Below are 56,457 nucleotides of genomic sequence, written 5' to 3' on the forward strand. Positions count from 1 at the left end.
CGCAGCAACGGGGCCAGAGCGGCGGCACGGGCCCGGCGTTCCTCCGCCGGCAACGGGTCGTGCAGCTTCGCGCCGAACGGGTCCGGCCTGCCGCGCGCGGCCAGGAACTCGGTGGCCCGCCGGATGATCTCCTGCGACCGCTCCTGGCACTGCGCCGAGGTCACGCCCCACGCGGTGATGCCGTGCCCGCCGAGGATCACGCCGATCGCCTGCGGGTTCTCCCGGGCGATCGCGGCGATGTCCAGGCCGAGCTGGAAACCGGGACGCCGCCACGGCACCCACAGCACCCGGTCGCCGAACACCTCCTTGGTCAACGCCTCACCGTCCGCCGCCGCCGCGATCGCGATGCCCGCGTCGGGGTGCAGGTGGTCGACGTGCGCGGCGTCCACCAGGCCGTGCATGGCGGTGTCGATCGACGGCGCCGCGCCGCCGCGACCGTGCAGGCAGTAGTCGAACGCGGCCACCATCTCGTCCTCGCGCTCCACACCCGGGTACACGTCCACCAGAGCGCGCAGCCGGTCCAGCCGCAGCACGGCCAGGCCGCGTTCGGTCAACGTGCCCAGGTCGCCGCCGGAGCCCTTGACCCACATCAGCTCCACCGGCGCGCCGGTGACCGGGTCGGTCTCCACGCCCTTGGCCGAGGTGTTGCCGCCCGCGTAGTTCGTGGTCGCCGGGTCCGAGCCCAGCTCGTGCGATCGCGCCAGAAGTGCGCTCACCTGGTCGTTCACGCGCCCCACCCCGCCTGCTCGCCGCCGACCCGCTCCGCCACGATCCGCTCGCCGTAGCCGGACCCCGCGTACGCCGCCATCGGGTCCGGGTCCAGCCCCATGCCCTCGCGCACGGACGCCACCAGCGGCCGCACGTCGGTGTTGAAGGCGTCCATCAGCACGGCGTTCGCGCCCAGCACGTCACCGACCCGCTGTGCCGCCGCCAACGCGTCCCGGTCGACCAGCAGCGCCTTGGCCGTGGCCTCCTGCACGTTCATCACCGACCGGATCTGGCCGGGGATCTTCGGCTCGATGTTGTGGCACTGGTCGAGCATGAACGCCACCCCCGAGGAAGCGTCGAGAGCGCCGCCCTGCACCACCTCGAACATGATCCGGAACAGCTGGAACGGGTCCGCCGCACCGACCATCAGGTCGTCGTCGGCGTAGAAGCGGGAGTTGAAGTCGAACCCGCCGAGCTTGCCCGCGCGCAGCAGCACCGCGACGATGAACTCGATGTTGGTGCCCGGCGCGTGATGACCCGTGTCGACCACGACCTGCGCCCGCTCGCCCAGCTCCAGGCAGTGCGCGTACGCCGTGCCCCAGTCCGGCACGTCGGTGGTGTAGAACGCGGGCTCGAACAGCTTGTACTCCAGCAGGACGCGCTGGTTGTCCCCCAGCCGCTGGTACGTCTCCTGCAAGGCCTCGGCGAGCCGGTCCTGGCGGGCCCGGATGTTGTCCTGGCCGGGGTAGTTGGTGCCGTCGGCGAACCACAGCTTCAGGTCGCGGGACCCGGTGGCGTCCATGATGTCGACGCACTGCAACAAGTGGTCGACCGCCTTGCGGCGCACCGCCGGATCGGGCGAGCACACGCTGCCGAGCACGTACGCGTCGTCCTGGAAGACGTTGGCGTTGATCGTGCCGATCGACACGCCCAGGTCTTCGGCGAACTTGGCCAGCTCCGCGTAGTCGGACACGCGGTCCCACGGGATGTGCAGCGCCACCGACGGCGCGACGCCCGTGAACCGGTGCACGGTGGCGGCGTCCGCGACCTTCTCGTGCGGGGTGCGCGGCACACCGCGTTGCGCGAACACCTTGAACCGGGTGCCGGAGTTGCCGAACGCCCAGGACGGCAGCTCGATCCGCTGCCCCGCCAAGGCCTCCCTCACGTCACTGGCACTGGCACTGGCACTGGGTGATCCTGCGCCGGCTAATCCTGTCTGGGCAGATCCTGTCTGGGCAGATCCTGTCTGGGCGACCACTTCGGACTCCTTCACTGCTCAGTCGAGGTGGAAGACCTCGGTCAGCGGCCTCATGGCCTCGTCGGGCTGCCTGCCGTCCAGCGCGGTGAAGAACTCGGCCATCTCGGCCTGCCACCGGTCGTTCACCTCGCGCTCGCGCATGCCCCGCTGAGCGGCGTCCCAGTCCGGGGTCTCCAGATAGCCGACGAGCAGCCCGTCGTCGGCCAGGAAGAGGCTGTAGTTGCCCCATCCGGTCTCGCGCAGTGCCTCCCGCATCTCCGGCCACACCTCGCGGTGCCGCTCCCGGTACTCCTCCAACCGCTCCGGTCGCACCCGGAGCAGGAAGCAGACACGTCGCACGACGACCTCCGAAAAATGAAACGTTTCACAAAGACGCTATGGTTGCGGCACAAGGGTTGTCAATGGTCTGGACTACTTGTCTGCGTCACGGCGTGTGCACGCCGTCGTAGAACGCCACCCGGACCGCGATCTCCCGCTCCTCGCCCGGCTTGAGCACCACCGGCGCGTCCCACGCGAGAGCGGAGCCGATGCCCTGGTACTGGCCCACCCGCACGAACCACGGGTCGGTCGGCCCGGACACCACGGCCGTCCACGCCGGCTTGTCCGGGGCTCGCACCGGGTCGCCGACGACCACCGCCAGCCACGGCGCGGTCCGGCCGTTGACCTCGTTCTCGCCCACGCCGTTCGGGCTGTGGACGTGCACGGACAGCGGGTCGAGCTCGGGCAGCCGCCAGAACCAGCCGCCGTAGCCCGCGCCCGCCCGGCCCTTGCTGCCGGGGCTGTGCAGCACCACGTCGTCCTCGGCGGTGAGCACGCTGGTCCACTCCAGCTCCCAGCCGCCGGTCACCATCCGGCGGCGGATGCGGCGGCGTTCGCGCAGCAGCACCGCGCCCGCCGAGTCGCACCACGCCAGTTCACCGGGACCGGACTCCTGGACCTGGCCCAGCTCGCCCGGCACGTACCCCTCGCCGGGCACGTAGTTCCGGCCGCCCCACAGGTTGACCCCGTTGACGTCGGGCAGCGCCAGTCCGATGCCCCGGTGCCACTGGTGGTCGTCCGGGTGCTCGCCGGTGACCACGACCCCGCCGAGCGTGCGCACCGGGTGCAGGGCCGGCCTCGGCACGACCAGCGGCAGCTGCACGCTGTCCCAGCCGTACCGGGCCACGCCGCCCAGCGGCGACCACGGCACCTCCAGCTCGGCGAACGTGCGCAGGTGTTCGGCGGCCTTGGCCACCACGTGGTCCACGCCGTCCACGTCGACCCGCTTGCCGTTGCGGCGCAACCACGCCGGGTCGATCGGCACCGGGTCGGGCGCGGTGCGCACGGCCTCCAGGACCCGCATGAACGCACCGGTCTCGGCCAGCGGCGCGCACAGCGGCACGCCCGGGTCCTTCAGGTGGTCCAGCAGGTTCCGCAGCGGTGAGACGTTCCGGTACCGCTCCTCGATACCGTCGATCACCAGCCGGTGCTCGGTGTAGTGCAGCTCGGCGCGTTTGCGGCTGCCGTGCACGACGAGCACCGGTTCCCGCGCGACCTCGGCGCACAGCGTCACCGCGACCACGATCACCGTGCCGTTGCGGGTGCGCAGCCGCAGGCACGAGGTGTCGTCGGCCTCGATGTCGCGGGAGCGCAGTAGCTCCAGCTCGATATCGTCCACGTCGTCCACACCCGTGCTGCCGTCCAGCGCCAACGCGGTGGCGATGCCGTGCGCGAACGGGTTGGTCAACGCGCCGTCCACCACCGGCACGCCGTCGAGCGTGCGGCGGCCCGCCCACGGCGCGCGGGTGTAGTAGCTGTCGTCGCGCGACCACGTGCCGCGCACGCCGATGCCCCGGATCTCGCCCAACGCGCCGGACCGCATCAACTCGCCGAGCCGGCGCACCGCGAGCGAGCCCAGGCTCTGGAAGCCGACCTGGACCAGCCTGCCCTCGGACCGGTCGACCAGGTCCTGCCAGTCGGCCAACGTCGGCGTGGGCGGTTTCTCCAGCACGAGGTGCGCGCCGGCGTCCAAGACCTTGTGCGCCAACGGCACGTGCGTGTGCATGGGCGTGGACACGATCCCGATGTCCGCGCCGCGCGTCAACGCCGACAGGTCGGCATCCACCGGCCGGTCGCCGATGATCCTGCGCGCCTCGCCGTCCAGCGGGTTGACCTCGCACACGCCCGCCAACCGCACCAGCCCGTCGGCCTCCAGCGCCGCGATCTCCCGCAGGTACAGCCGCCCGTACCCGGCCGCCCCGGCGAGCACCACGCGCGGTGTCACCGTCGCTCCACCGCGACCGCGGCGAACACCAGCAGACCCGGCACCACGACGACGAACGCCGGTGCCTGCCCGATCACCAGCGCCGCCACCACCAGCGCGACGACCAGGTACGCGTACCCGACCCAGTCGCGCGACGGCTCGGCCAGCAGCACGGCCCACCGGTCACCCGGGTTCCACCGCGCCGCCGTCCGCAGCAGCACCAGCACCACCCCGGCCAGCGCCAGCCCGATCACCGGACCGAGCACGGACGCGCCCGGCAGCCCGCCCAGCAACGCCAGCACGTCCAGCACGCCGACCGCCAGCACCACCACCGGGACCGCGACCGCTACGGGGTCACGTACCGCTTGGCCCAGCAGCACGACGAACCGCCGCACGGTGGGCGTGCGGCCGTCGTCCACCAGCTCCCGCAGCAGCACCGCACCCGCCGCAGCGGCGGGCAACGCGGTCAGCACCGGCAGCGCCGCGACGCACACCAGCACGCCGATCAGCAGCACCTCGGCCAGCAGCGCCAACGGCCGCACCCACGGACTCATCTCCCGCGCGCTCATCCCTTGATCCCGCTGGTCGCCACACCGTCCACCAGGAACCGCTGGAAAGCCAGGAAGAACAGGCCGATGGGCAGCAGCGCGAGCACCGACATGGCGAACATCGGCCCGAACGCCGACTGCGTCGCCTGGTCGATGAACAGCTGCAACGCCAGCGGCAGGGTGAACTTCTCCGGGTCGTTGAGGTAGATCAGCTGGCTGAAGAAGTCGTTCCAGGTCCAGATGAAGGTGAAGATCGCGGTGGTGATCAGGGCCGGCCGCAGCAGCGGCAGGATCACGTGCCGGAACACCCCGACCGGTCCGCAACCGTCCAGCGTGGCCGCCTCGTCCAGCTCACGCGGCAGCGTGCGGATGAACTGCACCATCAGGAAGATGAAGAACGCGTCCGTGGCCAGGAACTTCGGCAGGATCAGCGGCCAGAACGTGTTCACCATGTCCATCTGCTGGAAGATGACGTACTGCGGGATCAGCACCACGTGCTGCGGCAGCATGATCGTGATCATCATGAACCCGAACATCGGGCCCCGGCCCCGGAAGTGCAGCCGGCCGAACGCGTAGGCCGCGAGCGAGCACGACACCACGTTGCCGACCACCGCGCCCGCCGAGATCATCAGCGAGTTCCAGAAGTAGTGCAGCACGCCGAACTCGCCGACGCCGTCGAACACCTCGGCGTAGTTGTTCCCGGTGGGCTCCCTCGGCAGCAGCGCGAGCGTGGAGATCACCTCCGTCGCGGGCTTGAACGACGTGGAGATCAGCCAGATCACCGGGTACAGCAGCACCAGCAGCACGCCCAGGACCAGGACGTGCCACACCAGCTTCTTCGGCAGGGCCGACTTCTCGGACGAAGCTGACGATGCCGACGATGTCAACGTGCTCAACGGTTCTCCCCCGCGTAGAACACCCAGCGCCGGGCGCTGCGGAACACCAGTGCGGTCAGGATCGCGACCACGGCGAGCAGCACCCAGGCCATCGCCGAGGCGTAGCCCATCCGGAAGTCGGTGAAGCCGCGCTGGTAGAGGTAGAGCGGGTAGAGCAGGGTCGAGTCGCTGGGACCGCCGCGCCCGCTGCTCACCACGAACGCGCCGGTGAACGCCTGGAACGCGTGGATGGTCTCCAGCACCAGGTTGAACAGGATCACCGGGGACAGCATGGGCAGCGTGACGCTGAGGAACCGGCGGGCCGGGCCCGCGCCGTCGATCGCCGCCGCCTCGTACAACTCGCGCGGCACCTGCTTCAGCCCGGCCAGGAAGATCACCATCGGCGCGCCGAACTGCCACGCGGCCAGCGCCACCAGCGTGAGCAGCGCGTACTGCGGCTGGTCGACCCAGCCGCCGGTGTCCACGCCGACCGAGGCGAGCACCCGGTCCACCGTGCCGTCGGTGGAGAACAGCGCCCGCCACGCCAGCGCGACGCTCACACTCGCGCCGAGCAGCGACGGCGCGTAGAACGCCGACCGGTACAGGCCGACGCCCGTGCGCTGCCGGTTGAGCAGCAGGGCCACCGCGAGCGCCAGTCCGAGCTTGAGCGGCACCGAGATGAACACGTACTTGGTGGTGACCCAGGCGGCGTGCCAGAAGCGCTCGTCGCCGGTGAACATGGTCACGTAGTTCTCGGCGCCGATCCAGTTCGGGGACGAGAACAGGTCGTAGTCGGTGAACGACAGGTACAGCGACGCCGCCATCGGGCCGATGGTCAGCAGCGCCGCGCCGATGATCCACGGCGACAGGAACAGGTACGCCACACCCTGGCCCCGCCGCCTGCGACCGCGGGCAGCGGTCGCGGGCGGCGGCGAGTCGGCGACCTCCGGCCGGCTCAGAACGGACTGGGTCATCCTCAGGACCCCAGCGACTGCTCGGCGTCCTGGACCACGCGCTTGGCCGCGTCGGCGACGCTGACCCGGTTGAAGATCACGTCGTCGTAGGTGCGCTGGAAGTCGCGCTTGATGGCCGAGGAGCCGGTGGGCCAGGCGCCGAACGCCGGGCCGATCTTGTCCTTCTGCGCCACCTCGTAGTCGCACACGGCCTTGCTGCCGGCCTCCGCCGTCGCGCACACCTGGGCGCGGATCTCCTCGTTCGGCGGCACGCCGCGCGAGGCGCCGAGCAGCTTGCCCGCCTCGGGGTCGTTGAGCAGGAAGTCCAGCAGCTTGACCGCCGCGTCCCGGTTCTTGGACCGTTGCGACACCGCGAACGACACCGGCGGCATCGCGGCCATGCCGCTCTCCGCCACGTCACTGGGCAGCGGCGCGACCTTGAGGTTCGGGCCGAACGCGCCGAAGTAGCCGGTGACGCCGGAGTCGTAGCCGATCTCCGAGGCGGACTGCTTGGTCACGATGCCGGAGTTCTGCACCGAGCCGTCCATCTTGGTGGTCACCTCGGCGGGCGAGACGCCCTTGCCGGGGCGCATCGTGCCGATCATCTCCCAGTACTCGGCCAGCTCGTCGGCGGTGAAGCCGAGCTTGCCCTCCGGGGTGTAGAGCGACTTGTCGTGCTGGTGCAGCCACACCTCGAACCAGTCGATGGCCCAGCCGAAGTCGGTGGTGCCGGCCACCTGGCCCGCCGCGCCGACCTTGTTCATCGCCGCGGCGAACTCCGCCCAGGTCCACTTCTCGCCGGGCGCAGTGGGCACCTTGACGCCCGCGGCGTCGAAGTGCGTCGGGTCGAAGATCAGCATCTGGGTGGTGGCGCCGCCCGCGACGGCGTACTGCTTGCCGTCGACCTTGCCGCCCTCCAGCAGGTTCGGCGGGATCTTGTCGATCTTCAGGTCCTTGCCGACGTACTCCCCCAGGTCGGCCAGCACGTTGCGGCCGGCGTACTCGCCGACCGTGGCCCGGTCCAGCTGGAGCAGGTCCGGTCCGGCGCCGCCGGCGACCTGGGTGGAGAGCTTCTGGAAGTACGCGTCGTAGCCGCTGTACTCCGTCTCCACCTTGATGTCCGGGTTGCGCTTCTGGAACTCGTCGACCGCGGCCCTGGTGACCTTGGCCCGGTCCTCGTTGCCCCACCAGACGAACCGCAACGTCACCGAGCCGTCGGCCGAATCACCGCTACCGCAGCCGGACAGCGCCGCGGACAGCGACAACAGCCCGACCAGCATGCCTGCCGCGCCGCGGCGAGACACTCGTCCCATCACCGTCACCCCTTGATTGAATCGGTTCAAACAACGTAGGTGACCCCCATCACGGCGTCAAGAGAGCCATTCCCCCACTGAGACGCTGGACTGATCCGGTCTTGCCAACCGGGTTGAAACGGTTCATCGTGTGGCCTCGTCACGCACCTCGCGCATCGTCGCGCTCCCTGGAGGCCGCAGATGACCCGCGTCCGACCGCTGCTCGCCGTCCTGACGGCGCTGGCGTTAGTCCTGAGCACGTCTCCGGCCCTGGCCTCACCGGGTGGTCCGCGGCTGGAGCGGCTCGACCGCGGCCTGGTCGCGGCGCGCACCGACGGCGGGGTGTTCCTGAGCTGGCGGCTGCTGCGCCACGAGGTCACCGGCCACACCGACACCGGGCTGGCCGGTCCGGCGTTCGCCGTCTACCGCGACGGGCGCAGGATCGCCACGGTCACCGACAGCACCAACTACCTCGACGCGACCGGCGGCTCGGAGTACCGGGTGGCGCCGGTCGTCCGGGGTCGGCAGGGCGGGCTGAGCGAGCCCGTGTCGCCGTGGGCGGGCGGGTCCTACGACCTGCCGCTGCGCAAGCCCGCCGACGGTGTGACGCCGGCCGGTGAGGCGTACACGTACTCGGCCAACGACGTGAGCGTCGGTGACGTGGACGGTGACGGCAGCTACGAGTACGTGGTCAAGTGGGAGCCGTCCAACTCCAAGGACGTCTCGCAGATCGGCTACACCGGCCCGACCTACGTGGACACGTACCGGTTCGACGGCACCCTGCTGCACCGCGTGGACCTGGGCGTGAACATCCGCTCCGGCGCGCACTACACGCAGTTCCCGGTCTACGACTTCGACGGCGACGGCCGTTCGGAGATGATGATGAAGACCGCGCCGGGGACCAAGGTGACGTCGTACGACCGGCGTGGGAACGCGGTGTCGGAGCGGTACGTGACCATGCCGCGCGAGGACGTGCGGGCGGGTTTCTCTCACCGTGACGACTACCGGCTCAGCGCGGCGGGTTACTACGAGCACGTGGTGGAGATGTTCCGGGGCTGGGACCGGCATCCCGAGGTGGTGGCCGGGCGGTGGCCGGCGACGTTGGAGCAGGCGTTCGGCATCGAGCCGCGGTACGGCTACCCCTTGTCCGATGTGGACGCCCGTGCGTTGGCGGACCACTTCATGGACGTGTACGCGCCGAGTCGTAGTGCCCGCAACAACCTTCGGGCGTTCGCCGGGTTCATCGTGGACGGTCCGGAGTACCTGACGGTGTTCGACGGGGCGTCCGGCCGTGAGTTGGAGACGGTGCGGTACGAGCCGGGTCGGCACGACGACGGGCTGATGTGGGGCGACTACGCGTTGGGCCGCATCGAGCCGGGCAACCGGGTGGACCGGTTCCTGGCCGGTGTGGCGTACCTGGACGGCAAGCACCCGTCGGCGGTGTTCGCCCGTGGTTACTACACGCGCACGACGGTGGCGACGTACCGGTGGAACGGGCGGCGGCTGGTCAAGGGCTGGTTCGTGGACAGCGGTTGGGTGCCGATGAGCAACCCGTTCAACTACCCGGTGCACAACCGCGACGGCTCGTCGCCGGAGTACGGGTCACTGGCCACGCAGGGCGCGCACTCGTTGAGCGCGGCGGACGTGGACGGCGACGGCAAGCAGGAGATCGTGTACGGGTCGTCGACCATCGACCACGACGGGAAGCTGTTGTACAGCTCGTCGGGCGTGCTGCCGCCGGGCAGCGCGAACCCCGGTGCGGTGGAACGGCTCGGGCACGGCGACGCGTTGCACGTGACCGATATCGACCCGACCCGGCCGGGTCTGGAGATCTACATGGTGCACGAGGGCGCGCGTTCGGCGCCCTACGGTTACGCGTTGCGTGACGCGGCCACCGGTCAGGTGATCTACGGCGCTTACACCGGTGTGGACACCGGGCGCGGCATGGTCGGTGACGTGCTGCCATCCGAGCCGGGACTGGAGACGTGGGCGTCGGTGCCGGGCGGTTCGGGCGCGGTGGGGTTGTGGTCGGCGGACGGGCGTCCGCTGTCGACGGCGATCCCGGGGACGAACGCGAGCATCCGGTGGGCGGCCGACCTGACCACGCAGGTCGTGGACGGCGCACTGGAGGTGACACCGTCGATCAAGGACTGGCGGCGCGGGACTCTGCTGACCGCCGAGGGCACGCGCACGAACAACCACACCAAGGGCAACCCGTCGCTGGTGGCCGACGTGCTGGGTGACTGGCGCGAGGAGTTGGTGGTGCGCACGGCGGACAGCTCGGCGTTGCGGATCTACCTGAGCACCGAGGTGACCGGCCACAAGCTCTACACGCTGATGCACGACCCGCAGTACCGGGTGGACATCGCGCGGCAGCAGACCACGTACAACCAGCCCGCGTACACCGGTTTCTACCTGGCTTCGGACACGGATTGGTCGAAAGTGCCGCGTTAGCGCTCCTGACCCAGGGCGACACGATCACCAAGTGCGGCTGGAGTATCAACACTCCGGCCGCACTTGGTGATTCGTCTATGCGCGGACCACGTCGGGGCTCGTCGCGGCTCGTCGCGGCTCGTCCGGGCTCGTCCGGGCTCGTCGCGGCCGGCGTGCGACCCCTTTCCGAGATCTTCCTGTGATCACGGGTGAACCCGTTCGCACGACCGGCCGTATGAATCCCTGCAAGCCTTTCCAGTCGAGCCGAGGGGCTGGTGGTCCGATGCCCGACGGAAAAGCAGGTGTGACCATTAGCACATATCGGGTCGTGCCGGGCGGGATGGAGAGTTTCTCGGCATCGGTGAAAGGCCTGCTGGCAGCCGCGTCCAGATCACCGGGTTATCTCGAAGGCAGAATGGAGAAAGCATCGGGCGATTCGGTGACATGGCTGGTCATCTGCTGGTTCGACAGCGCGGAGAACGTCGCCGCTTGGGGGCGGTCACCGACGCACGAGGCCTGGCGCGAATACATCGAGCGCTTCGCGACTCAGGGCGGCGTGGGTGTGTCCACGACCGCGCCCCCGGTGGATGCGCCGACCCGATCCGCGCCGGCGCCGAGCCCCCCGCCAGGCCCTCCACCGGGCCCTCCGCCGAAGTGGAAGATGGCGCTGATGACGCTGACCGGCGTGTTCCCGGCCGTGCTGCTGGTCAACATCACCGTCATCCCGCGGGTCGCGGGTCTGCCGCTCGTCGCACGCACGTTCGTGCTGTGCGTGTGCGTGACGGTGCTGATGACCTGGGTGCTCATGCCTCAGGTGCAGAAGCTGCTCGGCCCCTGGTCACGCCGAGGTATCACCCCTGTAGCCGCACCCCCGGCGGACAGCCCGCCCGACGCCGGCACCGCGCCCATTTCAACCTCACACCGACTCCCACCCGTCGCGGTGCCGGCCGACAACGGCGCCCGAACGGGTTCACGACCACCCAGAGCCGCGCGGGCACGGCACGCCGCCCCCGCGACCTCCCCTGGCGGACAACAGTCCCGTTCGCGTCGCCGTTGACGCGATGCCCGGACGACCCGCCGCCACGAACACCGGAGTGTGATCTGTGCGGACCCTCCTGATCGACAACCACGACTCGTACACGTACAACCTGTTCCACCTCGTCGCGGAAGTGAACGGGGAAGACCCCCTCGTGCTGCGCAACGACGACCCGGAGCTGGCCAGGCTGTCGTTCAACGAGGTGGACAACGTGGTGATCTCCCCAGGGCCCGGTCGACCGGGTCGGGACCGGGATCTCGCCGGGGCGAGCCGCTTCCTGGACCAGGATCTGTTACCGGTACTCGGGGTGTGCCTCGGCCACCAGGGGTTGGGCTTCCAGGCCGGCGCGCAGGTCGCGTTCGCGCCACAGGCCCGACACGGTCATCCGACCACCGTCGCGCACGACGGGCGCGGCCTGTTCGCGGGAATCCCCCAAGGGTTCACCGCGGTCCGCTACCACTCGTTGTGCGTGCGCGAACCGTTGCCACCGGGACTGGAGGCCACCGCCTGGGCGGAGGACGGCGTGCTGATGGGGCTGCGCCACCGGTCCCGCCCTCAGTGGGGAGTGCAGTTCCACCCGGAGTCGATCCTCACCGAGTGGGGAACCCGGCTGGTGGCCAATTTCCGTGCGCTCTCCGAGGTGGCGAGACCGTCCATCACGGTGTCCGGTTCCAGCCCCGCACCTGCGGAAACGGCGCCCGAGACGCCCGCCCGGCACACCGGCCACCGGCTGCACACCGCGGTGCACCGCGGAGCCGTCGACCCGGAGCAGGTGTTCGCGGAACTCCACTCGGCATCACCACGCGCGTTCTGGCTGGACGGCGCCGGCGCGGACGACCGGGGGTCGCGCTTCTCCTACCTCGGTGACGACACCGGTCCGCTCGCCGAGTACCTCAGCTACGACGTGCAAGACGGCGTGCTGACGGTGGAACGCGCGGGCCGACCACCGACCAGGCTGCACGACGACGTGTTCGCCTACCTGCGGCGCGGTCTCGACCAACGCGCACACCCCCGGCCGGACCTCCCGTTCGACTTCACGTGCGGCTGGGTCGGGTACTTCGGGTACGAGCTCAAGGCGGTCCTCGGTGGCCGGGCCGCCCACCGCAGCAGCACCCCCGACGCCGCCTGGTTGTTCGCCGACCGGGTCGTCGTCATCGACCACCACGAGCACACGGCGTACCTGCTCTGCCTGGCCGAGGACACGCCGACCGCCGCTGAGGAGGCCGCCGCCTGGCTCGACGCGGCACTCCTCACCCTGTCCTCCCTGTCGTCGCACAAGACACCTCCGGCCAGAGCCTGGCTGTATCCGACGACTCGGCACGACGACGACGCCGTGGAGATCACCGAACGTTGGCTGCTGCGCGACGCCGAGGGCTACCGCGCCGATGTCGTCTCCTCCCAGGAACGGCTGCACGCGGGCGAGAGCTACGAGGTCTGCCTGACCACGGCGGTGGAACTGCCCGCGACGTCCACCTCGGCCGACTACTACCGGGTGCTGCGCCGGGTCAACCCGGCGCCGTTCTCCGCCTACCTGCGCTTCGGCGAGGTCGACGTGGCCAGTTCGTCACCGGAGCGGTTCCTCCGGGTCGGCGCCGACGGCGTCGTGCAGGCCGAACCGATCAAAGGCACGTCCGCCCGCGGCGCGACCCCCGAAGAGGACGCCGCACTGCGTGACGGTCTGATCGAGGACCCGAAGACGCGCGCCGAGAACCTGATGATCGTGGACCTGCTGCGCAACGACCTGGGGCGGGTGTGCCGGGTGGGCACGGTGGGAGTGCCGGAGCTGATGGCGACCCGGAGCTACCAGACCGTGCACCAGCTCGTCTCGACGGTGCGCGGCGAGCTGAGACCAGGGCTGGACGCGCTGGACTGCGTACGGGCCTGTTTCCCCGGCGGGTCCATGACCGGGGCGCCCAAGGAACGCACGATGGAGATCATCGACGAGCTGGAGTCCGGTGCCCGCGGCGTGTACTCCGGCGCGCTGGGCTTCCTGAGCTGCAACGGCTCCGCCGACCTGAGCATCGTCATCCGCACCGCGGTCTTCGCCTCCGGACGGGTGCGGATCGGAGCCGGCGGGGCGGTCGTGCTGGGCTCCGATCCCGAGGCGGAATACCGGGAGATGCTGCTCAAGCTGGCCGCGCCGATGCGGGCCTACTGGGGTTCCGGCGTGCACCAACCGGCCGCGGTGCTGCCCGCCGAGCCGCGCGTGTCCCGGGGCAGGCACGCACGCCGCCGCCGCGCCACCGCACGGCGCACCGAGGTGGAGGCCGGCTGATGACGGGAGTCGACAACGCGGCGGGTGCGCTGGCCGCACGCGCCGAGCGGTCCGGCTGGTCGTCCCGGCCCGCCTATCTGGTGGGCGACGACGTGTGGACGCACGGTCAGGTGCACGACCGCGCCGCGCGCGCCACAGGCGTGCTGCGCGACCACGGTATCGGCCGGGGCGACCACGTGCTGCTGGCCGCGCCGGACGGTGTCGCGTGGGTGGTCGCGTTCCTGGCGATAGCCCGGCTGGGTGCGGTGGCGGTGCTGGTGAATCCGGAACTCCCCGCAGCCGATCACGAACTGCTGCTGGCGGACTGCGGCGCACGCGCCTGCGTGACGGAGGCGGCGTTGGCGGACCGCTTCTCCGGATGCACGTGGATCGACGTCGACCGGCTGTTCGACCGGGCCTCGACGGCCGCGGTCGTGCCCGCGGTCGACGTCACCGCGACGAGCCCGCTCTACGTGCAGTACACCTCCGGGACCACCGGTCGACCGAAGGGCGTCGTGCACGCCCACAAAGACCTCTACTGGTACGGCACCTCGGTGGGACGTCACGTGCTGCGCATCGAGCCCGACGACATCGCGCTGTCGGTCTCGAAGATGTTCTGGGCGTACGGCTTCGGCAACGCGCTGGTGTTCCCACTGCACTCGGGTTCGGCCGCGGTGCTCGCACCGCACCGCCCCGCGGCGGAGGAGATCATCGACATGGTGGCCCGGCACAGGGTGAGCGTCCTGTACTCCGTGCCGTCCTCCTACGGGGCGCTGGCGTCCGCCGACACCCGCGGCGCGCTGAAGTCCCTGCGTGTCGCGGTGTCCGCCGGCGAGCCGCTGCCCGACTCGCTCGGCACCCGACTGATCCACGAGCTGGGGATCGAGGTGTTGGAGCAGATCGGCTCCACCGAGGCCGGGCACGCGTTCTGCGCCAACCGGATAGACGACAACACCCCGGGCACGCTGGGCCCGCCGGTGCCCGGATGGGAGGTGCAGGTGCGTGATCGGCACGGCCGACCGGTCGCCACCGGCACCGAGGGTGAACTGTGGGTGCGCGGTCCGACGCTGTTCTCCCACTACCTCAACCAGCCGGAACTCACTGGGAAAACACTCGTCGACGGCTGGCTGGCCACCCACGACCGGGCCCGCCGCAACGCCGACGGCACGGTGAGCCACCTCGGCCGCACCGACGACATGGAGATGGTCGGCGGGATCTCCCTGTCGCCACTGGAGGTCGAGCGGGTCCTGGCCGCGCACCCCATGGTCCGCGAGGCCGCGGTGGCCGCCGTGCTCGACCACCAGCACGCCTCACGGCTGCGGGCGTTCGTGGTTCCCGAAGGCGGAACCGGACACGCACCGGGTCTGGAGGTCGAGCTGATCGCCTGGACCCGGTCCCGGCTCCCCGCGTTCAAGGTGCCTCGCACGGTGCGGCTCGTGCACCGGTTGCCGAGGACCGCCACCGGCAAGTTGCGTCGGCACGTCGTGCGCACGGGTTCCTGGTGACCTGTCCGCCCACCATCCACAGAGGAGTTACCGTGCAGCAGAAGATCTTCTCCGGCAGTGGTTTCTACATCGGGCGGATGTTCCGCGAGGCGGCGTCCCGCCACGGCGACGTGCCGGTCGTCCTGGACCGTCCGCTCGACGTGGCCCCCGAGGAAGGCCTCCAGCACACCTACCGGTCACTGGCCGATCTGGTGGACCGGCTGGCGGACAAGCTGTGGGCGGCCGGGGCCAGGCCCGCGAGCCCCGTCGCGGTCCACAAGAGCGACAACGCCGACATCGCGTTGCTCGCCTGTGCCGCGTCCCGCATCGGTGCGGTGCCCGTCCTCTTGTCACCCGGTCTGGACGCCGTCACGGTCGGCATCCTGCTCGGCAGGCTCGACCGGCCGTTGCTGGTCACCGACGAGACGACGTTGTCACGGCTCATGGCGCACACCGACATCTCCGGGCTGACCAGCAGGCGCCTCCTGGTGAGCGGGTCGGCCCGCGACGCCGTGGCACTCTCCGACGTCCTGGTGACCAGACCGGCCAAGCCGGTTCGGCTCTACCCCGACGAGCCCGCGCTGATCACGCACAGCTCGGGCACGACCGACGTGCCCAAACTCGCCGTGCACTGCCCCCGAGCGCTGTGGAACAGGTTGGTGCCGCAGAAGGTCATGGCGCTTCCGGTGCGCGGGGAGACGGCCGCCTTCTGCATGTCGTTCGTCCACTCCCGCTTCTACCACGCGCTCGGCACGTTCCTGTCCGGTGGCAGCCCGTTGCTCTTGCTGGTGGACCACGACCCCGCCTCGGTCGGCCCGCTGTTGACCCGGTGGCGGCCGGGTGTGGTGGAAACGCACCCCAACACGTTCGTGCTGTGGGAAGACCTGGTGGATGCTCCGGGAGCACCGCTGCGTGATGTCCGCTGTTTCAGCAGCACGTTCGACGCCATCCACCCGCGCACCGTGCAACGGCTGCTCGGCGCGTCCCAGCGTCGCGGCAAGTACCTCATGCAGCTCTACGGTCAGAGCGAGACCGGGCCGGTGGCCGTGCGCGTGTTCACCGAACGGGGCGCGACGCGCGGCGACGGACGACTGGTGGGCATGGGCATCCCCGGCTTCACCAAGGTCCGGATCACCGACGATTCCGGCGCTCCGGTGCCGCGCGGAACGGTAGGGCACATCGAGGCGCGCACCCGTGGCCGGATTCTCACCTACCAGGGAGCGCAGGACAGGTTCGACGCGCAGCTCAACGGGAGCTGGTGGCGCATGGGCGACATGGGCACGCGCAGCTGGTGGGGCGGACTGCACCTGGTCGACCGCGAGATCGACCGGATCGACGACGTGGACAGCAACCTGCGGATCGAGGACGTGCTGATGTCCCGGCTGGACGAGTTGCGCGAGGTGGTCGTGGTTCCCGGCGCGGGCGGGGTGCCGGTGCCGGTGGTGTGCACCCGCACCGGGGCGCCGCTGGTGCGGGCGCGGTGGCGGCGGGCGACGGCCGACCTGCCGAACCTGGGCGCACCGCAGCAGTGGGCGTTCGACGACCTGCCCAGAACGTCGACGTGGAAGATCAAACGCGTGGCGCTCGCCCGGTTGATCGGCGCCGGCGACAGCGTGGTGGCCCGTGGCTGAGGCGGCCGGACCGGTGATCGTCGTGGGCGCGGGTCCGGTCGGGCTCTTCGCGGCGCTGGCCCTGCGCGCCCGGCGGATTCCGGTGCTCCTGCTCGAAGCCGACCCCGCCGACCGGGTCAGCACCGGCAGTCGCGCTCTCTACGTGCACGGCGAGTCGTTGAGGCTGCTGGAATCCACCAGCCCGCGGCTGGGAGCGGAACTCGCGGCGCACGGCGTGCTCTGGAACGTCCGCCGCACCCTGTACCGGGGGCGGCAGGTGTACGCACGGGAGTACCCGGCGCACGACGCGTCCCGCGGCCTGCCACCGTTCACCAGCCTGCGGCAGAGCGAGACCGAGCGGATTCTGCGCGACGCCTGTCAACGGGCGGGTGTGGACATGCTGTGGAACCACCCCGTCACCGAGGTGGCCGCCGACTCCGACGGCGTCATCGTCACCACCGCCGGCGGCGAGACCTGTTGGGGCAGCCACGTCGTGGGAGCGGACGGAGCCAGGTCGACGGTGCGCAAGAGCGCGGGCGTCTCGTTGGCCGGCTCGGCCGCCCAGGACGGGTTCCACGTTGTCGTCGACGTCGCCGACGAGCCCTGCCGCGCACCGAGCCTGGAACGGGTGATGCACTACGAACACCCCGCCGCGGACGGTCGTGGCGTGCTGATCGTGCCCTACGCGTCGGGTTTCCAGGTCGACGTGCAGAGCCGTGCCGGTGACGATCCGGACGTCATCGCCTCGCCCGCGGAGGTGCGGCGGTGGCTGCCCGAGCTGATCGGGCCGACGCCGACCGCGCGCATCACGGCGATCTCGGTGTACCGGTTCCTCCAGCTGATCGCCGACGACTTCACCGACCCGCACCGACGGGTACTGCTCGTCGGGGAGGCCGCCCACCTGTTTCCCCCCTTCGGCGCGCGCGGCATGAACAGCGGCTTCGTCGACGCCCAGGCGGCAGCGGAGGCCATCGCGACCGGGCGCCGCTCCCCCGCGGCGAACGCCGACGCCGTCACCGGGTTCGTCACCGCCAGGCGTGCGGCGGCGCAGGTCAACAGCGCCGCCGCAGGTGCGGCCCTGCGGCACCTGCGTCCGCGCGGCGCGGCGGCCCGGCTGCGACGGACCGCGGCGGCACGTCTCGCACCGGTGGTGCCGAGGTTCGGCGAGTGGCTTGAGCACGCACCCTACGGCCCCAGACCAAGGACTTCGACGAGCAGAACGGGTCGCTGAATGAGAATCGACGACAGCTCTCTGTTGGTGGCCGATTCCTGGCTGGTGCTGAACGGGGCGGTGCGGTCACTGGATCGGCACGTCGTCCGGTTCACCCGGGCCTGTCTGGAGGTCGGTGTCGTCACACCGCAGGAGCTGCACAAGTTCTGGCGCGATGCGATCGCCGCGCTGCCCCGCTCGGGCGCGTGGTTCCCGAGGGTGGAACTCGTCGGCGACCCGCCGGAGTTGCGCCTGCGAATCCGCCGGGCGCCCGCGCGCGGCGAGGACGTGCGGGTGTGGGTGCCGGACGCGGTCGATCACCGGTGTAATCCGACCCGCAAGGGACCGGACCTCCTCGCGCTGAGCCGCCTGCGGGCCGAGGCGGCGATCCACCGGGCCGAGGAAGCGCTGTTGCGGACGGTGGACGGCACCGTGGTCGAAGCGGCGACGTCGTCGATCCTGTGGTGGGAGGACGACGTGCTGTGCTCGCCGCCCGAGGAGATCCCGGCGCTGGCCGGCACCACCGCCGGGCTGGTGAAGGACCTGGCCAGGGCGAGCGGGATTCGGACGGCTCATCGTGCCCGCCGGGTCGAGGAGTTGGCCGGCCGGGAGGTGTGGTTGCTCAACGCCCTGCACGGCATCCGCTTGGTGACCGGGTGGGTCGGGTGCGATGTCGACGCCGGCCGGGGCACGCACTTCCGGCAGTGGCGGGAGCAGGTCGAGCGGCTGCGCACGCCGCTGGACCCGCCCGCCGCCACGCTGCCGTATCAGCCGTTGCTCGTCGTGGAGGGCTGAGCGGCGGGGACCATGCGGGTGCTGATCGCGATGCGGTTGTAGGAGTTGATCACGGTGCTGACCCAGATGAGCGCGGCGAGCGCGGGCTCGTCGAACTCGGCGGCGGCGGCCCGGTACACCCCGTCCGGCACCCGACCGTCGTGCACGAGGGTGATCGCCTCGGCCAGCGCGAGAGCGGCCTTCTCCCGCGCGTCGAACAGCGGCGACTCCGGCCAGCCGGCCAGGGCGGCGAGGCGCTGCTCCGACTCGCCGCCGGTCCTGGCATCGCGGTCGTGCAGGTCGATGCAGAACTCGCACCCGTTGATCTGCGAGACGCGCAAGCGCACCAGCTCCAGCAGCGCGGTGGGCACCCCGGCGCGCGCCGCGGCGTCCGCGGCCGAGAGGTGCAGCGCCCGCATGGCGGCGGACACGTCGGAGGTGACCGCCTTCAGGTTCACCCTCGGCTCACTCGTAGTGGTTGACATTCTTCGATACTAGCAACAGTCTCTGGACATATCCCTTCTGCCACAACGGAAATCACACTAAGTCCACAATGGACTTAGTGCTTCGAGCGCTGTCCTTCGCGGCTGAAGCCGGCTAGGGTTGACCGGTGTTCACTCTCGCTGTCGCCCAGCCGCGCTGTACCCCCTACGACGTGGCCGCCAACGTGGCGGCTCATGCATCGGCCGTGCGTGCGGCGGGTGCGCGGGTGGTGGTGTTCCCGGAGCTGTCGTTGACGGGGTACCACTTCGACGCGCCGGTGGTGCCGTTCGACCTGGTGGAGCCGTTGGTGCAGGCCTGCGCCGAGACGGGGACCGTGGCGTTCGCGGGCGCGCCGGTGCAGGGGCCGCACATCGGTGTGCTGGAGGTTTCCGGCGCGGGTGTGCGGGTGGCGTACCGGAAGATGTGGCTCGGCGGCGGGGAGCCGGTGCGCTTCCGCCCCGGTGACGCGCCCGCGGTGGTCGAGGTGGACGGGGTGCGGCTCGGGTTGGCCGTGTGCAAGGACACCGGCGTGCCGCAGCACGCGGCGGACACGGCGGCGTTGGGCATCGACGTGTACGTGGCCGGCGTGTTGGAGCACGCGTGGGACTCGGCTGTGGTTGACGAGCGGGCGCGGCGGATCGCGGTCGAGCACGGTGTGTGGGTCGCGGTGGCGAGTTTCGCCGGCTCGACCGGTGAAGGGTATGCGTCTGCCGCGGGCCGTTCGGCGGTATGGGACTCGTCCGGTCGGATGGTCGTATCCGCTGACACCTCGGTCGACTCCGTGGTGCGGGCGGTGATCCCCGCGCGCGCCACGCGGTGAGGGGCCAGGACCGGTGGCGTCTAGGGTGGCCGGCGTGGAGATCGCGGTGGTCACCGGGGCGGCGCGGGGTTTCGGGCTGGAGATCGCCCGGAGGTTGCGCGCTCGTGGGTACGAGGTCGTGCTGGCGGATGTCGATGCGGCGGTGGAGGACGCCGCGCGGGCGATCGGTGGGCATGGGGCGGTCGCCGACGTGCGTGATCCGGAGGCGCATCGGTCGGTCGCGGCGCGGGCGGCGGCGCTCGGGCGGGTGTCGGTGTGGGTGAACAACGCGGGTGTGGTGCTGACCGGGCAGCCGTGGGAGCACGGTGACGACGTGGTGCGGCGGACGGTCGAGGTGAACCTGCTCGGGGTGGTGTTCGGCTGTCAGGCGGCGGTCGACGTGATGCGGGCGGGCGGTGGGCGGATTCTGAACATCGCCTCGATGTCGGCGTTCGGCCCGGTGCCGGGACTCGCGGTGTACGCGGCGACCAAGGCCGCCGTGCTGACCTTCGGGCTGAGCCTCCACGGTGACCTGGAGCGGGCGGGTGTGCCGGTGCGGGTGCTCACGTGCTGCCCGGACGCGGCGGACACGAAGCTGCTGCGCGACGTCCAGGACGACCCGGCGTCGGCGATCCTGTTCTCCGGTGGCGGGCTGCTGTCGGCGGCGGAGGTGGCGGACCGGGCGGTGGCGATGCTGGACGGTCGGCGGCTGGTCCGGGCACTCCCGGCGTACCGGGCGGGCATGGCGCGGGCCGGCGCCGTCGTGCCTTCGCTGGGGTTGAAGGTCCTGGATCTCCTCCGCCGCTTCGGCGATCGGCGGCGGACCGGCGCCTGATCGCCACCCGCTGGAGCGGGGCGGGGTCAGCCGGTCAACGGTCCGACGACCCGTGCCCGGCTCTCGGCGAACAGCTCCCCCACCCGGTCCAACGCGATGTCCTCCGTGGCCAGCACCACCGCGATCCGCTCGAACGCCAGCAGGAACGCCCCGATCTCCTCTCGCGCCAACACCGCCGTGTCCGCCATCAACGCCAACTGCATCCGGTCGGTGGTGCCGCGGGTGTCCAGGTACAGCACCATGTCCTCGGCGTCGGAGGTCGCGGGCCACGACAGCTCGGACGCGGTGGTGTCCACTTCGGACGCGGTGCGGCGCGGTGTGCGGATCGTGGACCACATGTCGTTGAACTGGGTCCCCGGTTCGAGCACCCCGCCCCACGTGCGGACCACCTCCTGGGCCGCACGGGTGTCGTAACGGGAGTGGGCGCGGGCATCGGACATCGTGCGCTCGACGCGGCGCAGGAGTTCTTCGAAGGAGTCCGCACGCAGGTCGATCACGGTGCGGACGGCCTGGTTGAGGGTGGTGACGCTGCCCATCAGCTCGGGTGTGACCCGGTTGCCCTGCATGACGTCCAAGCGGTGCAGCGGGCCTGGGCAGAAGCAGCGGACCAGCGCGGTGGCGATGGCCAGCAGCACCACCGACGTCGTCGTGCGGTAGCGGCGTGCCGCCCGGCGCACGGCCACCGGCAGCGCCGAGGAGTCCAGGTCGGCCCCGACGAAGCGCGGTGACGCGGGTTCGGCGCGGGCCGGGGTGGCCGGTGGCATCCGGTCCAGCTCGGCCCGCAGCCGGCGCATCGCCTCGACGTTGAGCAGCTGTCCGTCCGGTGACCGTTCGGACAGCGCGAGGTCGACCGGTTGCAGCGCCCGCCGCGGCGGCGGTGGTGCCGTGCCGTCGACGCGGGCCTTGAACATGGCCGCCATCTCGGTCACCAGCAGCTCGGCGCCGGTGTAGTCGGCGGCCAGGTGAGAGAGGGCGAACACGACGACCACCGGGATGCCCTCGTGCAGCGCGACGGACAGCCGAATCGGCAGCTCGCGGGCGTGGTCGAACGGCTCCGCCGTGCCGCGCTGCCAGCAGGTGGTCACGATGTCGCTGAACTCGACCGGGTCGTCGGCGGGCCGGTCGTACACGTCGACCAGCAACGTCCCGGACGCCGACACGTCCTGCGTCACGTCACCGCTCGGGCTCACGTGGAAGTGCGTGCGCAGGGACTCGTGCCGCCGCAGCAGCTCACCCACGACCTCCAGCACGTTCCCCAGCTCCAGCAGCAACGGCACCGGCAGCCACCGGGTGAGGAAGAAGAACGGCTTGATCTCCGGCAGCCAGTGCTGGATGCCGTCCCAGGTGCCCTGCTGGCCCCACGACAGCGGCCCGGTGCGGGCCCTGCCGCCGTGGAACTCGACTTCGGCACTGCTCTCGGTGATCACGACACCACTTCCGCGGGTTGGGCGAACAGGACCCGGCGCAGGCACCACACCGAGTAGGTCAGGCCGGCCGTCCAGCCCGCGACCACCGCCCACATCACCGCCTCGATGCCGAACACGCCGTGCAGCAGGTACGCGAACGGGATCTGCACCAGCACGAACGCGATCACCGTGCAGATCAGCGGCGCGGTGGTGCGGCGGGCGCCGTTGAGGTGGCCGTGCAGCACCACCATCACCGTGTAGAGCGCGAAGAACGGGTAGATGATCAGGATGTACCGCTCGGTCAGCTCCCGCGTGGCCGGGTCGTCGGTGAACAGCGCGGCGATCGGGCCGCGCGCGAGCAGCACCACGCCCGCCAGCGCCACGGTCAGGCCCACCGTCAGCCCGAGGGTCTGCCACAGGCCGCGCCGGGTCCGTTCCGCGTTGCCCGCGCCGAGGTTCTGCGCGGTGAACGCGGTGACCGCGCCGGAGAAGTCCAGGAACAGGATCGCGGTGAACTGCTCGATCCGGGACACGATGGTGAACGCCGCGAGCACCACCGGGCCGAACGCCTGGATGATCCAGACCAGCACCATGATGCCCACGGCCAGGATGATGTGCTGACTGGCCAACGGGAAGCCCAGCCGCACGGCGTCGACGAGCTCCCGCCGCACGGCGGGCCGCTCCCCCACCCTGGGCACCGGGTAGATCCGCGCCGAGTGCACCAGACCGGCGACCAGCGCGGCGGTCGCCGCCACCGCCGTGGCCAGCGCCGCACCGGCGATGCCCAGGTCCAGCACGGCCACGAACAGCAGCACCAGCACCACGTTCACGATGCTGCCGAACCCCTGCACCCACATCGCCGCCCGCGAGTCGCCCAGGCCGCGCAGGTACGCGCTCACCGCCGCCGACCCGAAGATGCCGGGGAACCCGAGGGACAGCGCCCCGATGAACCGCGCGCAGTCCTCGGCCAGCCGCCCCTCGATGCCCATCAGCGTCAACGTCGGCCCGGCCAGCACCGTGACCAGCAGGATGCAGCCGACCGACCACACCACCGTCAGCAGGCCCAACGACAGCACCACGCCACGGCGTTCACCGTCCTGCCGGGCGCCGCGCAAGTGCGCCAGCCGGATGGTGAACGCCGTGCCCAACCCGATGAACATCGCGTTCAGCAGGTAGAACAGCGGCCCGCTGGCGCCCACGGCGGCCAGTCCCTCGACGCCGACGTAGTGGCCGACGACGATGCCGTCGACCAGCAGGTAGCCCTGTTGCAGCAGGTTCGCGGCGGTCAGCGGCAACGCGAAGCCGACGATGCGCCGCAGCGCCGGCCCCGCGGTCATGTCCGACACGGTCATCAGGCGACTTCCGCGGCGAAGTCCGCCAGGTCCTCGACGTGGTAGGCGATCTCGGCGATGGTGCGGTCGGCGAGCAGGTCCGCCACGTCGTAGCCCACCCCGTGGCAGACCGCGATCGTGCCCGCCACGCCGGCGGCCATGATGGAATCACCGCCCAGGTCGAAGAAGTCGGCCTCGACGTCGAGCACGTCGTAGCCGAACGCCAGGGCCAGGCACTGGGCGACGGACCGCTCCACCTCGCTGTACTGGCCGTCCGGGCGGCCCTCCAGTGCCACCGACACCGCGGCGACACCGGCCCGCGTCTTCTCCGCGGCCTCGACCAGCCGCTGTTCCAGTGCCTTCATCTCCAGCTCCACCTTCGCCTCGATGTCGGCGGACAGCGGCACGTCGTAGGAGCGCAGCAGGTGGATCAGCTCACCGCGGTAGTTCAGCTCGCCCGCGAACAGCCGCGACCGCTTCGACCGCAGGCCCGCGTCCAGCACGCCGAGACCGACCGACGTCGGCAGCGCCTTGAACATGGTGTCGCCGTTGGTGCCGAAGTCCACCGCCATGCCGATCTCCTTCCACGCGACCCAGTCCAGCGCGATCACGTGGCACGGCCCACCGGCCTGGGCGCGGGCGAGGTTGTCGAGGTAGTAGTTCGCCGCCGCGTAGTCGGCCTGGCCGGGTGCGGGGAACACCGAGGCCACCGAGGAGAAGTGGGCGATGAAGTCCGGCCGGTCGTCGCGGGTCAGTTGGTCGAGCACGAACGCCGCGTGCAGCTTCGCCCGCACCACCGCGTCGAAGTCGGCCGACTGCCGGAACATGACCGTGCTGCCGCCGGGCAGTCCCGCCGCGTGCACGATGCCGTCGATGCGCCCGTGGTCGCGCCGGACCGTGGTGACCGCCTCGGCCAACGCCTCCGGGTCGCCCGCGTCGGCCGCGACGACGACCACCGTGGCGCCCGAGGCCTCCAACGCCCGCACGGCGTCGACCCGCTTGGCGGCGGCCGAGCCGGCGGGCACCGCGATCGGGTCGTCCCACTGCGCGCGGGGCGGCACGCCGGACCGGCTCAGCAGCACCAGCGTGAGGTCGGGTTGCGCGGCGGCGAAGTTCCCGGCCACGGCGAGGCCCAACGCGCCGGTGCCGCCGGTGATCAGGTAGGTGCCGCCGGGCTTGAGGTAGTCCGGCCCGTCCGGTCCGCCGGCCTCGACCTCCGGCACCTCCACGAACACCTCGCGCAGCCGTCGTTCGCCGCGCAGCAGGAACAGGCCGTGCTCGGCGGCGAACACCTCCGCCCGCAGCGCGGCCGGCGGCACGGCCGGGTCCACGTCCACGTGCTTGACCTTGATGTAGGGGTATTCGCGGCCGATCACCTTGCCGAACCCGACCAGCGCGGCGTTCTCCGCCACCACCGCCTCGCCTTCCTCGGCGCACACGGCGGTGCGCGTGACGACGGCGAGATCGACCTTCACCCCGGCCGCCATCAACGCCTTGGACAGCAGGAACAGGCTGTGCAGGTTCTTGCCGGTCCGCCGTTCGACCTCGGCCACGTCGGACGCCGGGGTGTCCTCGAACGCCAGCGCGTGCACCAGGTGCGTCACGCCGTCGCCCACCAGCCGCGCGATCTGCTCGTAGGCGGCGGTGTCCCCGGCGTGGAACACCGAACCGCCCTCGATCGGCTCGCCGAGGCGCAGGAACCGCACGTCTCCCAGGGCGGCGAGGACCTTCTCGGCGTCGGTGTCCGGGTCCACCAGGGCGAGCACCTTGGCGTTCGGCGCGGACACCGCCCGTGCCGCCGGGGTCTCCTGGAACTCCACGTCGTGCGTCACGGGGTGGCGCTCGTCGGTCGTGACCAGGTTCATCGTCTCGCGCCACGTGTCGGGGAAACTCACCCACGCCGTCGACTCGTCGAACGCGTACGCGGGCAGCCGGACCACACGGGGCGCCCGGTCGCCGTGCAGGGAACGCCAATCCACCTGGCCGCCGCGCGTGAACGCCCGACCTTGGTCGCCCAACGGGCCTTCCGGCAGCGGCACTGGCCGGTCGGCCAGCAGTTCGGCGAGCTTGTGGCGCAGGTCGGCGGCATCGGTGACGACGACCGCGACGCGGTGCCGGTGCCCGCCGCGCGAGACCTGGCTGGTGTAGCAGACGTCGGCGATGTCCACACCGGCGAGCCCGCCGCCGTCGATGAACCGGATGTGCCGCTCCACGATCCGCGTCAACGACTTGATCGTGGCCGCGCTGAGCGTGAACAGGTGCTCGCCGGAGGACGCCGGGCGCTCGTCGGCGGCGGTGAACTCCTCCAGCACCGCGTGCGCGTTGGTGCCGCCGAGCCCGAACGCGCTGACGCCGCAGCGGCGCGGGCCGTCGGACTCCCACGGCTCCAGGCTGGTCGGCACGTACAGCGGCCCGGAGGCGAAGTCGAGCTTCGGGTTGGGGTTGGCGAAGTTGGCCTGCGGCGGGATCATCCCGTTGCGCAGCACCGCGATCGCCTTGATCAGGCCGATCACGCCGGAGCCCTCGAACAGGTGGCCCACGTTGGCCTTCACCGTGCCGACCGCGCAGAAACCGCGATCGGCGGTGTGCTTGGCGAAGGCCCGTCTCATGCCCTCGTGCTCGATCGGGTCGCCGACGCGCGTCGCGGTGCCGTGCGCCTCGAAGTAGCCGATGGTGCGCGGGTCCACGTCGGCGTTGCGCCACGCCGACAGCAGCAGGTCGGCCTGCGAGTCGGAGTCGGGGTTGGTGATGCCCTCGGTGTTGCCGTCGTGGTTGACCGCGCTGCCCTTGATCACCGCGTACACCTGGTCGCCGTCGGCGAGCGCCCGGTCCAGCCGCTTGAGCACGACCGCGCCGGAGCCCTCGCCGAAGCCGGTGCCGTCGGCGGCCTCGTCGAAGGTGCGGGTCACGCCGTCGGAGGACTCGATGCCGATGTTGGAGTGCCGGTGCTTGACGGGCGCGAACACGATCCGCGCGCCGCCGACCACGGCCATGTCGCAGTCGTCGAGGAGCAGGGCGTTCTTCGCCAGGTGCACCGCGACCAGGGTGGCCGAGCAGGCGGTGTCCACCACCATGCTGGGTCCGCGCAGGTCCAGGAAGTGCGACAGCCGGTTGGCCAGCATCGCCGGGATGTTGCCGGTGATGGCCTGCTGGCCGACCGACGGGTCGACCCGGCTGATGTAGTCCAGGTAGGTCGAGCCGGGGTTGACCGCGAACCCGACGTAGACGCCGGTGCGGCTGCCGCGCAACCGGTCCAGCGAGTAGCCCGCGTCCTCGAACGCCAGGTACATCGCGCGCAGCACCATCCGGTGGTGCGGGTCGGTCAGCGTCGCCTGCCGGGGGTTCATCCCGAACGCGGCGTGGTCGAAGCTGTCGACGGTGTCGAGGAAGTAGCCGTTGTGGAAGTCGATGTCCGGCTCGGGCACCGGGTCGATGCTGGTCGCGCGCAAGTAGCGGATGTACTCGGCCAGCTTCTCCCGGCGGTCGGCCGGGAACGGCCTGCTGGTGCTCGTGCCGGTGCTGACCAGTTGCCAGAAGGCGTCCAGGTCGCGCGCACCGGGCACGTCCACCGAGAGGCCGACTACTGCGATGTCCGTGTTCATGACGATGCCCCTCAGCGGATCTTGTTGACGAGTGAGGTCAGGGTCCGGCCGTTGACCTCGTCGAACTCGGTGACGCCCGCGGCGCGCAGGGTCTGGACCGCGCGCACCCACTCCACCGGCGCGGACAGCTGGCGGGCGAGCAGGTCCGGGCCGGTGAACGGCTCGCCGGTGACGCTGGAGACCACGGGCGTGGTCGCGGGCGCGAACTCGAAGCCCTCCAGCACCTCCCGGAACGCCGCTTCGGCGGGCTCCATCAGCGGGGTGTGGAACGGGCCGCTGACGTTGATCGGCACCACCCGCGCGCCGGGCAGCGCGCCGATCGCCTTGCCCGCCACCGCGACCTCCGCGCGGTCGCCCGCGATCGTGGTCTGGGTGTCGGCGTTGAGGTTGGCCAGGAATACCTTCGACAGGCCGGTCTCGACCAACGCGCGCCGCACGAACGCCGCGGGCACGCCCTGCACCGCGGACATGCCGCCGCCGCTGATCGTCGACATCAGCTCGGCCCGCCGTTTCACCAGCCGCAGCCCGGCCGCGAGGTCGAGCACACCGCCCGCGACCAGCGCGTTGTACTCGCCGAGGCTGTGCCCGGCGAAGTAGGCGTACCGGCCCGGGTGCTCGGCGAGCCGGTCGCGCCCGAGCAGCGCGTTGACGAAGAACACGGCGGGCTGGGCGTAGCGGGTATCGCGCAGCCGCCGCTCCGGGTCCCGGACGCACAGTTCCTCGATCGAGTAGCCGAGGATCTCGTCGGCGAGCGCGGTGGCGTCGGGGTGCCGGGCGAACAGCTCGGCGCCCATCCCCTTGCGCTGGACGCCCTGACCGGGGAAGAGAAGACAGAACACGGCGGTTCTCCTATCCAGCTCGGCGGGTTTGTCGGAACGACTCGAAGCGCACGACCCTGTCGTCGGTGCGCAGGCACTCGCGGGTGAACCGGCGGGCTCCGGCGCCGGGGCCGCAGTCCAGGACGCGGTCCACGGCCGCGTCGGTGACGGCGTGCCGTGCGGCCGGCTCCCAGTCGATGGGCCGCACGAACACCTGCCGGAGGTACTCGTCCACCAGGTCGTCGGCGTGCTGGAGGTTGCGCGGGCCGTCGGTGGCGTAGACCGGCAGTTCCAGTCGGTCGGGTGCGGGCACCGGGCCGACGAAGTCGAGGTCCGCGCGGACCCGTTCCGGCACGGAAGCCAGGGCGGGGCTGTGGAAGGGGATCGTGTGGGGCAGGAATGCCCAGCCGACCCCCGGTCGTTCGAACGCCGACGCGTGCGTGGCGCGCAGGGCGAGCAGGTCGGACGTCGTGCCGCTGAGGACGTGCGCGGTGGGCGCGTTGACCAGGCCGAGCGACACGGAACCCGTCAGCAGGCCCACCAGTTCGTCGCGCCGCATCCCGGTCACCGACGCCATCGGTCCGGGCGCGCCACCCCGGACGGCCCGGTACCCGGCGGCCAGGCCGGGTGCCACGCCGAGGTCCGGCGCGATCCGGTGCGCCCGGACCAGGCTCACCACGACCAGTTTCAACGAGGTGGCGGCCAGCGCCAGGAACTCGTCCGGCCGGCGCGGGCGCAGACCCGCCACCACCGCGGCCTGGAGACCGATGCTGTGCCCGAGCGCGGCCACCACGCCATCGGCGGTGTCGCGGACGGTCGGCTGGAGTTGGCAGAGCTGGTGGACGTGCACGCACACGCCCGCCGCCGTGGAGTCCAGGGCCGGCGGTTCGACACCGTCGAGCCACTTTTCCAACGGCAGCCCTCCGGGCACCGCGTCGGGACCCAGGTAATCGACCGCGTCGTCCAGCGCCCGGTACACCGCGTGGAAGAAGGCGGCGTTCTCCGGCCGCCCGCGCAGCACGCGCAGGGCGGTTATGAGGTGATCATTGTTCCCACCGAGACCGTCGAACAACAAAAGAGCGCGCATTACACCTCGACCTGTTTCGGGCAGCACGGGTCCGGACCGGGGGTGGCACCGGGTCACGATGCCGTTCACCTGGCCTGATGTGTTACAGGAAGTCGCCGAGAATTTACTTGGCAGCGACATCGGCGACGACCCGATAGGCCACCCCTATGGGGCCGGACAGGTATTCGCATTCTTTATGACGGGCATTGTCTGACCGTGTGCGGTGTGCTCCTTGATCGGTCGTCGTGTTCTCTCGAACGCGGCGTCACGCTAATCGCGGATTCCGTTCCCGACAATTGACCGATCGCACCACGGAGGTCGCGACAGAAGGCACAGAACAGGTCTGCTCACGGACGTGAAAGTCCCCCACCTGGGCAATCTGACTGTCCGTCACACCCGTTAACGCGCCCGAGACGTGCCGCGTGGATACGGGAGCACGTAGTCCAGGAGGCCGGGCGGCCCGCACGACGGGCCCGCGCGGACACAGGTAGCCGAGCGGCCCTCACATCGTCCGGTGTGGACTGCATTCGGGATCTTCTACGTCACCCGACCGATGTTTCCGCATCAGTGCGGCCTCATCGTTGGTGCATCGCACCGATGCCCGCACAACGACGTGTGCGGCCTCACCGGAAGGTGCACCCCGATGATCCATTCAGCTCACGCCGCTCACGCGGACGAAGCAGGCGCCCGTGCCGACACCATGGCCCGGTTCCTGCGCGACGTACCCGTCCCCTTCACCCGCGTGTTGTCCCTATGGGTGGGCTACCGCCTGCGCCGCGACCCCCGGCAACCCGACACCCCACACCGCCTCACCCCGCGCCAGGGCCACCTGCTCGGCTTACCGCCGGGCACCGAGGTGACCCGGCGCGAGGGCTACCTGGTCCCGTACCTGGGCGACAACGGCCCCCGCCTCGCCACCATCACCGCCCTGGTGCACCAGCGGGCCCTCGAACTCGACGAGCCGAGACGCGAAGACCTGGCCCGCGGCTACACCCCGCTCGGCGTGCTGCTCACCGAAGCGCGCCGGGCCACCCACTACGCCACCACCACCCCGGTGCCCGACGACCCCGACTTCGCCGACCCGTTGCCGGACGACCCCGAGGACGTGCCCGCGCTGTGGTGCCAGGCCACGCTGCTCAGCGCCGGCCGACCTGTCGCGCTGGTCCGGGAAAGCGTTTACCAAACGGTGTTCACCGGCCGCCGCCCACCCGACCTGTCCGCCTACCTGACCCCGGCACCACCCCGTCTGGTGTCCTGATGCGCGCCCGGACCTCCGCGCTCGCCGCGACCACCGTGGCGGCGGGGTCCAGCGGGTACGTGGTCGCGGCGGTGCTCACCGAGGTCGCCGCCGACCACGGCGTCACCACCGCCGCGGCGGGCCAGACGATCACCGCGTTCGCCCTGGCCTACGCGATCGGCTCGCCGCTGCTGGCGATCCTGACCGCGCGCGTCGAACGACGTGCCCTGCTGGTGGCCGCACTGCTGGTCGCCGCGCTGGGCAACGTCGGCGCGGCGTTCGCACCGACGTTGGACCTGCTGCTGGTCGCCCGCGTGCTCACGGCGTGCGGCGCGGCGCTGGCCACCCCGGCGGCCACCGCGGTCGCCGCCCAACTCGACCCCGACCACAAGGCCAGGGCGATGGCCGTGGTGACCGGCGGGCTGACCGCCGCCACCCTGCTCGGTGTGCCCGCCGGGCGGTTCGTCGCCGACCAGTACGGCTACCGGGCGGCGTTTGTGCTGGTCGCGGTGTTGTGCGTGGCCGCGGCGCTGATCGTGCGGGCCGCCGTGCCGCGGGTGCACCCCGGCCCGGCGATCGGGTTCCGGCAACGGCTGGCGCCGCTGGCCGACCCGCCCGTGCAACGGCTGCTCGCCGTGTCGCTGCTGGCGTGCCTGGCCACGTTCAGCGTCTACAGCTACCTCGGCCCGATCACCGGCCAGGCGCCGGACGGCGGTCAGCTGCTCGCCTACGGGGTCGGCGGGGTGCTGGGCAACGTGGTCGGCGGCCTGGCCGCGGACCGCCACGGGCCCCGCACACCGCTGCTGATCGCCCTGGGCGGCTGTGCCGCGGTGCTCGTGCTGCTGCCGGCCGCGTTGACCGGGCCGACGGCGTTCGTCGTGATGGCGGCGTGGGGCGCGTTGTTCTGGGCGTTCAACCCGCCCCTGTTCGCGACCCTGGTGGCGTTGGACCCGGACCGGGCGAACCTCCTGCTCGCCCTGAACGCCTCCGCCATCTACGCGGGCATCGCCGGCGCCGGTGTGCTCGGCGGCGCGGTCGACGCCCCGATCGTCCCTCTCGTGGGCGCCGCCGTCGCCGTGGCGGCCACTGCCATCGCCGCCACGTCCCGGGAAAGGAGGCTGGTGTCGCGCTGATCGGCGCGATCCGGGTTAGGTTGCCCGCATGGTCGGAAAGGTGCCTTCGGTGGAGCTGGAGGTCGGGGACCGAACCGTGCGGATCTCCAACCCGGATCGCGTCTACTTCCCCGCGCGCGGGGAGACCAAGCTCGACCTCGCCCGCTACTACCTGGCGGTCGGTGACGGGATCGTGCGCGCGCTGCGGGAGCGACCGTGCATGATGCACCGCTTCCCGTCCGGGGTGGCCGGCCAGAAGGTGCACCAGAAGCGGCTGCCGCAGGGCGCGCCGCCGTGGGTGCGGACCGTGCGGGTGCACTTCCCCCGGTACGACCGGCACGCCGACGAGCTGTGCGTGACGGACGTGGCGGACGTGGTGTGGGCGGTGCAGATGTCCACCGTGGAGTTCCACCCGTGGAACTCGCGTGCCGCCGATACCGAGAAACCGGACGAGTGGCGCATCGATCTGGATCCCATGCCCGACTGCCCGTTCTCTCGGGTGCGGCGGGTCGCGCACGTGGCACACGAGGTGCTGGACGAACTGGGCGCGGTGGGCTGGCCGAAGACCTCGGGCGGGGCCGGGCTGCACATCTACGTGCGGGTCAAGCCGGAGTGGGGTTTCGCCGACGTGCGGCGGGCGGCGTTGGCGTTCGCCCGCGAGGTGGAGCGGCGCGCGCCCGACGACGTGACCACGGCGTGGTGGCGGCGCGACCGTGACCCGCACAGCCTTTTCGTTGACTACAACCAGAATGCGCGCGACCACACGATCGCCAGCGCGTACTCGGCGCGGGGCGTGCCGGAGGCGACCGTGTCCACGCCCGTGCGGTGGGACGAGATCGATTCACTGGACCCGCGTGACTTCACCATCGCATCGGTGCCCGCCCGGTTCGCGGAGCTGGGCGACCTGCACGCGGGGATCGACGACGCGGTGTTCTCGCTGGAGCCGTTGCTGGAGTGGGCGGACCGGGACGGCATCGAACCGCCCGAGTGACCTTGGGGGTCACCGCAGCACGCGGGGTTGCCGCCGGCCCAACGCGATGCCGTTCTCGATGTGGTGCAGCGCCTCCCGCTCGGTCCACCCCTCGATGCCGTTGTGCGTGGAGGCGGCGGCCAGCAGGAGCGACACCGCGGTGGCCTCGTCCAGCCAACCCGCGCCGACCAGTTCGCCGAGCCGGCAGGCGGCGGTGAACACGATGTGCGCGCGTCCGCCCGGCCGGGCTTCACGCACCCGCTCCACTTCGCCGTCGACCGCGGCGGCGCGGTAGGCGTCGATCCGACGCGGCGAGGGCCGTTGAGCGGGGATCGGCAAGTGCTCCGGCGGCGGCGGGGTCAGCACCGCGACCAGCCACTCCGGTGCTTCGGCTACCGGTGCGTCCCGCACCACGCGGTACCTGTCGTGGCCGACCAGCGACCCGGCGGCCACCACATATCCACCGACGCCCCTCGTGTCGACGTGCGGCGCGATCCTGCCGACGGTGTTGCCCAGTGGCACGTCCGGCGCCTGGAAGTACCGGTGCTCTCCCCCGCTCGGCGTGGCCACGGTGTACGTGTCGCGCGGGTCCTCGTCGCCGTGCTGCCAGGCGCGGCGGGCGAACGCCTCGCGGCCGTGCGGCACGTCGATGTCCACCACCAACAACCCGGCCGCGCCGCACGAGATGCCGACGTTGTAGGCCCGCCGCGACCACCAGTGCCTGATCCGGTCCCGGTCGAGCGTCGCCTCGTCGTCCCAGCCGCGCAGCGCGGGCACCTTCCCGTGCGGGCGCAACGGCATCACGGGCCAGCCTCGTGCGGCGGCGGCCAGCGCCGCCCGGTACCTGGACATGCTCGTTCCCCCTGGCGTTCGGGCAACGGGGGAAGCGCAGCCGGTTCCAGTGTGCCGGGGTCGGGACTGCCGGTACAGGGCCATCAGGATGCCGTGCACGGCTTCATCATCACTCGACGCCGGCACTCTGGGTTACCCGCCGCTGTTCTCCGGCAACCGCGTCGAACGCCGAGGGATCAGGAGCGGCTCACCGTCGGTCACCGAGGTGCGCGCCGCCCGCGACAGCTGAGGTCAGTACCGCAGGCATCCTACCGGCCTGTGAGCAGGCACCCCGCCCGTGCGGGGAGGCAGGTGTACCGGCGGAGGACGTGGGTAGGCCCCTAGTTCGGACGATCGGAAGGGAGCCGACCATGCCCGATCCCAGGAGCCACACCGCAGCCGGTCCGGCCGGCGGCGGGGGTGGAGTCGAGGAGGACGGCGGCCTGCACGCGCGCAGCGCCGCGTTCAGCGGTCACACGATGATCCCCGACCGGTACTCGTACGACGGCGGCAACACCTCGCCGCCGCTGGAGTGGTCGGACGTGCCGGCGGGCACGGCGGAACTGGCGCTGCTGTGCGAGGACCCCGACGCGCCGGGTGGGACGTTCGTGCACTGGGTGGTCGCGGGCATCCCCGCCGATGTGACCGCGATCGAAGAGGGTTCCGTGCCGCCGGGCGCGGTCGTCGGCCGCAACGGCTTCGGCGGACAGGGCTGGGGTGGACCGCGGCCACCGATCGGCGACGAACCCCACCGCTACTTCTTCCGGCTGTACGCCGTGGACCGACCGCTCGGCCTCGGTGAGGACGTCACCGCGAACGACCTGCGCAGCGCGATCGAGGGACACGTGCTGGCCCACGGCACGCTGGTCGGCCTGTTCGGCCGCTGACCGCCTGGTGCCGGGTGGCCCGACCACCCGGCACCACTCACCGTGGCGGCATCAGGACTGCGCCCACTGTTCGAGTCCCCGTTGCAGGTCGTCGACGTTCATCACCGGGATGAACTCCACGGTGCAGTTCAGGCTCCGGAAGAGCGGCTCGGCGATCACCGGGATCTGGGCCGGGTCGGCGAGGTCGAAGCCCTGCGCGACCAGTTCGGCGACCTCGCTCTCCCAGGGCGTCAGCGTCCTGTACGAGTCGTGGTCGAGTTGTCCGACCAGCCGGGCGGCCGTGGCGACGATGGGCGACATGCCCAGCGCCGTGGCCCGCCTGACGCAGTCGGCGGCGAGTGAGCGGGCCTGTGGAGGGTGTGGCGCAGCACTCCTTCACGAACGAGTGACCTCCGGTTAGCATAGCCTCGCCTAAGCCAATCGGAGGAACGCCGTGTACGTCTGCATCTGCGCCGCGGTCAGCGACACCCAAGTGCGGGCGTGCATCCGCAACGGCGCCCGCACCGTCGAGGAGATCGGCGAACGCTGCCAGGCGGGCACCGGTTGCGGCACGTGCCTCGACCACCTCGACGGCATGCTCGAACAGGACCTCGCCCCCAGTAACGCCGCTTAAGAGTGGTGCGCCGCGCTTAAGGTGGCAGCCCGCCCCATCCGGGTTTACGGTCGCTGAACCCGCTGTCCGGAGGTGGCCCGTGCGTGGCGACGACGAAGTCATCGCGTTGCTGAACGAACAGTTGACCAGCGAGCTCACCGCGATCAACCAGTACTTCCTGCACGCCAAGATGCAGGCGAACTGGGGCCTCACCAAACTCGCCGAGCACACCCGCGCCGAGTCGTTCGAGGAGATGACGCACGCGGAACTGCTCACCGACCGCATCCTGTTCCTCGAAGGCCTGCCGAACTACCAACGGCTCTTCCCGGTGCGCATCGGGCAGACGGTCCGGGAGCAGTTCGGCTCCGACCTGGCCATCGAGGTGGAAGTCGTGCAGCGGCTGCGCACCGGTATCCCGATGTGCCGGGAGAAGGGCGACATCACCACCGCGCTGCTGTTCGAGAAGATCCTGGCCGACGAGGAACACCACATCGACTACCTCGAAACGCAGCTCGAACTGATCGACCGGCTAGGCGAACAGCTCTACCTCTCCCAGCTCGTCGACCGACCACCCACCGTCGGCTAGCCGGCCCGCCGGGCGAGGACGTCGAGGGCGAACTCGCACCAGCGGATGTTCTCCTGCTCGAAGGCGATGCCGCGCGCCAGGGTGAGATAGGGGCCGACGGGATCAGCGGCGGCGAGGAACTCCGCCTCGGTCCGGCCGACGAGCATGTTGTCCCGCAGGCGCTCGTACCGCTTGAGCTTGGTCTCGGCAGCTTCCAGCTTGTCCCGCACCGCGTCGCGCACCGCCTCCGGATCACCGGCCTCCAGCGCCTGGACCTGCACCATCAACTCGTCACGGACGGCGGTCGGCTTGGGGCGTCGAGTGGTGTAGGCGTGCAGTTCGGCGCGCCCGGCCTCGGTCAGCGAGAACAGCCGCTTGTTGGGCCGCCGCTGCTGTTCGACGATCCGCGCCGACACCAGCCCCTGGCTCTCGATCTTCTCCAGTTCGCGGTAGAGCTGCTGTGCGGTGGCGGCCCAGAAGTTGGCCACCGACGCGTCGAAGCCCTTGGCGAGGTCGTAGCCGGAGGCCTCCCCGTCGAGGAGGGCAGCCAGGATCGCGTGGCGTAGCGCCATGACTTCAGCCTAGGCGCAATGCGAATACTCGCGGAGTTGACGTTCTCCTGACCGACCGGACACGCCCTCGGATAGTCAACTAATTGAGTACAATGACGACGTCAGCCTGACGCCAGGCGGTGATGACTACCAACGGACGGAAGGCGCACACGATGCCCGTCACGACGTACCGGCGCTATGTCGCCCTGGGTGACAGCCAGACCGAAGGAATGGGCGACGGCGACGACGTCTCGGGGCTGCGCGGCTGGGCGGACAGACTGGCCGTGCAACTCGCGGCGTCGAGTCCCGGTCTGAGCTACGCCAACCTGGCCGTGCGCGGACGGCTGGCCGGCCAGATCCGTGCCGAACAGCTGGAACCCGCCCTGGCGCTGCGCCCTGATCTGGCCACCGTGGTCGCCGGGATGAACGACCTGCTCCGGCCCCGGTTCGACGCCGACGAGGTCGCCGCGCACCTGGAGGAGATGTTCGCCGCGCTGACCGCCGCAGGTGCGCAGGTCGCCACGCTCACCTTTCCGAACCTCGCCCGCCTGATCCCGGTAGCCCGTCCGCTCAGTCCGCGCGTCACGGCGCTCAACAGCCGCATCCGCGCGGCGGCGCTGCGCCACGGGGTGATCGTCGCCGAGACCGCGTACCACCCGGTGGTCACCGACCCACGCCTGTGGAGCAGCGACCGGTTGCACGCCGGTCCGGTGGGACACGCGCGCATCGCCGCCGCGATCGCCCACGCACTCGCGGTACCCGGCAGCGACGATTCCTGGACGCGACCACTCCCCGAGCTCGCCTCCGGTGGGCGCCGGAGCGTCGTCGCCGGAGAACTGCGGTGGGTCGCCACGTTCCTCGGGCCGTGGATCGGCAGGCGCCTGCGTGGCCGCTCGTCCGGTGACGGCCGCACCGCCAAGCGCCCCGGCCTGCTGCCCGTCCCGGCGAGCGCGGAGACCGACTGACGCCACCGAAACGGTCGACGAGCGTGCCGACCGGGAGATATTCCAGCTCCGGATCGCCTTCGAAACCGTCATCGGGCGGGTAGATCCGCCCCTTCCCGTCCTCCCAGTGCTCCTCCAGGAACTCCTTGGAGGTGAGCTCGCGGCCTGAATCAGGCCGGCCGGAGCCGAGGGGTGGTCAGAGCGCGGGCTTGGTACCGATCACCACGGTGCAGTACAGCTCATCGGAAGTGACCACGCGCGGCAGGAGTCCGTGGTCGGCCATGGCGGCGACGGTCAGCGGGGCCTGGTGCTCGCTCGTCTCGATCAACAGGTGGCCGCCCGGCGCGAGCCACAGCGGTGCGCCGGAAGCGACCCTGCGGTGCACGTCGACCCCGTCCGGCCCGCCGTCGAGCGCCACCAAGGGCTCGTGGTCGCGGGCCTCGGGCGGCATCATCGCGATCTCGTCGGTCGGCACGTAAGGCGCGTTGGCGACCAGGATGTCGACGCGACCGCGCAGCGAGAGGGGCAGCGGGTCGTAGAGGTCTCCCTCGTACACCCGGCCACCCACCGCGTCGAGGTTGCGCCGGGCGCAGCGGACCGCGGCGGGTTCGATGTCGGAGGCGTGCAGTCGCACCCCGCCGACCGCGGCGGCGATCGCGGCGCCGAGTGCGCCCGCGCCGCAGCAGAGGTCGACGACGACGGCTCCCGGCCGCGCGCGCTCGACGGCCTGGCGCACCACGAACGTCGATCGCTGGCGGGGTACGAACACCCCCGCGTCCACGGCGATCCGCCGGCCGCAGAACTCGACCCAGCCGACGATGACCTCCAGCGGCGTGCCCTCGACCCGGCGGCGCACGATTTCTTCCAGGTGCGCCGGCGACCGAGCGGCGTCGATGAGCAACCGCGCCTCGTCTTCGGCGAAGACGCACCCCGCCGCCCGCAGCCTGGCCACGATATCGGACACCGGCGCTGACGCGGGGAAGGCCGACATGGCCACCTTTCACGGAAAACGTTGACGCCGATGATCGATCATACCAGCAGGACAACGGGCCGAGAAATGGTTTGCAGTGCGCCGGCGGATGCAAGTGACAGCGGGTGGCACGCCCGCTGTTCACAAGTATGACCAAGACGCGCCGATTTTGTTCACAAGTATGACCGGCCCACATTTTCCACCGAACGCCCGAGGCGCGTCGGTGATCAGGTTCGGCGGTGATGACCTGGGCATTCGATGGGTTCGACACTCGACGACCGGGTACTACCCCAGAATTCGCCGTTGACCCCGCGTTGCGGACCTCATAGCATCCGACGGGAAACCGGTTTCCTGTCCAATGGCGCAAGGAAGCACCCCAGGGGGTACCGTGTTCGCCATCTTCCTGTCGGTCGGGTCGATATCGGCCGGATGCGACATAGTTGCGCCTCGATCGATTCCGTCGCCTGCAAATGGAAAGCACCTTTCCAAGACGAACTGATCCCACGGAGACGTACTATGCGCGTGAGACCCATGATTGCGTGTGTCGGTCTGTTAGCCGCCGCACTGGTCGCGGTGGCATCGTCCACCGCACAGGCCGCGCCCACGCGGTACGAGGCGGAGACCTCGCCGGCGGTGTGTTCCGGCACGATCGATTCCAACTGGTCCGGTTACACCGGCAGCGGGTTCTGCAACGGCGCCAACGCCACGAGCGGCTACGCCCAGTTCACGGTGAACGCGTCGGCCGCGGGCACGGCGACGTTGGGGGTCCGGTTCGCCAACGGGGCCACCACGGCCCGACCGGCCAACCTGGTCGTGAACGGGTCCACGGTTCAGACGCCCTCGTTCGAGGGCACGGGGGCCTGGTCGACTTGGGTGACCAAGACGTTGAGCGTGTCGGTGAACGCGGGTAGCAACACCATCCGGCTGAACCCGACCACCGCCGCCGGCCTGCCCAACATCGACTACCTCGACTTCGAAGTCGGTGGCACCCCGCAGCCGCAGCCGCCCGGCGGGATCGTCGGCTGGGCCACGCAGGCCGGCGGCACCACCGGTGGCGCGGGCGGTCCTACCGTCACCGTGAGCAGTTTCGCCGATTTCCGGACCCAGGCGCAGGCCTCGGGCGCCCGGACCATCCTGATCAACGGCATGCTCAGCGGTTCGGGCACCGTCGAGATCAGTGCCAACAAGACGATCCGGGGCGTCGGCGCCAACTCGGGCATCTCGGGAACCACCCTCAACATCGAGGACATGAGCCCCGCCAACGTGATCATCCAGAACCTGAACATCCGCGGGGTGCCCGGGAGCGACGCGATCCAGATCGAGAGCGCCACTCACGTCTGGATCGACCACAACACCATGTCCAGCACCATCGAGGACAACCCCGACTTCTACGACGGCATGCTGGACATCACCCACGCCGCCGACTACGTCACGGTGTCGTGGAACGTCATCCGCAACCACTGGAAGACCTCGCTGGTCGGCCACTCCGACGGCAACGGCGGTGAGGACCGCGGTCACCTGCGGGTCACGTACCACCACAACTGGTTCGACCGCACGTTCGAGCGCAGCCCGCGGGTGCGCTTCGGCGAGACGGTCCACGTGTTCAACAACTACTACTCCAACGTCAACAACAACTCCTCCTCGTACGCCATCGCCTCCCTCATGGACGCCGGACTGCTCGTGGAGGGCAACGTCTTCGAGAACGTGCAGCAGGCGTGCTGGTCGGCGAGCGGGTACGCGGACTCCGATCCCGGACGGTTGGTGGCGCGCAACAACTCCCTCACCAACTCCGGGCCGTGCGAAACCAACGGCACGGTGGCCGCTGTCCCGTACGGCTACACCGCGGACAACGTCGGCACCGTCAAGGCGTCCGTCACGACGGGTGCGGGCACGGGCAAGCTCTGACTCTTCCGGGATCAGCACAACGGGGACGGCGACCGGCACTGGCCGGTCGCCGTCCCCACAACCTCGCGCGCCACTCCGCAAGAATGCGGATTCGAAGGTCAACCTAATCCCCTATAAGGGTGATTCTGCGCCGAGCCCATCCTTGATCAGTTGTCACGTCTGCTGTGATAACCGATCACGCCGCCGCTGATGTGAGGGCGCGGCACTGGGGATTCGACGACGGTCCCGGCAGCGGCTCATCAGTGTGGTGCCCGGTGGTGCCCGGTCGTACCCATGAGCCCTGGACGGGTGGACAGGCGGTGCGAGTGGTGCACGGACGGGACGCGATCCTGGAGATCGCGACGAACCTGATCGTGCGCGGTTCGCCCATGTCGGCCGCCGCGGAACGCGATGAGCGCCGCATCCCGCCGGTCCTCATCCTGACCGGCCCCGGCGGCTCGGGGAAGACCGCGGTGCTCGCCGAGCTGGATCGCAGGCTCGGCGATCAACCGCACGTCCGGCTCGACGCCGTGCGGCCCGGGCAGGCCGACCCGCCCTCGCTGGTCGACCTGCTCACCACCGTGATCTTCGAGTTCATCCGGCACGGCGCTTACCGCAAGAAGTTCTCCCGGTTCCTCGTCGGTCGCCTGATCACCGAGATGACGCTGGACGACGACTTGACCGTGGCGTACGAGCAGGCGAAGGACAAGCTGGGTCGGTTCGACCCGACCACGCTCGGCGGCCAGATCGCCGCCATGTTCGCCCTGCTGCCGGATGAGACCGGTGGGCCGGCCGCCGCGGACGCCGTGGGGCAGTTCGTGCCGTCGATCGTCGAGGGGCTCACCCGGACGTCTTGGGGCCGACGCGTGACCCTGCTGACCGGGCACAAGTGGTACGGCCATCGCGACCGGAACCTCAAGAAGGACGCGATCGCCGAGTTGGTCGACCTCAACCGGCAGCGCCACCACGGCGGCGACGAGGGCAAGGCGGCAGTCAACCGCACGCTCATGGCCGCGTTCCTGGCGGACGTGCGGCACGCCGCGCGGCGCGGATCGACGGTCGACCCGGTGGTGTTGTTGGACAACGCCGACAACGACTCCGGCCTGGAATTCCTCCGCGCGCTGGAGAAGACCCGGTTCGAGCCGGGCGTCGACTACGAGCACGATCACCTCACGGTGATCACCACGAGCAACGGGTCCCTGGTGGAGTGGTTGAAGATCACGGACGACGAGGTGCCCAGGGGCGACCCCACCGTGGTGGAACGGGTGCGCACCGGCCGCCTGGACGTCAGGGGCCCGTGGCTGCCGCTGCCGCTGCGCGACCTCACCGGGGAGGAGATGCTGCCGCTGGCCGAGGACGTCGGCATCCCGGCCCGGCACCGCTACCGGATCGTGCGGATGCTGCGCGACCTGACCGCGGGCCACCCCGGCGGCACGGCTCTGCTCATGCGGGCCGCGGTGCTCGCCGGACCGGACATCGCCTACCCGGAGGACATGCTGGCGTTACCCATGCCCGGATCACCGCGCCCGGGCAACGACAGGCACCCGCCCGACACCAGGTCCGCCGCCGACCTCATCCTCGACATGTTCCTCGCGGACCTGCCGGGCACCCTCCACTTCGACCTGACCACCTGCGCCGCGGCGCGTGACCGGGACGAAGCGGGCGTGATCGCCGGTTCACCGATGATCGGCACCGCCTTCGGCGACCAGCAGCCGTTGCTGTCCGCGGCCTACTGGGCCCCGCGCGAGCCGGGCGGCAAGCCGGTGATGCACCCGCTGTTGCGCCTGCTCCTGCTGCGCAAACTCGCCCAGCGGCCCGCCGCGCCCCGGACCGCGTGGCGCGGGGTGTTCGGCCTGTTGGCGGAGAAGGCCGAGAACGAGGACGACCGCATGCACCACCAGTTCGCCCGCGGTGACGTCACCGCGGTCGTCGAGCGGCTGGTCACCCTGCTGGGCGAACGCAGCGGCAGGCAGTGGCTCGCCCTGGTGCGGTCGCTGGCGTCCTGTCCGGCGCACCCGGACGCCGCACACGCGGAGTTCGAGCGGACCGGGGACGAGCTGACCGACGCAGTCACGGCCGTGCTCACCGCCTGGCGCGGCAGCGCCGACCCGACCCTCATCGGCAGGCGGGCACACCTGCACGGCGTGGTCTACACCGAAATGCCGATCGTGGCACGCAAGGCGCGCGGCGACCGCGGCGACTTCGTCTCGGTCGCGGCCCACCACCAAGCCATGGCCAAGCGCTGGCTGGACGTGCAACGCCGCGACCCGGCTGACCCCGATCCCGACGAGTTGGGAAGCACACGATGACCCCGTTGGTGATCTCGGCTCTGCTGCTGCTGGGCTGGGCGGCCTTGTTCGTGTACCTGCGACGCCGTCGTGCGCTGTTCCAGGGCGACATCACACCGACCGACCCGATGCCGAAGAGCGTGCGCGTCCTGCTGGCGGTGGCGGTGTTCGTGCTCCCGTTGGCCTCGGTGGCAGTCGCCGCGCCGAAGGTGCTCTGCTTCGGCGGTGGCATCGACACCGGCATCACGCTGCGCGGCTGGTTCTCGTCGTCGGAGCTGGAGTGCGTCGGCGTCAGCGACGGCGGCTACGACTTCTCCGGCGGGTTCGCCGACGAGGAAGTCGACGACACCACCCGCAAGCGCTACGACGAAGTGCTGGGCAAGATCGAGAAGCAGAACAGCGCGCTGTCCGGCGACTACGTCAAGGTCGCCTTCCTCGCGCCCCTCACGTCACCGCTGTCCGGACCGCGGGTGGTGCACGAGGTGGCCGGGCTCGCCGCGGCGCAGGAACGGCTCAACACCGAAAACCGCAGTCCGAAGGTCGAAGTGCTGCTCGCGCACATGGGCGCGACGTCGGCCCAGTGGGAGTCCGCGGTCGACGAGCTGATCGCGATGAAGGACGACTCGGCGCCGCTGCTGGCCGTCGTCGGGCTCGGGCTGAGCCAGGACGAGACGAAGTTCGCGGCCAAGAAGCTCTCCGACGCCGACGTCCTGATGGTCGCCGACCTCGTCACCGCGACGCAGCTCGACCCGGACGGACCAATCGAGCACTTCCACCGGACGTCGTTCGCCAACTCCCGGCAGTTCGAGGCCACCACCAGGGCGCTCGGCGCGGCGGGGGTCGACAGCACGCGCGCCATCGTGGTCAAGAGCAACGACACCGGTGACACCTACTCCGGCACGTCCGCCGAGGCCATCGCCGCCCAGCTGGGCGGGCAGGAGTCGCCGTACCGGTTCGGCAGCGACGACAAGGGCGTGCTGGGCAACCAGTTCCAGATCATCAGCGACAAGATGTGCAGCAAGGTCGACCCGAGCCGGCCGGACACACCGGTGGTGCTGTACTACGCCGGACGGGCCCGCTACCTGAGCGATCTGATGGTCAAGCTCGACGCGGAGAGCTGCCTGCGCAAGGTGATCGTGGTCAGCGCCTCCGACGCGGCCGTGCTGCGCATGGGCGAGCAGGACGCCAAGGCTGCCGCGACGTGGAAGATCTCCGACGCCCGCGAGGTCGTCGGTCGGGGCAAGGTCGAGCTGTACTTCACCCCGCTCGCCGACCCGGTCGTGATCGGCGAGCGGGAGGAGTACACCCCGCTGCGGGAGGCATTCAAGGGCTACGAGCACGAACTGGACACCGGCTGGGCCGCGATGGCGTGGGACGCGCTGCACGTGGCGGTCGGCTGGATCCGGCACGCCCAAGCCGGCGACCCGGAGGTCGTCATCCCCAAGCCGGAGACCGTGGAACTCGCCACCCAGGCAACGTACTCCGACCGTGACTCCGCCTACGAGGGCGCCAGCGGCACCTTCTACTTCGACGCCACCGGTGACCGCGTCGACATCGGCGACAACCTGCCCGCCGTCGTCCGCCTGCTCCCCGACGGGTCCGCGCAACGGGTCGGGTGAGCGCCGCCCCGCAGAACAGGAGAATCGAGAGCGGCTCACTATCCACACAGGACACGTCGAGCTGTTGTCGCCAGGTCGGTCGTGGGAAGCGGGAACGGCGCACGAGTGGCCGTCCACCGCCACTGGTGCGAGGCTGGGGGGTGGATCGACGGGAGGCCCCGATGGCGGACGAACAGCCCACGAACCGAACCGACGTCGACAAGGCATTGCTCGGCCATGCGACCTACCGGAGTCTGGGCGAGCAGCGGCTCTCCCCGGCGGAAGAGAAGTTCGAGCGCGGTCGCCGCACGGTCGGGCTGTGGCTGGCGCCGTTGGTCACGATCGTCTTCCTGGCACTTCCCCTGGACATGGAGGGCAACCAGCAGACGCTGGGCGGGATTCTCCTCGGCGTCATCGTGCTGTGGATCACCGAGGCGGTGCCGATCCCGGTCGGCGGGCTGATCGGCGTCGCGTTCATCGTCGTGCTCAACGTCGTGCCGCCCGACGACGCGCTGCGCCCGTTCGGCTCCTCGACGATCTTCACGTTCATCGGCGCGTTCATCCTGGCCCAGGCGATGCTCAAGCACGGGCTGGCCCGCCGGTTCGCCTTCCGCATCCTCGCCCTGCCGCGGGTCGGCGGCTCGACCACGGGCGTGATCGTCGCCTTCGGCGGCATCACCTGCCTGCTGTCCGCGTTCGTGTCCAACACCGCCACGGTGGCGATGCTGCTGCCGACCGCGCTGGGCATCCTCGGCGTCATCGCGAAACTGTTGCAGGACAGGGGCATGGTCGCCGAGGACTTCGACCCGCTGCGGCTGCGGGTCGGCACCGCGATCATGCTCATGCTCGCGTACGGGGCGAGCGTCGGCGGTCTGCTGACACCGGTCGGCACCCCGCCGAACCTGATCGGTCGCGGACTGATCGAGGAGGCCACCGGCGAGCGGATCTCGTTCGCCCAGTGGACGGCCACCGCGCTGCCGATCTGCGCGCTCATGTTCGTCGCGCTGGCGGTCATCCTGTTGCTGCTCAACCGGCCGGAGATCCGGCGCATCGAAGGTGTCTCCGATTACGTCGCGAAACAACGGGAGGCCATGGGCCCGCTGTCCCGCGCGGAGAAGAACACCCTGGTCGCCTTCGGGGTCACCGTGACGCTGTGGATCGTGCCCGGCATCGTCGCGCTGGTGGCGGGCAACGACTCGGACGTCTACGCGGCGATCAGCGACCGGCTCAACGAGGGCATCGTCGCCGTGCTCGGCGCCTCCCTGCTGTACCTGCTGCCGACGGACTGGTCCAAGCGCGAGTTCACGCTGCGCTGGCGGGACGCCGCGGAGATCGACTGGGGCACCATCCTGCTGTTCGGCACCGGCATCATCTTCGGCTCGCTGCTGGCGAGCACCGGTCTGGCCAAGACCCTGGGCGAGTCCGCCTCCGACGCACTCGGCCTGAGCAGCATCGTGCCCATCACGATCTTCGCCGTCGTGCTGGCGATCGTGGTGTCGGAGACGACCAGCAACACGGCGTCGGCGGCCGTGGTGGTCCCCATCATCATCCCGATCGCGGTCGCCGCCGGGGCCAACCCGTTCGTGCCCGCCCTGGCCGCGACGTTCGCCGCGTCGTTCGGGTTCATGCTGCCGGTGTCGACACCGCAGAACGCCGTGGTCTACGGGTCCGGGGTGGTGCCGATCACCAAGATGATCAGATCCGGTATCTCCTTCGACGTGATCGGCGCGGTGCTGATCCTGCTCGCCCTGCCGGCCATGGTCGCGTTGCTCGGGATCGGCACCTGATGCCCGCCCAAGCGCCGCCGGGGGGTCAGCCGACCTGGATGGAGCGCTTCGCCATGCCGAGCCAGTAGCCGTCGATGACGGTGCGCTGGCCGGTCAGCTCGGCCTCGCCCGCGCCGAGGGTGACGAACAGCGGCGCGAAGTGCTCGGTGCGCGGGTGGGCGAGCCGGCCGGTCGGGGACTTGTGCTCGAAGTCCAGCAACGCGTCCACGTCGCCGGCCTGGAGCACCTCACGGCCCCAGTGGTCGAACTCGGCGGTGAAGCTCGGCACGCTGCCGTCCACCCGGATCGCCCGCAGGTTGTGGGTGAAGAACCCGCTGCCCATGATCAGCACGCCCTCGTCGCGCAGCGGGGCGAGCCGGCGGCCGATCTCCATCAACCGGCGCGGGTCCAGCGTCGGCATCGAGATCTGCAACACCGGGATGTCGGCGTCCGGGTACATCTCCACCAGCGGCACGTAGGCGCCGTGGTCGAGGCCGCGGTCCGGGACGTCCTGCACCGGGGTGGCGGCGGAGCGCAGCAGCCCGCGCACCCGGGCGGCCAGCTCGGGCGCGCCCGGTGAGGCGTAGGTGACCTCGTAGTACTTCCGCTCGAACCCGTAGAAGTCGTAGAACAACGGCACGGTGGTGGTCGCGCCGATCGCCAGCGGGGCGTCCTCCCAGTGCGCGGAGATCACCAGGATGGCGGTGGGGCGTGGCAGGTCGGCCGCCCACGTGGCGAGCTGGCCGGGCCAGATCGGGTCGTCGGCCAGCGGCGGCGCGCCGTGGCTGAGGTACAGGGTGGGCATGCGGCTCATGGGATCTGTCTTCTCGGCTCGGTTGGGTTGGGGACGACCCGGTCGATCAGTTGGCGATCGGCAGGTCGAGGGTGTGCGCGGTGTGGGCCACCTTCGCCGTGAGGTAGCGCAGGTTGTGCTCGGAGACGTGCACACCGGTACGGCTGACGCCGCCCAACTCCACGCCGAGGGCACGCAGCTGGGCGGCCTTGTCTGGATTGTTCGTCAGCAGGTCGATGGGCCGCGCGCCGAGGGCGGCGAGCATCTGGGCGGCGGCGGTGTAGTCGCGCTCGTCGTCGGCGTGGCCGAGTGCCCGGTTCGCGGCGTAGGTGTCCAGCCCGAGGTCCTGGAGCGCGTACGCGTCGAGCTTGGCGTACAGGCCGATGCCCCGGCCTTCCTGGCGCAGGTACAGCAGGTAGCCGCCGGTCGTGGCGATGCGCTCGACCGCCTCGCGCAGCTGCGGGCCGCAGTCGCAGCGGGCCGAGCCGAACACGTCGCCGGTCAGGCATTCGGAGTGGGCGCGCACCAGCGGCACGTCCGTGCCGCGGTAGTCGCCGAGCCCGAAGGCGAGGTGCTCCTTGCCGTCCACCAGACCGGTGAACGTGAAGACATCGGCCTCGGTGGTGTAGCCGTCGCCGAAGCGCAGGGGCACCCGGACGGTGGTCCGGACGCCGGCGGGTGGCGCGTCCAGCGCGGTCGTGATCATCTGCTGCCCTTTCGCGAAGCCTGACTTGAAGCTTCAACTGAACAACAGCGACGGTACGCCACCCTTGGTTGAGCCTTCAACCAAGGGTGGCGTGCGCCACTCAGAAGGGGTTCGCGTCCGGGTCGATGCGGTCCAGGACACGCCCGCTGATATCGCGCAACTGCCGCAACTCCGCCCCGGAGAGCGCGTCGACGACCAGCCTGCGCACCTCCTCCACATGCCCGGGTGCGGACGCCACGACCTTCTCCCAACCGGCCTCGGTGAGGGTGGCGTTGGTGTAGCGGCCGTTCTCCGGACACGGCGCCCGACGCACCCAGCCCCGCCGCTCCAGCCGCTTGACCACGTGGGACAGGCGCGACAGCGAGGCACTGACCGTGGTCGCGAGATCGCTCATGCGCAGCGTGCGACCCGGTGTCATCGAGAGCCGGGCGAGCACGAGGTACTCGAAGTGGGTGATGTCGGAGTCACGCTGCAACTGGGCGTCGAGGGCCGCGGGCAGCTTCATCAGCATGCTCGCGAACGGCAGCCACGACTCCTGCTCGTCCCCGCTCAGCCACCGCGGCTCGACGCGGTCCTCGTTCCGTCGTGCCATGGCTCCGACGGTACTTGACGCTTCAAGTCCGGACCCCTCGATCGCGCCCGCGTCCGGCGGTTCACCCTGAAGCGGTACAGACTTGAGCGTCATCGACTCAACTATGGGAACACTGGGGCGCGCAGGTTCGTTCTAGGAGGTGAGCGCGCCGCACGAGGTGCGCTCCGGACACCATGTGGTTGGTTGATCGTTTCTGGAGGTGGAGTGATGGCACTGCCAGCCGTGCGGTCGTCCGGTCCACTGGGCCGGTGGGACCCGTTCCGGGAGTTCGAGGACCTCTACCGTGATCTGGGCCGCTGGATGGAGTCGGTGGCCGGCCGCGTGGACGAAGGCGGGCGGTTGTGGTCGCCGTTGGCCGATGTGACCGAGACCGACGAGGCGTACCTGGTCGAGGTCGAGCTGCCCGGTGTCAAGCGCGACGACATCACCATCGAGCTGGACGGCAGTGAGCTGGCCATCGGCGGTGAACTCAAGGAGACGGAACGCCAGGGCCTGTTCCGCCACCGCACCCGCCGCACCGGCCAGTTCTCCTACCGGGTGACGCTGCCGCACGACGTGGACGCCGACAAAGTCCAGGCCGACCTGGCCGACGGCGTGCTGACCGTCCGGGTGGCCAAGACCGAGGCGGCCAAGCCGCGACGCATCGCCATCAACGGCAAGTGACCCCGAGCAGGTGACCGACGTGCGAGCCCCGGCCTGTCCCGACCGGCAGGCCGGGGCTCGCGGTCGGGGCGTGTCGGCACGAACTCAAGCACCCACCGAGGAGACGACACCTCATGACCACCACCCCGCTGCTGACCGGCGAGCCGACAAGCGTGCCGACCCCGCCCACGGGATGACCCATCGGCTCCTACGCCACCTACACCGAAGCCCAGCGCGCCGTGGACCACCTGGCGGACAAGGGCTTCCCCGTGCACGACGTCACGATCGTCGGCGTCGACCCGATGGTCGTCGAACGCGTCACCACCCGGCTGACCTGGGGCCGCGTCCTGGCCGGCGGGGCGGCGTCCGGCGCCTGGTTCGGACTGTTCGTCGGACTGCTGCTCGCCGTGTTCGGCACCGGAGACGACACGCTGCGCCAAGCGTCCGGCACGCTGTCATGCCTCCGTTGACGCTGGACGCGCTGCGCTGCGCGGTCCGTCAGACCCGGCAGTTGACGGACCGGTTGGCCGACCTCGCCGACACACTGGCCGACCACGCACAGGCGCTTCCCGTCAGCGGAACGCTGTCCGACACCCGTCCCGACAGCACTCCGACCGCCGAGACCATGCGCGAGATCGTCGCGGATCTCCGGACCGTGGCCCGCCACCTGCACACCGGCGGAGTACTGCTGGAACCAGCCGACGACGACCTCACCCACCTGAGGGCGCAACGCTCGCCGATACCGGCCAAGGCGGTGAGCTGAAGGCGTTCCCGAGCGTCGGCCGTCACGGGTCAGGTCGACACGAGGCGCACCGCCGCGACCGCCGCGTCCACGGTCGGGTGTACCGGCAGCGCTCCGTCGACCTGGCTGATCTGCAACGGCCGCAGCACGGAGCGGCTGTCCGCGACGACGGCGAAGGGCGTGCCGAGCCTGCCGGCGCGGTGCTTGGCGTTGATGAGCAGGGCGATGCCGGCCGATCCCATGAAGTCGACTTCGCGCAGGTCCAGCACCATCGACGGGGGACGCCGCTCGAAGAGGGCGTTCAATTCGGCCGCGACGGGTCGGTGTGATGCAGCGTCGAGTGAACCGGACACGTGGACCAGCAGGAGGCCGTCGTCCAGTTCGGTGGTGGTCACGCGGCCCGTGGTGTGTTCGGTCATGGCGGGCTCTCCTCACAAATCGACGGCCACGAGTTGCGTCGTTCGAGCACGCTGCTCGACTCGAACAGATTTCACAGCTCTCGGCTTCGCCGGGCGATTTCGACGGTACAACCGCCCCGGCCGCTACCCGCGAAACAATTTTCCAAACATCCGCACGAGTTGCGCCCCACAACGCCGGCGATAGAGGACCGAATCTGTCCGCGAAGGGTGTCAGGGTGGCTCCGTGGATGCGGACGGGCCCGACCCTGCGCAACCTCTACCTGCACGCGAAACCGCTATGAACGGAGCACTCCGATGAGCCGCCACGTCCAGGTCACCTTCGACGCCCACAACCCGCAGGCGCTGTCCTCCTTCTGGCGCGACGTGCTGGGCTACGTCCACCCCGGCCCGCCCGGAGTCGACCTGCCCGAGGACGCCGACCCGCTGGCCGCGTGGGACGACTTCCTCGCGCGGATCGGCGTACCGGAGGAGCAGCGCAACACGAAATCGGCCATCGAGGACCCGGACGGGCACGGCCCGCGGCTGTTCTTCCAGCAGGTGCCGGAGGACAAGGTCGCGAAGAACCGCGTCCACCTCGACGTCCGCGCGGCTCCCGGACTGCAGGGAGAGGAGCGGATGGCGGCCCTGGAGGTCGAGTGCGACCGGCTCGTCGCGCTGGGAGCGAAGCGGGTACGTCGCCACGAGCCCGCTCCCCCGCTGAGCGCCGGCCACATCGTGATGACCGACCCCGAGGGCAACGAGTTCTGCCTGGATTGACCCACAGCCCGGCTGTGGTCGTGGAAGCCGCACGGCCGGTCCCGGCCGGCGTGCGGCCCTGCCGTTACCGTGCCCGGCCTTGCACGAGCCGGTCGAGGAAAGGTGTAACCCTGTGGGTGAAGGTGTTGGAGGACGGGGCGGCGACGTCCAGGTCGACGGTGAGGCGGGCGGGCCAGTACCACTCCCAGACCACCGGGTTCGGTCCCGCGTAGGCGGCGGCGACGCGTTCGATCGGGCTGATGCCGTCGTTGATCCAGCCGCGCACGGCTCCACTGCTCGCGATGTGGCCGGAGCGGGCCGGCGGCGACGCGCGCCGGCTGCCGAACCCGTGCGTGATCCCGCAGTCGACGGAACCGGACAGCCGTTGATCTCGTCTCCGTGAGGTGAGTCGGACTCAGCGGGTGGTGTTGTCGTCGGCGTCACTGTGGGCGTGGGCCGTCGTCGGGGTTGCGGTTCTGGCGGCGGGTTGGCACGTCTGGGGCATCACGGTGACCCCGGAGCGGTCGTACTACTGGTGGATGACGACGGCGGATCTGGTGGTCGCGGGCGTCGCGGCCGCGTTGGCGCTGCGATGGCCGCGGTACGCGCACTTCGAGCCGGACGCGCTGGTGCTGTCGGACGGCCGGATTCCGTACGGGTCGATCACCGGGGTGCGTGTCGGCACCGTCTCGGCCAAGCCGTTCTGGCTGGCGTTCTGGTTGCCGCAGTCGCTGGTGATCGGGTTGATCATCGCTTCGCGCCGCGCCGAGGCGTTCAACCGGCAGGTGGTCGAACTGGACACGACCTCGGGCCCGGTGCGGGTGCGGTGGCGCGACTTCGACCGACGCGTGGCGTTCATAGACGCGTTGCAGTCCCACTCCGACGTCGAGCCTTCGTACGGCGGCGGTCTGGACGGCGGAACCCTGGCGCGCGACTACACGCCCCGGCTGTCGGTGGGTGGCGGGTTCCTGGCACTCGGCCTGGTGGTGTGGACGTTCTTCGCCGGACTGCTCGGCCTCCAACTGCTCGACCGGTCCACGTACTCCGGCCCGTACTCGACCGAGGCCACCTCGGCCGCGGTCCGCGCGCTCACCGAACGACTGGGCGACTACCCGACCCTGCCGGGTGTGCCGGTCGAGTTCAGGACGCGGCCGTGCGATCGCAACAACAACACGTTCCTCGGCCCTTCCCCCGACGTGGCCGCACTGAGCCTGCGCCTGGTCGGCCCCGACCTGCCGCCGGACACCATCGGCACCGTCGAGGAACGGCTCCACGACGACGCCGGCATGGACCCCGGCCTGTACTACATGCGGCTCGACCACCCGGGGACCGACGTCCGGATCGGCATCCCGACGTCCGACGACCTCCAGATCGAGGTGTCCACCGGCTGCACCGACACCGCCGGGCACGACCTGCTGCGCGCCGACCTCCAGGCCCTCGCGGCCGCTTTGGGCGCGGGACGCTAGTCATGCGCCCAACCCAGTGCGAGGGTCCCGGCCAGGGTCAGTACCCGGGCCAAGGTCCCGGCCAGGGCCAGGGCCCCGTACTACTACAAGCCCTGACCGCCGCGGGCACGCGTGACTGTCGGCCGGTGTAACGGAGTCACCCGGCTAGGCAACGATGTGGGCGCCTGGTCCGCGGCCGGCGGAATCGTCCCGCGTCGCGGGGTGCTCCGGTTCACGCCGGGTGAGCACCAAGGGGGCGTCCTCGGTGATGGCCACCGTGTGCTCGGAATGTGCCGTGCGCGAGCCGTCCGCCGACCGGATGGTCCAGCCGTCGGGGTCGTAGACGATCCGGTCGGTCGTGCGGGCGAACCAGGGCTCGATCGCCAGGGTCAGGCCCGGCCGGAGCTTGAGGCCGCGCCCTGCCTTTCCCTTGTTCGACACGTGGGGCGCCTCGTGCATGGTGCGACCGAGGCCGTGGCCACCGAACTCGGTGTTGACCGGGTAGCCGTAGTCACGGGCCACCGCCCCGATCGCCGCCGAGATGTCGCCCAGGCGGTTGCCCGGCAGTGCCACCTCGATCGCCGCCTCCAGCGCTTCCTCGGTGGCACGGATGATCCGCAGGTCCTCCTCGGCGGCGGTCCCGACGACGATCGTGCGCGCCGAGTCGGCCACCCAGCCGTCGATGCCGACCGCGAGGTCCGCGCTGAGCACGTCCCCGTCCCGCAGGGTGTAGTCGTGGGGCAGGCCGTGCAGGACGGCGTCGTTGACCGACAGGCAGATGACGTTGCGGAACGGGCCCTCCCCGAAGGACGGCGCGTAGTCCCAGTAGCACGACTCCGCACCGCGCCGTTCGATCATGCCGCGCACGTGGTGCTCCAGGTCGAGGAGGTTGACGCCGACGTCGGCGATCCGGCCGACCTCGGTGAGCACCTCGGCGACGAAACGCCCGGTCACGTGCATGCGCTGGATCTCCGCGGGCGACTTCAGTTCGATCACGAGCACCTCGCACACAGACGGTATAATAATACCGAGACGCTAGCACTTGCCGGTATAGAAATACCAACCGTACCCTGGGGTCATGGTCCGCCAACCGCTCACGGCCGAACAGATCGAAGCCGGCCGGCGTCTGGGCGCCCTGCTGCGCGACGCGCGGGCGGGACGCGACCTCGCGGAAGTCGCGCACGCGGCCGGCATCTCGCCGGAAACCCTGCGCAAGATCGAAACCGGCCGCCTGCCCTCCCCCGGATTCGGCACGATCGTCCGCCTCGGCGAGGCCCTCGACCTGCCGGTGCAGGAGTTGGCGGCCACCTGGCGCGGCAGCGACCTGCCGCTGGAAGCCGCCTCGTAGCCGCTGTTCCCCTTCACCAGCCCTGACCTGGGACGATACGTCGCCACAGGGGACGTGAGGGAAGACGTGGTTTGGCGCTTGCGCCAAACGGCTACCTCCTGCTTGCGCCTTGAGCGGACAGGGTGCTGGAGGAGCGTGCCATGAACATGGTGGAGCTGCCTGAGGACGGGCTCGACCTGGAACTGGGCGGAACCCCTTCGCTGGACGGCATCGGCGTTTGGGTGCGGCAGGTCGCTTACGAGGTGGACGAGCAGCGCGTCGCCGACCTCGCGTCGATCGCCGCGGAACTGGTGGGTAACGCGCGTCGGCACGCGGAGGGACCGTGGCGGGTGCGGCTGTGGCGGACGGACGACAGGCAGGTGATGCGGGTCGAGGTGGAGGACCGCAGCCCCAGCCTGCTGCCCGTGCTCGGCAGAGCCGACAACCCGTCGCTGGGCAACGGCTTACTGCTGGTCAACCGGCTGTCGGTGCACTGGGGGTTCGATCGTCACGACGACCGCAAGGTGGTGTGGGCGGAGGTGCCCACGAGATGACCGAAGCGGTGGTGCGGGGTCCGCGGCGCGTGCGGACCCCGCACCACCCGTCAGCGGTCCACCTCCTCCCGTACCCAGGAGGAGACCGCCGAGTAGTAGTCCCGCGCGTTGGGCGCGAGGTTGATGGAGTGGCCGTAGTCGGGGAGCGCGTACGCCCGCAGCGGTGAGCGGAAGTACGGCGCCTCGGCCGCGTGGAGCGTCTCGGACGTCGAGCAGTTCGTGGCGAGCGGGCCGCACACCGCCGCGTCGTGGCTGCCCACGGCGGTCATCACCGGCACGTTGATCAGCAGGCTGTACGGCAGCAGCACGGCCACGCCGAGCCCGTCGACGGCCTCGGTCGGCGCGAAAACATCCTTTGTGGACTCCTCCAGCGCCATCACGTCCGGCACGAGTCGGCCGGGCGCGTGGAAGCTGTCGTAGCGGGTGCCGGGCGCGGTGGTCAGGTAGCCCAACGGGAACAGCACGCCGAACTTGGTGTCGAGGTTGGCCGGCCGGAAGTTCGCGAACGCGGCCGCCACACCCGTCGGGTTGACCCGGTGCGTCATGCCGGTCAGCAGCACGCCGTCGACGTCCTTGTACGTACCCGCCTCCACGGCGCTGATCGCCGCGCCGAGCGAGTGACCGCCGATGACGACCCGGCTGAACCGGGGCCCGTACGCGCCCGACCGCAGGCCCTGCACGACCTGGTGCATGGCGTCGGCCTGCACGAACGCGGTCAGCGTCACGGCCGGTGGCCGCGAGCTGCCGCCGGTGCCGAGCCGGTCGACGGCGAAGGTGGCGAACCCTGCCGCGTTCTGCGCGGCGCGGAAGGAGTGCTTCCCGTCGGGGAAGTCCCAGTAGGAGCTGTTGTAGGTGGCGCCCGGGATGAGCACCTGGACGGTGGCGGCGCCGGCGGCCGGCGTGCACAGGCTGCCGTGCACGACTTCGCGGTGACCGAGGACGGTCACCGGCGCGTCGACATCACGACACCTGGCACCGGCCGAGGCGGACGCGGACGTCAGTGACGACGCCACCATGAGCGCCACCAGGCCGACGGCGAGTGAGTACCGCAAGAAGGACGACCTCCATCTTCATCAGGCGAACGGATCGAACAGGTCAGGAACGGGAGTGGGCGGTCATCGGCAGCCGGTTCGGGTAGAGCAGGCCGATCACCCTGGGACGCACGGGTTTCCCCGGCACGGGCACGAGCCGCCAGCGGGCCGCGAGAGTGGCCGCCACGATCGCGATCTCCAGGTGGGCGAACGCGTGGCCGGGGCAGTGGTGCAGGCCGCCCGCGAACGGCACGTAGGCGCCCTTGGGCAGGGCGGCGGCGCGTTCGGGCAGCCACCGGTCGGGGTCGAAGCGCGCCGGTTCGTCGTAGTAGCGCGGGTCGTGGTGCAGCGCGTGCGGGCTGAAGCCGACCTCGGTGCCGGCGGGCAGCCGCACGCCACCCAGCGAGACCGATGTGTTGGTGCGCCGCAGCGTGAGCCACAGGGGGTAGACCCTCAGCACCTCCGTGATCACGCGCTGGAGGTACGGCAGGCTGCGGACGTCGTCGATGGTCGCGGCACGGCCGCCGAGCACGTCGTCCACTTCGGCGTGCACCCGCCGCTCCACCGAGGGGTTGCGGGCCAGTTCGTGGAACAGCCAGGCCAGCGCGATCCCGGAGGTCTCGGTGCCCGCGGTGAGCAGGGTGACCACCTCGTCGCGGATCTGCTGCCGGCCCATCGGCTCGCCGGTGTCCTCGTCCCGCGCGTTCAGCAGCACGGACAGCAGGTCGTCCCGGTCGCCGCGGGAGGAGTCGACCACGTCGTCCACGACCCGGTGCACGCGCGCGACGGCCTGGTCGAACCGTCGGTTGGCCGGGATCGGCAGCTTCTCCAGACCGGGCGGGGATAACGCGCGGAGCACGCCCAGCCGGATCAACGTCGGGGTGTGCGCCCGGATCTCCGCGCTCACCGCGGGCCCGAAATCGGCGGAGAACAGCGTGCGGCCGACGATGGAGATGGCCAGGTCCTGCATTACCCGGTCCAACCGGACGGTTTGTCCATTCCGCCAGGAATCGGCCAGGTCGACGGCCAGTGCGGTCATGGTCTCCGAATACCGGGTGAGGGGACGGCGGTGGAACGCGGGTTGGATCATCCGACGTTGTCTGCGGTAGAAATCGCCGTTGGTGCTGACCAGCCCGTTCCCGAACGCGCGGCGCAGTTTGTCGACGAAGATGCCCTTGTCGAACTTGTCGGTCTCGCCGGTCAGCACCTGGTGCGCCAATTCGGCCGTGGTGACGAAGTGCAGCGGGATCCTGCCCAGGAAGACGCGCACGACCGGGCCGTGCGACCGCAGATCTGCGGTGAACATGAGACGTTGTCGCAGCAAGGCGGCGGTGTGGCCGAGCCCGGGTAATCGGCCGGGAACCGTGGGGGCCTCATGTTTTCCGGCGTCACCGGTATTCTGACTGGCGGTCATGGAGTGCCGCTCCTAGACTCCGGCAAGCGCTTCGGACAAGGTGATTGACCGCGTGCACTCTATGCACCGTTCGGACGTCCCGGGATCGCGCATTAGAGTTAAGTTGTTGGAACCGCTGGTGCCGTCGGCACACAGACGGTTGGATGTCATAGTTCACCCACCCGATCCCACCCCCCGAAGCTCGAAAGCCCCCGGAGTGCGCCATGAGCGACCTGGACTGGGTACCCGAAGGTATCGACATCACCGTGCCTAGCGTGGCCAGGACTTACGACTACCTGCTGGGCGGCGCGCACAACCTCGCCGTGGACCGCGCGATGGGCGACCAGATGCTCAAGGTCCTGCCCGGCGCGCGCGACCTGGTCCGGTTGAACCGCTCCTTCCTGCGCCGCGCGGTCACCCACCTCGCCGAGCGCGGGGTCCGGCAGTTCCTGGACATCGGCTCGGGCATCCCCACCGTGGGCAACGTGCACGAGATCGCGCAGGAGGTGGCGCCGGGCTGCCGGGTGGTCTACGTCGACAAGGACCCGGTGGCCATCGCGCACAGCCGGCTGATCCTGGCCGACGACCCGGACACCACGGCCGTGCAGGCGGACCTGCGCGAGCCGGAGGACGTGCTGAGCCGGCCCGAGGTGACCGGGCTGCTGGACTTCGACCAGCCGATCGCGCTGCTCCTGCTGCTGGTCGTGCACTTCGTCAGACCGGACGAGGAGCCGGGCAAGCTGCTGGCCCGCTACCGGGACCGGCTGGTGCCGGGCAGCTACATGGTGATCTCGCACGCCACCGCCGACGAACGGGCGGAGACCATGCGTCGGGCCGCGGACACCGTGCGGGAGAGCAAGTCGAAG

53 protein-coding genes and 2 pseudogenes (2 of these 55 running past the window's edge) are annotated in these 56,457 nt (G+C 70.6%); 29 read left to right on the forward strand and 26 right to left on the reverse strand.

Annotated features, from left to right (window positions below; all coding sequences use genetic code 11):
- The 8 genes from ALI22I_RS28870 to ALI22I_RS28905 all read right to left on the reverse strand — a co-directional run.
- A protein-coding gene (locus tag ALI22I_RS28870) for a bifunctional rhamnulose-1-phosphate aldolase/short-chain dehydrogenase (protein ID WP_077009270.1) crosses the window boundary here: on the reverse strand, positions 1–728 show its beginning. Its footprint begins 1,297 nt before the window's first position; the window shows 728 of its 2,025 coding nt (coding positions 1–728); it begins with the start codon at positions 726–728; its stop codon lies off the left edge, out of view.
- Positions 725–1,873, reverse strand: a complete 1,149-nt coding sequence (gene rhaI, locus ALI22I_RS28875) for an L-rhamnose isomerase (RefSeq protein ID WP_077008721.1) — start codon at positions 1,871–1,873, stop codon at positions 725–727. The genes ALI22I_RS28870 and rhaI overlap by 4 nt, the downstream gene beginning before the upstream one ends.
- A gap of 111 nt (positions 1,874–1,984) precedes the next feature.
- Positions 1,985–2,305: an L-rhamnose mutarotase gene (locus tag ALI22I_RS28880; RefSeq protein WP_077008722.1), complete on the reverse strand. Its 321-nt coding sequence runs from the start codon at positions 2,303–2,305 to the stop codon at positions 1,985–1,987.
- Between the two features lie 85 nt (positions 2,306–2,390).
- A complete protein-coding gene (locus ALI22I_RS28885) occupies positions 2,391–4,229 on the reverse strand; it encodes a DUF6807 family protein (protein ID WP_077008723.1) in 1,839 nt (612 codons plus the stop codon).
- Positions 4,226–4,777 (reverse strand): hypothetical protein, encoded by a 552-nt coding sequence (locus ALI22I_RS28890; protein ID WP_238598621.1) that lies wholly within the window; start codon positions 4,775–4,777, stop codon positions 4,226–4,228. Before ALI22I_RS28890 ends, ALI22I_RS28885 begins: the two co-directional genes overlap by 4 nt.
- Positions 4,774–5,652, reverse strand: coding sequence for a carbohydrate ABC transporter permease (locus ALI22I_RS28895; RefSeq protein WP_238598622.1), 879 nt, complete (start codon positions 5,650–5,652; stop codon positions 4,774–4,776). Before ALI22I_RS28895 ends, ALI22I_RS28890 begins: the two co-directional genes overlap by 4 nt.
- Complete coding sequence (locus ALI22I_RS28900; RefSeq protein WP_077008725.1) at positions 5,649–6,605, reverse strand: carbohydrate ABC transporter permease; 957 nt, start codon at positions 6,603–6,605, stop codon at positions 5,649–5,651. The genes ALI22I_RS28895 and ALI22I_RS28900 overlap by 4 nt, the downstream gene beginning before the upstream one ends.
- A gap of 2 nt (positions 6,606–6,607) precedes the next feature.
- Positions 6,608–7,897 carry an ABC transporter substrate-binding protein gene (locus ALI22I_RS28905; protein ID WP_143532488.1) on the reverse strand — a complete coding sequence of 430 codons (1,290 nt, stop codon included), beginning with the start codon at positions 7,895–7,897 and terminating at the stop codon, positions 6,608–6,610.
- A gap of 180 nt (positions 7,898–8,077) precedes the next feature.
- On the opposite strand from ALI22I_RS28905, the gene ALI22I_RS28910 reads away from it, so the two are divergent.
- From ALI22I_RS28910 to ALI22I_RS28940, 8 genes and pseudogenes are all read left to right on the forward strand, one after another.
- Positions 8,078–10,330, forward strand: coding sequence for a rhamnogalacturonan lyase (locus ALI22I_RS28910; protein WP_077008726.1), 2,253 nt, complete (start codon positions 8,078–8,080; stop codon positions 10,328–10,330).
- A gap of 262 nt (positions 10,331–10,592) precedes the next feature.
- Positions 10,593–10,823 (forward strand): annotated as a pseudogene (locus tag ALI22I_RS55695) (antibiotic biosynthesis monooxygenase); the annotation flags it as partial.
- 156 nt (positions 10,824–10,979) lie between these two features.
- Entirely contained in the window at positions 10,980–11,366 is a 387-nt protein-coding gene (locus ALI22I_RS53980) for a hypothetical protein (RefSeq protein WP_238598623.1), read from the forward strand.
- Between the two features lie 46 nt (positions 11,367–11,412).
- Positions 11,413–13,620 carry an aminodeoxychorismate synthase component I gene (pabB, locus tag ALI22I_RS28920; RefSeq protein WP_077008728.1) on the forward strand — a complete coding sequence of 736 codons (2,208 nt, stop codon included), beginning with the start codon at positions 11,413–11,415 and terminating at the stop codon, positions 13,618–13,620.
- The gene (locus ALI22I_RS28925; protein WP_077008729.1) at positions 13,620–15,104 is read left to right on the forward strand and encodes an AMP-binding protein; all 1,485 of its coding nucleotides are present in this window, start codon (positions 13,620–13,622) and stop codon (positions 15,102–15,104) included. The genes pabB and ALI22I_RS28925 overlap by 1 nt, the downstream gene beginning before the upstream one ends.
- A 32-nt stretch (positions 15,105–15,136) precedes the next feature.
- A complete protein-coding gene (locus tag ALI22I_RS28930; RefSeq protein ID WP_077008730.1) occupies positions 15,137–16,714 on the forward strand; it encodes an AMP-binding protein in 1,578 nt (525 codons plus the stop codon).
- The gene (locus ALI22I_RS28935; RefSeq protein ID WP_077008731.1) at positions 16,707–17,924 is read left to right on the forward strand and encodes an FAD-dependent monooxygenase; all 1,218 of its coding nucleotides are present in this window, start codon (positions 16,707–16,709) and stop codon (positions 17,922–17,924) included. The genes ALI22I_RS28930 and ALI22I_RS28935 overlap by 8 nt, the downstream gene beginning before the upstream one ends.
- Positions 17,925–18,698 (forward strand): aminotransferase class IV, encoded by a 774-nt coding sequence (locus tag ALI22I_RS28940; RefSeq protein ID WP_077008732.1) that lies wholly within the window; start codon positions 17,925–17,927, stop codon positions 18,696–18,698.
- On the opposite strand, the gene ALI22I_RS28945 is transcribed toward ALI22I_RS28940, so the two are convergent.
- Entirely contained in the window at positions 18,671–19,162 is a 492-nt protein-coding gene (locus ALI22I_RS28945) for a carboxymuconolactone decarboxylase family protein (protein ID WP_077008733.1), read from the reverse strand. The genes ALI22I_RS28940 and ALI22I_RS28945 overlap by 28 nt on opposite strands.
- Before the next feature lie 125 nt (positions 19,163–19,287).
- Between ALI22I_RS28945 and ALI22I_RS28950 the strand changes: the two genes are divergently transcribed.
- A complete protein-coding gene (locus ALI22I_RS28950; RefSeq protein WP_077008734.1) occupies positions 19,288–19,980 on the forward strand; it encodes a carbon-nitrogen hydrolase family protein in 693 nt (230 codons plus the stop codon).
- 34 nt (positions 19,981–20,014) lie between these two features.
- A complete protein-coding gene (locus tag ALI22I_RS28955; RefSeq protein WP_077009273.1) occupies positions 20,015–20,794 on the forward strand; it encodes an SDR family oxidoreductase in 780 nt (259 codons plus the stop codon).
- Positions 20,795–20,820: 26 nt separating this feature from the next.
- Here the strand turns inward: ALI22I_RS28955 and ALI22I_RS28960 are convergent, their stop codons facing one another.
- Genes ALI22I_RS28960 through ALI22I_RS28980 form a run of 5 tightly spaced genes read right to left on the reverse strand, consistent with a single transcriptional unit; the run spans position 20,821 to position 29,038 of the window.
- Positions 20,821–22,221: a condensation domain-containing protein gene (locus tag ALI22I_RS28960; protein ID WP_077008735.1), complete on the reverse strand. Its 1,401-nt coding sequence runs from the start codon at positions 22,219–22,221 to the stop codon at positions 20,821–20,823.
- Positions 22,218–23,537 (reverse strand): MATE family efflux transporter, encoded by a 1,320-nt coding sequence (locus ALI22I_RS28965; RefSeq protein ID WP_179118403.1) that lies wholly within the window; start codon positions 23,535–23,537, stop codon positions 22,218–22,220. The genes ALI22I_RS28960 and ALI22I_RS28965 overlap by 4 nt, the downstream gene beginning before the upstream one ends.
- A gap of 14 nt (positions 23,538–23,551) precedes the next feature.
- The gene (locus tag ALI22I_RS28970; RefSeq protein WP_077008737.1) at positions 23,552–27,133 is read right to left on the reverse strand and encodes an SDR family NAD(P)-dependent oxidoreductase; all 3,582 of its coding nucleotides are present in this window, start codon (positions 27,131–27,133) and stop codon (positions 23,552–23,554) included.
- An 11-nt stretch (positions 27,134–27,144) separates the two neighbouring features.
- The gene (locus ALI22I_RS28975) at positions 27,145–27,972 is read right to left on the reverse strand and encodes an ACP S-malonyltransferase (RefSeq protein WP_143532491.1); all 828 of its coding nucleotides are present in this window, start codon (positions 27,970–27,972) and stop codon (positions 27,145–27,147) included.
- A gap of 10 nt (positions 27,973–27,982) precedes the next feature.
- Positions 27,983–29,038, reverse strand: a complete 1,056-nt coding sequence (locus tag ALI22I_RS28980; RefSeq protein WP_143532492.1) for a hypothetical protein — start codon at positions 29,036–29,038, stop codon at positions 27,983–27,985.
- A 622-nt stretch (positions 29,039–29,660) separates the two neighbouring features.
- Between ALI22I_RS28980 and ALI22I_RS51260 the strand changes: the two genes are divergently transcribed.
- From ALI22I_RS51260 to ligD, 3 genes are read left to right on the forward strand one after another with little or no spacing between them, the layout of a single operon-like run.
- Positions 29,661–30,275, forward strand: coding sequence for a hypothetical protein (locus ALI22I_RS51260; protein WP_179118404.1), 615 nt, complete (start codon positions 29,661–29,663; stop codon positions 30,273–30,275).
- A complete protein-coding gene (locus tag ALI22I_RS51265) occupies positions 30,275–31,387 on the forward strand; it encodes an MFS transporter (protein ID WP_077008741.1) in 1,113 nt (370 codons plus the stop codon). The genes ALI22I_RS51260 and ALI22I_RS51265 overlap by 1 nt, the downstream gene beginning before the upstream one ends.
- Positions 31,388–31,415: 28 nt before the next feature.
- The gene (gene ligD, locus ALI22I_RS28995) at positions 31,416–32,357 is read left to right on the forward strand and encodes a non-homologous end-joining DNA ligase (protein WP_077008742.1); all 942 of its coding nucleotides are present in this window, start codon (positions 31,416–31,418) and stop codon (positions 32,355–32,357) included.
- A 9-nt stretch (positions 32,358–32,366) separates the two neighbouring features.
- On the opposite strand, the gene ALI22I_RS29000 is transcribed toward ligD, so the two are convergent.
- Positions 32,367–33,188 carry a bifunctional DNA primase/polymerase gene (locus tag ALI22I_RS29000; RefSeq protein WP_077008743.1) on the reverse strand — a complete coding sequence of 274 codons (822 nt, stop codon included), beginning with the start codon at positions 33,186–33,188 and terminating at the stop codon, positions 32,367–32,369.
- Positions 33,189–33,538: 350 nt separating this feature from the next.
- Here ALI22I_RS29000 and ALI22I_RS29005 point away from each other — a divergent pair, with 350 nt between their 5' ends.
- A complete protein-coding gene (locus ALI22I_RS29005; protein ID WP_077008744.1) occupies positions 33,539–34,054 on the forward strand; it encodes a YbhB/YbcL family Raf kinase inhibitor-like protein in 516 nt (171 codons plus the stop codon).
- A 51-nt stretch (positions 34,055–34,105) separates the two neighbouring features.
- Here the strand turns inward: ALI22I_RS29005 and ALI22I_RS29010 are convergent, their stop codons facing one another.
- The gene (locus tag ALI22I_RS29010) at positions 34,106–34,354 is read right to left on the reverse strand and encodes a hypothetical protein (RefSeq protein ID WP_077008745.1); all 249 of its coding nucleotides are present in this window, start codon (positions 34,352–34,354) and stop codon (positions 34,106–34,108) included.
- Positions 34,355–34,487: 133 nt separating this feature from the next.
- Here ALI22I_RS29010 and ALI22I_RS29015 point away from each other — a divergent pair, with 133 nt between their 5' ends.
- Both ALI22I_RS29015 and bfr read left to right on the forward strand, forming a co-directional pair.
- The gene (locus ALI22I_RS29015; protein ID WP_077008746.1) at positions 34,488–34,667 is read left to right on the forward strand and encodes a (2Fe-2S)-binding protein; all 180 of its coding nucleotides are present in this window, start codon (positions 34,488–34,490) and stop codon (positions 34,665–34,667) included.
- Between the two features lie 79 nt (positions 34,668–34,746).
- Complete coding sequence (gene bfr / locus ALI22I_RS29020) at positions 34,747–35,232, forward strand: bacterioferritin (protein WP_077008747.1); 486 nt, start codon at positions 34,747–34,749, stop codon at positions 35,230–35,232.
- Here bfr and ALI22I_RS29025 read toward each other — a convergent pair.
- Positions 35,229–35,783 (reverse strand): PadR family transcriptional regulator, encoded by a 555-nt coding sequence (locus tag ALI22I_RS29025; RefSeq protein WP_077008748.1) that lies wholly within the window; start codon positions 35,781–35,783, stop codon positions 35,229–35,231. The two genes, bfr and ALI22I_RS29025, sit on opposite strands and share 4 nt — an antisense overlap.
- Before the next feature lie 152 nt (positions 35,784–35,935).
- Here ALI22I_RS29025 and ALI22I_RS29030 point away from each other — a divergent pair, with 152 nt between their 5' ends.
- Entirely contained in the window at positions 35,936–36,727 is a 792-nt protein-coding gene (locus ALI22I_RS29030) for an SGNH/GDSL hydrolase family protein (RefSeq protein WP_077009274.1), read from the forward strand.
- A gap of 175 nt (positions 36,728–36,902) precedes the next feature.
- On the opposite strand, the gene ALI22I_RS29035 is transcribed toward ALI22I_RS29030, so the two are convergent.
- A complete protein-coding gene (locus ALI22I_RS29035) occupies positions 36,903–37,697 on the reverse strand; it encodes a putative protein N(5)-glutamine methyltransferase (protein ID WP_077008749.1) in 795 nt (264 codons plus the stop codon).
- Between the two features lie 510 nt (positions 37,698–38,207).
- Between ALI22I_RS29035 and ALI22I_RS29040 the strand changes: the two genes are divergently transcribed.
- From ALI22I_RS29040 to ALI22I_RS29055, 4 genes are all read left to right on the forward strand, one after another.
- On the forward strand, positions 38,208–39,581 hold the full coding sequence (locus ALI22I_RS29040; RefSeq protein ID WP_238598689.1) for a pectate lyase family protein: 1,374 nt from the start codon (positions 38,208–38,210) through the stop codon (positions 39,579–39,581).
- A gap of 299 nt (positions 39,582–39,880) precedes the next feature.
- Positions 39,881–41,869, forward strand: a complete 1,989-nt coding sequence (locus ALI22I_RS29045; protein WP_143532493.1) for an ATP-binding protein — start codon at positions 39,881–39,883, stop codon at positions 41,867–41,869.
- Entirely contained in the window at positions 41,866–43,467 is a 1,602-nt protein-coding gene (locus tag ALI22I_RS29050; RefSeq protein WP_077008752.1) for an ABC transporter substrate-binding protein, read from the forward strand. Before ALI22I_RS29045 ends, ALI22I_RS29050 begins: the two co-directional genes overlap by 4 nt.
- Before the next feature lie 161 nt (positions 43,468–43,628).
- Positions 43,629–45,233 carry an SLC13 family permease gene (locus ALI22I_RS29055; protein ID WP_077008753.1) on the forward strand — a complete coding sequence of 535 codons (1,605 nt, stop codon included), beginning with the start codon at positions 43,629–43,631 and terminating at the stop codon, positions 45,231–45,233.
- 25 nt (positions 45,234–45,258) lie between these two features.
- Here the strand turns inward: ALI22I_RS29055 and ALI22I_RS29060 are convergent, their stop codons facing one another.
- The 3 genes from ALI22I_RS29060 to ALI22I_RS29070 form a co-directional block, all read right to left on the reverse strand.
- Complete coding sequence (locus tag ALI22I_RS29060) at positions 45,259–46,026, reverse strand: dioxygenase family protein (RefSeq protein WP_077008754.1); 768 nt, start codon at positions 46,024–46,026, stop codon at positions 45,259–45,261.
- A 46-nt stretch (positions 46,027–46,072) separates the two neighbouring features.
- Complete coding sequence (locus tag ALI22I_RS29065; protein WP_077008755.1) at positions 46,073–46,711, reverse strand: GTP cyclohydrolase II; 639 nt, start codon at positions 46,709–46,711, stop codon at positions 46,073–46,075.
- 100 nt (positions 46,712–46,811) lie between these two features.
- On the reverse strand, positions 46,812–47,303 hold the full coding sequence (locus ALI22I_RS29070) for a MarR family winged helix-turn-helix transcriptional regulator (RefSeq protein ID WP_077008756.1): 492 nt from the start codon (positions 47,301–47,303) through the stop codon (positions 46,812–46,814).
- 207 nt (positions 47,304–47,510) lie between these two features.
- Here ALI22I_RS29070 and ALI22I_RS29075 point away from each other — a divergent pair, with 207 nt between their 5' ends.
- From ALI22I_RS29075 to ALI22I_RS29085, 3 genes and pseudogenes are all read left to right on the forward strand, one after another.
- Positions 47,511–47,966 (forward strand): Hsp20/alpha crystallin family protein, encoded by a 456-nt coding sequence (locus tag ALI22I_RS29075; RefSeq protein ID WP_077008757.1) that lies wholly within the window; start codon positions 47,511–47,513, stop codon positions 47,964–47,966.
- Positions 47,967–48,079: 113 nt separating this feature from the next.
- Positions 48,080–48,403: pseudogene (locus tag ALI22I_RS29080) on the forward strand (general stress protein); the annotation flags it as partial.
- Positions 48,403–48,708: a hypothetical protein gene (locus ALI22I_RS29085; RefSeq protein ID WP_077008758.1), complete on the forward strand. Its 306-nt coding sequence runs from the start codon at positions 48,403–48,405 to the stop codon at positions 48,706–48,708. The pseudogene ALI22I_RS29080 and the gene ALI22I_RS29085, both read left to right, overlap by 1 nt.
- 29 nt (positions 48,709–48,737) lie before the next feature.
- Here ALI22I_RS29085 and ALI22I_RS29090 read toward each other — a convergent pair whose 3' ends face one another.
- On the reverse strand, positions 48,738–49,106 hold the full coding sequence (locus ALI22I_RS29090) for an STAS domain-containing protein (RefSeq protein WP_077008759.1): 369 nt from the start codon (positions 49,104–49,106) through the stop codon (positions 48,738–48,740).
- A gap of 294 nt (positions 49,107–49,400) precedes the next feature.
- Here ALI22I_RS29090 and ALI22I_RS29095 point away from each other — a divergent pair, with 294 nt between their 5' ends.
- Entirely contained in the window at positions 49,401–49,862 is a 462-nt protein-coding gene (locus tag ALI22I_RS29095) for a VOC family protein (protein ID WP_077008760.1), read from the forward strand.
- Positions 49,863–49,926: 64 nt separating this feature from the next.
- Here ALI22I_RS29095 and ALI22I_RS52520 read toward each other — a convergent pair whose 3' ends face one another.
- On the reverse strand, positions 49,927–50,127 hold the full coding sequence (locus tag ALI22I_RS52520; protein WP_077008761.1) for a hypothetical protein: 201 nt from the start codon (positions 50,125–50,127) through the stop codon (positions 49,927–49,929).
- Between the two features lie 118 nt (positions 50,128–50,245).
- Between ALI22I_RS52520 and ALI22I_RS29105 the strand changes: the two genes are divergently transcribed.
- Positions 50,246–51,307, forward strand: a complete 1,062-nt coding sequence (locus tag ALI22I_RS29105; protein WP_143532494.1) for a hypothetical protein — start codon at positions 50,246–50,248, stop codon at positions 51,305–51,307.
- A gap of 144 nt (positions 51,308–51,451) precedes the next feature.
- Here the strand turns inward: ALI22I_RS29105 and map are convergent, their stop codons facing one another.
- The gene (gene map / locus ALI22I_RS29110; protein ID WP_077009275.1) at positions 51,452–52,282 is read right to left on the reverse strand and encodes a type I methionyl aminopeptidase; all 831 of its coding nucleotides are present in this window, start codon (positions 52,280–52,282) and stop codon (positions 51,452–51,454) included.
- A gap of 82 nt (positions 52,283–52,364) precedes the next feature.
- On the opposite strand from map, the gene ALI22I_RS29115 reads away from it, so the two are divergent.
- Both ALI22I_RS29115 and ALI22I_RS29120 read left to right on the forward strand, forming a co-directional pair.
- Positions 52,365–52,634, forward strand: coding sequence for a helix-turn-helix transcriptional regulator (locus tag ALI22I_RS29115; RefSeq protein WP_077008763.1), 270 nt, complete (start codon positions 52,365–52,367; stop codon positions 52,632–52,634).
- 140 nt (positions 52,635–52,774) lie between these two features.
- Entirely contained in the window at positions 52,775–53,167 is a 393-nt protein-coding gene (locus ALI22I_RS29120; protein ID WP_083752094.1) for an ATP-binding protein, read from the forward strand.
- Between the two features lie 50 nt (positions 53,168–53,217).
- Here ALI22I_RS29120 and ALI22I_RS29125 read toward each other — a convergent pair whose 3' ends face one another.
- Positions 53,218–54,219 carry an alpha/beta fold hydrolase gene (locus ALI22I_RS29125; protein WP_083752095.1) on the reverse strand — a complete coding sequence of 334 codons (1,002 nt, stop codon included), beginning with the start codon at positions 54,217–54,219 and terminating at the stop codon, positions 53,218–53,220.
- Between the two features lie 43 nt (positions 54,220–54,262).
- Entirely contained in the window at positions 54,263–55,612 is a 1,350-nt protein-coding gene (locus tag ALI22I_RS29130; RefSeq protein ID WP_077008764.1) for a cytochrome P450, read from the reverse strand.
- 203 nt (positions 55,613–55,815) lie between these two features.
- Between ALI22I_RS29130 and ALI22I_RS29135 the strand changes: the two genes are divergently transcribed.
- Positions 55,816–56,457 carry the 5' portion of an SAM-dependent methyltransferase gene (locus ALI22I_RS29135; RefSeq protein ID WP_077008765.1) on the forward strand. It continues 189 nt past the right edge of the window, so the window shows 642 of its 831 coding nt (coding positions 1–642); the start codon lies at positions 55,816–55,818; its stop codon lies beyond the right edge, outside the window.

This window comes from Saccharothrix sp. ALI-22-I (genome assembly GCF_001984175.1).
Lineage (GTDB): Bacteria > Actinomycetota > Actinomycetes > Mycobacteriales > Pseudonocardiaceae > Actinosynnema.

Coding starts and splice junctions, on each gene's coding strand:
- ALI22I_RS28890 (WP_238598621.1), bottom strand. CDS start 4,777: ATGAGCGCGCGGGAGATGAGTCCGTGGGTGCGGCCGTTGGCGCTGCTG.
- ALI22I_RS28900 (WP_077008725.1), bottom strand. CDS start 6,605: ATGACCCAGTCCGTTCTGAGCCGGCCGGAGGTCGCCGACTCGCCGCCG.
- ALI22I_RS28905 (WP_143532488.1), bottom strand. CDS start 7,897: ATGGGACGAGTGTCTCGCCGCGGCGCGGCAGGCATGCTGGTCGGGCTG.
- ALI22I_RS28910 (WP_077008726.1), top strand. CDS start 8,078: ATGACCCGCGTCCGACCGCTGCTCGCCGTCCTGACGGCGCTGGCGTTA.
- ALI22I_RS53980 (WP_238598623.1), top strand. CDS start 10,980: ATGACGCTGACCGGCGTGTTCCCGGCCGTGCTGCTGGTCAACATCACC.
- ALI22I_RS28925 (WP_077008729.1), top strand. CDS start 13,620: ATGACGGGAGTCGACAACGCGGCGGGTGCGCTGGCCGCACGCGCCGAG.
- ALI22I_RS28940 (WP_077008732.1), top strand. CDS start 17,925: ATGAGAATCGACGACAGCTCTCTGTTGGTGGCCGATTCCTGGCTGGTG.
- ALI22I_RS28945 (WP_077008733.1), bottom strand. CDS start 19,162: ATGTCAACCACTACGAGTGAGCCGAGGGTGAACCTGAAGGCGGTCACC.
- ALI22I_RS28965 (WP_179118403.1), bottom strand. CDS start 23,537: ATGACCGCGGGGCCGGCGCTGCGGCGCATCGTCGGCTTCGCGTTGCCG.
- ALI22I_RS28970 (WP_077008737.1), bottom strand. CDS start 27,133: ATGAACACGGACATCGCAGTAGTCGGCCTCTCGGTGGACGTGCCCGGT.
- ALI22I_RS28980 (WP_143532492.1), bottom strand. CDS start 29,038: ATGCGCGCTCTTTTGTTGTTCGACGGTCTCGGTGGGAACAATGATCAC.
- ALI22I_RS51260 (WP_179118404.1), top strand. CDS start 29,661: ATGATCCATTCAGCTCACGCCGCTCACGCGGACGAAGCAGGCGCCCGT.
- ALI22I_RS51265 (WP_077008741.1), top strand. CDS start 30,275: ATGCGCGCCCGGACCTCCGCGCTCGCCGCGACCACCGTGGCGGCGGGG.
- ligD (WP_077008742.1), top strand. CDS start 31,416: ATGGTCGGAAAGGTGCCTTCGGTGGAGCTGGAGGTCGGGGACCGAACC.
- ALI22I_RS29000 (WP_077008743.1), bottom strand. CDS start 33,188: ATGTCCAGGTACCGGGCGGCGCTGGCCGCCGCCGCACGAGGCTGGCCC.
- ALI22I_RS29005 (WP_077008744.1), top strand. CDS start 33,539: ATGCCCGATCCCAGGAGCCACACCGCAGCCGGTCCGGCCGGCGGCGGG.
- ALI22I_RS29010 (WP_077008745.1), bottom strand. CDS start 34,354: ATGTCGCCCATCGTCGCCACGGCCGCCCGGCTGGTCGGACAACTCGAC.
- ALI22I_RS29025 (WP_077008748.1), bottom strand. CDS start 35,783: ATGGCGCTACGCCACGCGATCCTGGCTGCCCTCCTCGACGGGGAGGCC.
- ALI22I_RS29030 (WP_077009274.1), top strand. CDS start 35,936: ATGCCCGTCACGACGTACCGGCGCTATGTCGCCCTGGGTGACAGCCAG.
- ALI22I_RS29035 (WP_077008749.1), bottom strand. CDS start 37,697: ATGTCGGCCTTCCCCGCGTCAGCGCCGGTGTCCGATATCGTGGCCAGG.
- ALI22I_RS29040 (WP_238598689.1), top strand. CDS start 38,208: ATGATTGCGTGTGTCGGTCTGTTAGCCGCCGCACTGGTCGCGGTGGCA.
- ALI22I_RS29050 (WP_077008752.1), top strand. CDS start 41,866: ATGACCCCGTTGGTGATCTCGGCTCTGCTGCTGCTGGGCTGGGCGGCC.
- ALI22I_RS29055 (WP_077008753.1), top strand. CDS start 43,629: ATGGCGGACGAACAGCCCACGAACCGAACCGACGTCGACAAGGCATTG.
- ALI22I_RS29060 (WP_077008754.1), bottom strand. CDS start 46,026: ATGAGCCGCATGCCCACCCTGTACCTCAGCCACGGCGCGCCGCCGCTG.
- ALI22I_RS29065 (WP_077008755.1), bottom strand. CDS start 46,711: ATGATCACGACCGCGCTGGACGCGCCACCCGCCGGCGTCCGGACCACC.
- ALI22I_RS29070 (WP_077008756.1), bottom strand. CDS start 47,303: ATGGCACGACGGAACGAGGACCGCGTCGAGCCGCGGTGGCTGAGCGGG.
- ALI22I_RS29075 (WP_077008757.1), top strand. CDS start 47,511: ATGGCACTGCCAGCCGTGCGGTCGTCCGGTCCACTGGGCCGGTGGGAC.
- ALI22I_RS29085 (WP_077008758.1), top strand. CDS start 48,403: ATGCCTCCGTTGACGCTGGACGCGCTGCGCTGCGCGGTCCGTCAGACC.
- ALI22I_RS29090 (WP_077008759.1), bottom strand. CDS start 49,106: ATGACCGAACACACCACGGGCCGCGTGACCACCACCGAACTGGACGAC.
- ALI22I_RS29095 (WP_077008760.1), top strand. CDS start 49,401: ATGAGCCGCCACGTCCAGGTCACCTTCGACGCCCACAACCCGCAGGCG.
- ALI22I_RS29115 (WP_077008763.1), top strand. CDS start 52,365: ATGGTCCGCCAACCGCTCACGGCCGAACAGATCGAAGCCGGCCGGCGT.
- ALI22I_RS29120 (WP_083752094.1), top strand. CDS start 52,775: ATGAACATGGTGGAGCTGCCTGAGGACGGGCTCGACCTGGAACTGGGC.
- ALI22I_RS29130 (WP_077008764.1), bottom strand. CDS start 55,612: ATGACCGCCAGTCAGAATACCGGTGACGCCGGAAAACATGAGGCCCCC.